At 72.1% G+C, this 57,671-nt stretch carries 47 protein-coding genes and 1 tRNA gene (2 of these 48 running past the window's edge); 30 read left to right on the plus strand and 18 right to left on the minus strand.

The features are described 5' to 3' along the window. Positions 1 to 424 carry the 5' portion of a TIGR03085 family metal-binding protein gene (locus tag ACIQWA_RS15670; protein ID WP_402482563.1) on the minus strand. 215 nt of this gene lie to the left of the window's left edge, so only the first 424 of its 639 coding nucleotides appear in the window; its start codon is at positions 422 to 424; its stop codon lies beyond the left edge, outside the window. 10 nt (positions 425 to 434) lie between these two features. Further along, complete coding sequence (locus ACIQWA_RS15675; protein ID WP_402482566.1) at positions 435 to 1,007, minus strand: hypothetical protein; 573 nt, start codon at positions 1,005 to 1,007, stop codon at positions 435 to 437. Positions 1,008 to 1,140: 133 nt separating this feature from the next. On the opposite strand from ACIQWA_RS15675, the gene hisI reads away from it, so the two are divergent. The 19 genes from hisI to ACIQWA_RS15770 all read left to right on the plus strand — a co-directional run bounded on the left by hisI (position 1,141) and on the right by ACIQWA_RS15770 (position 22,068). After that, entirely contained in the window at positions 1,141 to 1,512 is a 372-nt protein-coding gene (gene hisI / locus ACIQWA_RS15680) for a phosphoribosyl-AMP cyclohydrolase (RefSeq protein ID WP_360245180.1), read from the plus strand. A gap of 48 nt (positions 1,513 to 1,560) precedes the next feature. After that, complete coding sequence (locus tag ACIQWA_RS15685) at positions 1,561 to 3,081, plus strand: anthranilate synthase component I (protein WP_402482568.1); 1,521 nt, start codon at positions 1,561 to 1,563, stop codon at positions 3,079 to 3,081. Positions 3,082 to 3,100: 19 nt separating this feature from the next. Beyond that, positions 3,101 to 3,592 carry a Uma2 family endonuclease gene (locus ACIQWA_RS15690; RefSeq protein ID WP_402482571.1) on the plus strand — a complete coding sequence of 164 codons (492 nt, stop codon included), beginning with the start codon at positions 3,101 to 3,103 and terminating at the stop codon, positions 3,590 to 3,592. After that, complete coding sequence (locus ACIQWA_RS15695) at positions 3,589 to 4,194, plus strand: TIGR02234 family membrane protein (protein WP_402482574.1); 606 nt, start codon at positions 3,589 to 3,591, stop codon at positions 4,192 to 4,194. Before ACIQWA_RS15690 ends, ACIQWA_RS15695 begins: the two co-directional genes overlap by 4 nt. Before the next feature lie 164 nt (positions 4,195 to 4,358). Then, complete coding sequence (locus ACIQWA_RS15700) at positions 4,359 to 4,634, plus strand: HGxxPAAW family protein (protein WP_402482577.1); 276 nt, start codon at positions 4,359 to 4,361, stop codon at positions 4,632 to 4,634. An 86-nt stretch (positions 4,635 to 4,720) separates the two neighbouring features. Beyond that, positions 4,721 to 5,161, plus strand: a complete 441-nt coding sequence (locus ACIQWA_RS15705; protein WP_402482580.1) for a DUF2752 domain-containing protein — start codon at positions 4,721 to 4,723, stop codon at positions 5,159 to 5,161. Between the two features lie 270 nt (positions 5,162 to 5,431). Beyond that, complete coding sequence (gene trpC, locus ACIQWA_RS15710) at positions 5,432 to 6,238, plus strand: indole-3-glycerol phosphate synthase TrpC (protein ID WP_350510236.1); 807 nt, start codon at positions 5,432 to 5,434, stop codon at positions 6,236 to 6,238. Between the two features lie 10 nt (positions 6,239 to 6,248). Further along, a complete protein-coding gene (gene trpM / locus ACIQWA_RS15715) occupies positions 6,249 to 6,398 on the plus strand; it encodes a tryptophan biosynthesis modulator TrpM (RefSeq protein WP_402482583.1) in 150 nt (49 codons plus the stop codon). Between the two features lie 49 nt (positions 6,399 to 6,447). After that, positions 6,448 to 7,716 carry a tryptophan synthase subunit beta gene (gene trpB / locus ACIQWA_RS15720; protein ID WP_402482586.1) on the plus strand — a complete coding sequence of 423 codons (1,269 nt, stop codon included), beginning with the start codon at positions 6,448 to 6,450 and terminating at the stop codon, positions 7,714 to 7,716. Between the two features lie 2 nt (positions 7,717 to 7,718). Continuing rightward, entirely contained in the window at positions 7,719 to 8,528 is an 810-nt protein-coding gene (trpA, locus tag ACIQWA_RS15725; protein ID WP_360245159.1) for a tryptophan synthase subunit alpha, read from the plus strand. Positions 8,529 to 8,737: 209 nt separating this feature from the next. Continuing rightward, positions 8,738 to 8,983, plus strand: coding sequence for a hypothetical protein (locus ACIQWA_RS15730; RefSeq protein ID WP_360245156.1), 246 nt, complete (start codon positions 8,738 to 8,740; stop codon positions 8,981 to 8,983). 129 nt (positions 8,984 to 9,112) lie between these two features. After that, positions 9,113 to 9,622 carry a MauE/DoxX family redox-associated membrane protein gene (locus ACIQWA_RS15735; RefSeq protein ID WP_402482591.1) on the plus strand — a complete coding sequence of 170 codons (510 nt, stop codon included), beginning with the start codon at positions 9,113 to 9,115 and terminating at the stop codon, positions 9,620 to 9,622. Between the two features lie 61 nt (positions 9,623 to 9,683). Next, the gene (locus ACIQWA_RS15740; RefSeq protein ID WP_402482593.1) at positions 9,684 to 10,547 is read left to right on the plus strand and encodes a DsbA family protein; all 864 of its coding nucleotides are present in this window, start codon (positions 9,684 to 9,686) and stop codon (positions 10,545 to 10,547) included. Between the two features lie 118 nt (positions 10,548 to 10,665). After that, positions 10,666 to 11,739 carry a prolipoprotein diacylglyceryl transferase gene (lgt, locus tag ACIQWA_RS15745; protein ID WP_402482596.1) on the plus strand — a complete coding sequence of 358 codons (1,074 nt, stop codon included), beginning with the start codon at positions 10,666 to 10,668 and terminating at the stop codon, positions 11,737 to 11,739. Positions 11,740 to 11,892: 153 nt separating this feature from the next. Beyond that, complete coding sequence (locus tag ACIQWA_RS15750; RefSeq protein WP_402483309.1) at positions 11,893 to 12,615, plus strand: VIT1/CCC1 transporter family protein; 723 nt, start codon at positions 11,893 to 11,895, stop codon at positions 12,613 to 12,615. A 617-nt stretch (positions 12,616 to 13,232) separates the two neighbouring features. Continuing rightward, positions 13,233 to 17,846 carry a glutamate synthase large subunit gene (gene gltB / locus ACIQWA_RS15755; protein ID WP_402483312.1) on the plus strand — a complete coding sequence of 1,538 codons (4,614 nt, stop codon included), beginning with the start codon at positions 13,233 to 13,235 and terminating at the stop codon, positions 17,844 to 17,846. Beyond that, on the plus strand, positions 17,839 to 19,299 hold the full coding sequence (locus tag ACIQWA_RS15760; protein ID WP_402482598.1) for a glutamate synthase subunit beta: 1,461 nt from the start codon (positions 17,839 to 17,841) through the stop codon (positions 19,297 to 19,299). Before gltB ends, ACIQWA_RS15760 begins: the two co-directional genes overlap by 8 nt. 396 nt (positions 19,300 to 19,695) lie before the next feature. Next, positions 19,696 to 20,562 (plus strand): helix-turn-helix domain-containing protein, encoded by an 867-nt coding sequence (locus ACIQWA_RS15765; RefSeq protein ID WP_402482602.1) that lies wholly within the window; start codon positions 19,696 to 19,698, stop codon positions 20,560 to 20,562. Positions 20,563 to 20,610: 48 nt separating this feature from the next. Continuing rightward, positions 20,611 to 22,068, plus strand: coding sequence for an aldehyde dehydrogenase family protein (locus tag ACIQWA_RS15770; protein WP_360234885.1), 1,458 nt, complete (start codon positions 20,611 to 20,613; stop codon positions 22,066 to 22,068). 128 nt (positions 22,069 to 22,196) lie between these two features. Here the strand turns inward: ACIQWA_RS15770 and ACIQWA_RS15775 are convergent, their stop codons facing one another. From ACIQWA_RS15775 to ACIQWA_RS15790, 4 genes are all read right to left on the minus strand, one after another. After that, complete coding sequence (locus tag ACIQWA_RS15775; protein WP_402482605.1) at positions 22,197 to 24,032, minus strand: bifunctional metallophosphatase/5'-nucleotidase; 1,836 nt, start codon at positions 24,030 to 24,032, stop codon at positions 22,197 to 22,199. 279 nt (positions 24,033 to 24,311) lie between these two features. Continuing rightward, positions 24,312 to 24,797 carry a hypothetical protein gene (locus ACIQWA_RS15780; RefSeq protein WP_402482607.1) on the minus strand — a complete coding sequence of 162 codons (486 nt, stop codon included), beginning with the start codon at positions 24,795 to 24,797 and terminating at the stop codon, positions 24,312 to 24,314. Next, positions 24,784 to 26,439 (minus strand): VWA domain-containing protein, encoded by a 1,656-nt coding sequence (locus tag ACIQWA_RS15785; protein ID WP_402482609.1) that lies wholly within the window; start codon positions 26,437 to 26,439, stop codon positions 24,784 to 24,786. The genes ACIQWA_RS15780 and ACIQWA_RS15785 overlap by 14 nt, the downstream gene beginning before the upstream one ends. Continuing rightward, a complete protein-coding gene (locus ACIQWA_RS15790; protein WP_402482611.1) occupies positions 26,436 to 27,539 on the minus strand; it encodes a hypothetical protein in 1,104 nt (367 codons plus the stop codon). The genes ACIQWA_RS15785 and ACIQWA_RS15790 overlap by 4 nt, the downstream gene beginning before the upstream one ends. A 330-nt stretch (positions 27,540 to 27,869) precedes the next feature. On the opposite strand from ACIQWA_RS15790, the gene pyk reads away from it, so the two are divergent. After that, positions 27,870 to 29,300: a pyruvate kinase gene (pyk, locus tag ACIQWA_RS15795; RefSeq protein WP_402482614.1), complete on the plus strand. Its 1,431-nt coding sequence runs from the start codon at positions 27,870 to 27,872 to the stop codon at positions 29,298 to 29,300. 42 nt (positions 29,301 to 29,342) lie between these two features. Here the strand turns inward: pyk and ACIQWA_RS15800 are convergent, their stop codons facing one another. Next, positions 29,343 to 30,131, minus strand: a complete 789-nt coding sequence (locus ACIQWA_RS15800; RefSeq protein ID WP_402482616.1) for a helix-turn-helix domain-containing protein — start codon at positions 30,129 to 30,131, stop codon at positions 29,343 to 29,345. Between the two features lie 101 nt (positions 30,132 to 30,232). Next, a tRNA-Leu gene (locus ACIQWA_RS15805) sits at positions 30,233 to 30,318 on the minus strand. Between the two features lie 134 nt (positions 30,319 to 30,452). Between ACIQWA_RS15805 and ACIQWA_RS15810 the strand changes: the two genes are divergently transcribed. Continuing rightward, complete coding sequence (locus ACIQWA_RS15810) at positions 30,453 to 31,070, plus strand: response regulator (RefSeq protein ID WP_360234888.1); 618 nt, start codon at positions 30,453 to 30,455, stop codon at positions 31,068 to 31,070. 57 nt (positions 31,071 to 31,127) lie between these two features. On the opposite strand, the gene ACIQWA_RS15815 is transcribed toward ACIQWA_RS15810, so the two are convergent. The 6 genes from ACIQWA_RS15815 to ACIQWA_RS15840 all read right to left on the minus strand — a co-directional run bounded on the left by ACIQWA_RS15815 (position 31,128) and on the right by ACIQWA_RS15840 (position 38,038). Beyond that, the gene (locus ACIQWA_RS15815; protein ID WP_360234521.1) at positions 31,128 to 31,844 is read right to left on the minus strand and encodes an ABC transporter ATP-binding protein; all 717 of its coding nucleotides are present in this window, start codon (positions 31,842 to 31,844) and stop codon (positions 31,128 to 31,130) included. Continuing rightward, entirely contained in the window at positions 31,841 to 32,659 is an 819-nt protein-coding gene (locus tag ACIQWA_RS15820) for an ABC transporter ATP-binding protein (RefSeq protein ID WP_360234524.1), read from the minus strand. Before ACIQWA_RS15820 ends, ACIQWA_RS15815 begins: the two co-directional genes overlap by 4 nt. Positions 32,660 to 32,667: 8 nt before the next feature. Then, on the minus strand, positions 32,668 to 34,599 hold the full coding sequence (locus ACIQWA_RS15825) for a branched-chain amino acid ABC transporter permease (RefSeq protein WP_360234527.1): 1,932 nt from the start codon (positions 34,597 to 34,599) through the stop codon (positions 32,668 to 32,670). A 5-nt stretch (positions 34,600 to 34,604) separates the two neighbouring features. Then, on the minus strand, positions 34,605 to 35,534 hold the full coding sequence (locus ACIQWA_RS15830) for a branched-chain amino acid ABC transporter permease (protein ID WP_350505243.1): 930 nt from the start codon (positions 35,532 to 35,534) through the stop codon (positions 34,605 to 34,607). A 131-nt stretch (positions 35,535 to 35,665) separates the two neighbouring features. Next, positions 35,666 to 36,907 carry a branched-chain amino acid ABC transporter substrate-binding protein gene (locus ACIQWA_RS15835; protein ID WP_402482622.1) on the minus strand — a complete coding sequence of 414 codons (1,242 nt, stop codon included), beginning with the start codon at positions 36,905 to 36,907 and terminating at the stop codon, positions 35,666 to 35,668. Positions 36,908 to 37,507: 600 nt separating this feature from the next. Then, complete coding sequence (locus ACIQWA_RS15840; RefSeq protein WP_402482625.1) at positions 37,508 to 38,038, minus strand: PaaI family thioesterase; 531 nt, start codon at positions 38,036 to 38,038, stop codon at positions 37,508 to 37,510. A 234-nt stretch (positions 38,039 to 38,272) separates the two neighbouring features. Here ACIQWA_RS15840 and polA point away from each other — a divergent pair, with 234 nt between their 5' ends. From polA to ACIQWA_RS15870, 6 genes are all read left to right on the plus strand, one after another. Further along, positions 38,273 to 40,975, plus strand: a complete 2,703-nt coding sequence (gene polA / locus ACIQWA_RS15845) for a DNA polymerase I (RefSeq protein ID WP_402483316.1) — start codon at positions 38,273 to 38,275, stop codon at positions 40,973 to 40,975. Positions 40,976 to 41,417: 442 nt separating this feature from the next. Further along, on the plus strand, positions 41,418 to 41,570 hold the full coding sequence (locus ACIQWA_RS15850; RefSeq protein ID WP_402482628.1) for an FDLD family class I lanthipeptide: 153 nt from the start codon (positions 41,418 to 41,420) through the stop codon (positions 41,568 to 41,570). A 226-nt stretch (positions 41,571 to 41,796) separates the two neighbouring features. Further along, positions 41,797 to 43,077: a lanthionine synthetase C family protein gene (locus ACIQWA_RS15855; protein ID WP_402482630.1), complete on the plus strand. Its 1,281-nt coding sequence runs from the start codon at positions 41,797 to 41,799 to the stop codon at positions 43,075 to 43,077. Positions 43,078 to 43,230: 153 nt separating this feature from the next. Then, positions 43,231 to 46,440, plus strand: coding sequence for a lantibiotic dehydratase (locus ACIQWA_RS15860; protein WP_402482633.1), 3,210 nt, complete (start codon positions 43,231 to 43,233; stop codon positions 46,438 to 46,440). Next, positions 46,437 to 48,371 carry an ABC transporter ATP-binding protein gene (locus tag ACIQWA_RS15865; protein WP_402482635.1) on the plus strand — a complete coding sequence of 645 codons (1,935 nt, stop codon included), beginning with the start codon at positions 46,437 to 46,439 and terminating at the stop codon, positions 48,369 to 48,371. The genes ACIQWA_RS15860 and ACIQWA_RS15865 overlap by 4 nt, the downstream gene beginning before the upstream one ends. After that, a complete protein-coding gene (locus tag ACIQWA_RS15870; RefSeq protein ID WP_402482638.1) occupies positions 48,371 to 49,336 on the plus strand; it encodes an MsnO8 family LLM class oxidoreductase in 966 nt (321 codons plus the stop codon). The genes ACIQWA_RS15865 and ACIQWA_RS15870 overlap by 1 nt, the downstream gene beginning before the upstream one ends. A 131-nt stretch (positions 49,337 to 49,467) precedes the next feature. Here the strand turns inward: ACIQWA_RS15870 and ACIQWA_RS15875 are convergent, their stop codons facing one another. Then, positions 49,468 to 50,343, minus strand: coding sequence for an alpha/beta fold hydrolase (locus ACIQWA_RS15875; RefSeq protein ID WP_402482641.1), 876 nt, complete (start codon positions 50,341 to 50,343; stop codon positions 49,468 to 49,470). Positions 50,344 to 50,347: 4 nt separating this feature from the next. Beyond that, complete coding sequence (locus ACIQWA_RS15880; protein WP_402482644.1) at positions 50,348 to 50,989, minus strand: dihydrofolate reductase family protein; 642 nt, start codon at positions 50,987 to 50,989, stop codon at positions 50,348 to 50,350. A gap of 374 nt (positions 50,990 to 51,363) precedes the next feature. Between ACIQWA_RS15880 and ACIQWA_RS15885 the strand changes: the two genes are divergently transcribed. Both ACIQWA_RS15885 and ACIQWA_RS15890 read left to right on the plus strand, forming a co-directional pair. After that, positions 51,364 to 52,155 (plus strand): alpha/beta hydrolase, encoded by a 792-nt coding sequence (locus ACIQWA_RS15885; RefSeq protein WP_402482647.1) that lies wholly within the window; start codon positions 51,364 to 51,366, stop codon positions 52,153 to 52,155. A gap of 132 nt (positions 52,156 to 52,287) precedes the next feature. Continuing rightward, a complete protein-coding gene (locus ACIQWA_RS15890) occupies positions 52,288 to 52,464 on the plus strand; it encodes a hypothetical protein (RefSeq protein WP_402482650.1) in 177 nt (58 codons plus the stop codon). Between the two features lie 77 nt (positions 52,465 to 52,541). On the opposite strand, the gene hrpB is transcribed toward ACIQWA_RS15890, so the two are convergent. Together hrpB and ACIQWA_RS15900 are read right to left on the minus strand one after the other, a co-directional pair. Beyond that, positions 52,542 to 55,052, minus strand: a complete 2,511-nt coding sequence (gene hrpB / locus ACIQWA_RS15895; protein ID WP_402482653.1) for an ATP-dependent helicase HrpB — start codon at positions 55,050 to 55,052, stop codon at positions 52,542 to 52,544. 5 nt (positions 55,053 to 55,057) lie between these two features. Beyond that, positions 55,058 to 55,954, minus strand: coding sequence for a class I SAM-dependent methyltransferase (locus ACIQWA_RS15900; protein ID WP_360234571.1), 897 nt, complete (start codon positions 55,952 to 55,954; stop codon positions 55,058 to 55,060). 414 nt (positions 55,955 to 56,368) lie between these two features. On the opposite strand from ACIQWA_RS15900, the gene rpsA reads away from it, so the two are divergent. Further along, a protein-coding gene (gene rpsA / locus ACIQWA_RS15905) for a 30S ribosomal protein S1 (protein ID WP_329928268.1) crosses the window boundary here: on the plus strand, positions 56,369 to 57,671 show its 5' portion. 188 nt of this gene lie beyond the right edge of the window; the window shows 1,303 of its 1,491 coding nt (coding positions 1-1,303); its start codon is at positions 56,369 to 56,371; its stop codon lies off the right edge, out of view.

The following is a 57,671-nucleotide window of genomic DNA, read 5'->3' on the forward strand; positions in this document are numbered from 1 at the left end:
CGAAGCGGGCGATCATCGGGAGCCGGCGCCAGAGGGCCTCGGCGCGACCGGGCGGGACGGGCTGGGCGGTCCAGTCCTCGCCGGCCCGGGCGACGTCCTCGGCGTGGACGAAGTACTCGACGGTGTTGGCCGCCTCGTCGGCGCCGGGGAGGGCGAAGAGGGAGTGGACGGGCGGGCCGGCGCGGAAGAGTCGGACCAGTTCCTCGTAGGGGCGTGACGCGTAGTCGTCCTGGATGCGCTTCGTCCGGCCGGCCAGGGCGGCGACCCGGATGCCGGCCGCGGCGTCGGGGCGGCGCTCGCGGATCACCAGGTGGGCGGCGAGGTCCCGGGTGGTCCACCCGGCGCAGAGGGTCGGCGCGTCCGGCCCTGCGGCGGTGAGGAGTTCGGCGAGGCGGTGGCGTTCGGCCAGGGCGTGGTTCGACATGGTGACAACCCTAGGGGTGGAGCGGGGCGGTGAGTTTGGGGCCGCCCTGTTTGTTGCCGGCGGTGAGGGTGCAGGCGTAGTCGCGCCAGCCGTCCTTGTAGTTGGCGAGGGCGGGGCCGAACTGGCGGGGGTAGTAGGTGCGGCCGTCGCTCTGGTGGGACTTGGCGGTGGTCTCGGCGTCCTTGCAGCCGTCGCGCATGGCGAGGGCGATGGGGATCTCGCCGGTGAGGCCGTCGGGGAGCTTGGGGGTGGCGATGACCTCGCCGTCGTGGTCGCCGGTGCAGGGGCGTTGCTCGGCCTTGGTGATGACCGGGCTCAGCTGGGGGTGGTCGAAGCAGGTGCCGACCGGGAAGTAGGCGTACGGGGGCTGGGGCTTGCTGGGGGTCGGCGTCGGGGTGGGGGTGGGCGTCGGGGTGGCCGAGGGCGGGGGCGGGGCCGCGGCGGGCTTCGGGGCGTCCTCGGGCCAGAGCAGCACGGTGGCCACCACCGCGAGCAGTACGGCCAGGACGGCGGCGACGGTGATCACCAGGCTCCGGGGCGGACGGGTGGCGGCGGCTTCGGGCGGCTGCTGCTCGGAGGTCATGGCCCCGAGGATGGACCACCGGGGCCGTCCCCGACAGGCGGTTGGCGGAACTGCCCCCGAACGGGACGCCCGCGAACGGTTCGCCGCCCGGACGGAACGGTTCACCGCCCGGACGGGCTGACACAATGGCCCCATGTCCACCACACCCGCCGCCCCCGGCTCCACCGCTCTCGACCCCGCGATCGCCGCCCGCCTCAAGCGCACCGAGGACGGCCTGGTCCCGGCCGTCGCGCAGCAGTACGACACCGGCGAGGTGCTGATGCTGGGCTGGATGGACGACGAGGCGCTGCACCGCACGCTCACCACCGGCCGCTGCACGTACTGGAGCCGCAGCCGCAACGAGTACTGGGTGAAGGGCGACACCTCCGGTCACGTGCAGGCGGTCAAGTCGGTGGCACTGGACTGCGACGGCGACACCCTGCTGGTGAAGGTCGACCAGACCGGCGCGGCCTGCCACACCGGCGACCGGACCTGCTTCGACGCCGACGTCCTCCCGCTCGCCTGACCCACCCCGACCACAGCCGACTCCAGAACCCAGAAGGTGCCGCCCCGCATGGACCTCGAAGCCTTCCGCAAGCTCGCCGTCGACACCCGGGTCATCCCGGTCACCCGCAGGCTCCTCGCGGACGGCCTCACCCCGATCGGCCTGTACCGCAGCCTCGCCGAGGAGCGCCCCGGCACCTTCCTGCTGGAGTCCGCCGAACAGGGCAGCTGGTCGCGCTACTCCTTCGTGGGCGTGCGCAGCGCCGCCGCGCTGACCGCCGACGCGGACGGCGGCGCCCGCTGGCTGGGCACCCCGCCGGTGGGCATCCCGACCGGCGGCGACCCGCTGGAGGTGCTGCGGGCCGCCCTGGAGGCGCTGCACACCCCGCGGCGCGCCGACGACGGCCTGCCGCCGCTGACCGGCGGCCTGGTCGGCTACCTCGGGTACGACATCGTCCGCCGACTGGAGAAGCTGCCGGACCTGAACCCGGACGACCTCGGGCTTCCCGAGCTGACCATGCTGCTGGCCACCGACCTCGCGGTGCTCGACCACTCCGACGGCACGGTGCTGCTGATCGCCAACGCCGTCAACCACAACGACCTGGCGAGCGGCGTGGACGAGGCGTACGCGGACGCGGTGGCGCGCCTGGACGCGATGGAGGCCGGCCTGTTGAAGCCGGTCGACCCGGGCCTGGCGACCTTCACCCCGGTCGGCCCGGGGGAGGTCCACTCGCCGTTCGGCGGGGCGCCGTTCCGGGCCGCGGTGGAGGAGGTCAAGGAGCGGATCCGGGCCGGCGAGGCCTTCCAGGTGGTGCCCTCGCAGCGCTTCGAGGCGCCCTGCCCGGCCTCCGCGCTGGACGTCTACCGGGTGCTGCGCACCACCAACCCGAGCCCGTACATGTACCTGTTCCGCTTCCCCGGCCCGGACGGCGGCGCCGAGGGCGGCTTCGACGTGGTCGGCTCCAGCCCGGAGGCGCTGGTCAAGGTCACCGAGGGGGAGGCGATGCTGCACCCGATCGCCGGCACCCGGCACCGCGGCGCGACCCCGCACGAGGACGCGGCGCTGGCCGCCGAGCTGCTGGCCGACCCCAAGGAGCGGGCCGAGCACCTGATGCTGGTCGACCTGGGCCGCAACGACCTGGGGCGGGTCTGCGAGCCGGGCAGCGTCGAGGTGGTCGACTTCATGCAGATCGAGCGCTACAGCCACGTGATGCACATCGTCTCGACGGTGACCGGCAAGGTCGCCCCCGGGCGCAGCGCCTTCGACGTGCTGACGGCCTGCTTCCCGGCGGGCACCCTGTCCGGCGCGCCCAAGCCGCGGGCGATGCGGATCATCGAGGAGCTGGAGCCCACCCGCCGCGGCCTGTACGGCGGCTGCGTCGGCTACCTGGACTTCGCCGGGGACTCGGACACCGCGATCGCGATCCGCACCGCGGTGCTGCGCGACGGCACCGCGTACGTGCAGGCGGGCGCGGGCGTGGTCGCCGACTCGGACCCGCACGGCGAGGACACCGAGTGCCGCAACAAGGCGGCCGCCGTGCTGCGGGCCGTCGCCACCGCCAATACGCTGCGGAGGCCGGAACTGTCCTGAGGCGCGAGGAGGCGGCCGGATGCCCGAGGTGCCGTACGACGAGCTGCGCTGGGCGGTCGTGTTCGGCGCGGCCGTCCAGATCCAGGGTGAACTCGGGGGCCGGGGACGGGTGTTGTCCCGCGTCCTGATCGACTTCCCGGCCGCGCACGGCCCGCTCGCCCCGGACCTGGCGGTGCTCGCCGCGGACGCCGTCCACAACGCCCGGGGCCGGTACGCGGCCGCCGCGGTCGAGGCGGTGCTGGAGGCGGCCCACCCGGGCCGCGACCACGCCTGGGCGCGGGCCTGCGCGGAGAGCGGCGTGCCGCTGTACGTGGTGGTCGACCCGGCGGCCGCCACCTGCACCGTGCACACCGCGCCGTCCCCCGGCGGGGTGTACCGGGAGGCCGAGCGGGTGCCCTTCGGCAACGACCTGTTCCTGCCGCTGGGCGGGCGCACGGTGGTGCTGCGGACGGACGAGTTCCCCACCCCGGGTACGGCGCGGGGCGTGGCCCGGGGGACACTGGACGGGTGACCGCCGCAGACCAGACCCCCGCCCCCGCCGCTCCCGCCCCGCCCCGGGCCGGCCGCCGCACGCTCGGCGTGATGCTGCTGCTGACCGTGCTGAGCGCCGTGCTGGTGCTGACCGCGGCCGGGCGGACCTGGGCCGAGGGCCGGGCCGGCACCCTGGAGGTGTCCGTCACCGGCGGCAAGATCTCCGAACTGCCCGGCGGGCTGGCCCTGGTGGGCCTGGCCGCGGCCGTCGCGGTGTTCGCGGTGCGCGGGGCGGGCCGGCTCGCGGTCGGCGCGCTGACCCTGCTGGCCGGGCTGGGCGCGGCCGCCGCCTCGGTGGCCGGGGCCTCGGACACCGCCGCGCTGGACAGCGCCGCCTCCGGCAAGCTGGCGCTGGCCGGCTCCACCGCCACCGAGGTGGCGCACACCGGCTGGCCCTGGGTCGCGCTGGCCGGCGGACTGCTGCTCGCCGTGGCCGGGCTGATCACCCTGCGCTACGGCCGCGGCTGGCCGGCCATGGGCAGCCGCTACGAGGCGCCGACCCGCAAGGCCCCGGCGAAGGCCGACACCCCCGGTGACCTGTGGAAGGCCCTGGACCGCGGCGAGGACCCGACCGCGGTCTGAGCACCGGAGGCCCCGGGCGCCGGTGTGACGCCGGCGCCGGTGTGACGCGATAGACGGGCCACCCGCTTTGGGGGGCCGATGTGTGGCCCGGCACAATGGGAACCGTCAACCCGCCGGCGGCCCCGCAGGCCCGGCCGGGCCCCGAGAGCCTAGGAGCACCATCGATGGCAGCAGCAGCACACGGCCACAACCCCGCCGCCTGGACCGGCGTCGTCATCTCCTTCGCCGGCTTCGGCATCGCGGGTGTCGCGATGATCCTGCCGTCGCCGCTGCTCGTCTGGGCCGGTCTGGCGGTCGTCCTGGTGGGCGGCATCGTCGGCAAGGCCATGTCGATGGCCGGCATGGGCAAGCAGCCCAGCACCAACGTCTACAAGTCGGTCGAGGAGCAGCACGCCGCCCGCCGGGCGGCCGTCGAGTCCCGCGAGGCCGTCGCCGCCTGACCTGCGGACATTCGCACAACCGAACGGCGGGCGCGCCACGCCCGCCGTTTCGTGCTGTCCGGGCCCGGCGCGGGCACAATCGGGGCGTGAACGCCGCCCCCACCGCCTCCGCCCCGCCGCCCGTACTGCGCCGGATGGGCCCGCCGCTGACCGCCCTGGCGGCGGTGGCCGTTCCCGCCGGGTACGTCGCGGCGGTGGACCCGAACGCCCCCGGGCACTACCCCGACTGCCCCTTCCTGACCGCCACCGGCTGGTGGTGCCCCGGCTGCGGGGGCCTGCGCTGCGTCCACGCGCTGGCCCACGGGGACCTCACCGGCGCGCTGCACGACAACGCGGTGGCCGTCCTGCTGTTCGCGGTGCTGGCGCTGCTCTGGCTGCGCTGGGCCTGGGCGGCGCTGACCGGCGGACCGCCGGTGCGGGTCTCGGTGGGCGGTCGGCGCTGGGCGCTGATCGGCCTGCTGGTGCTGGTGTTCGCGGTGGTGCGGAACCTGCCGGTGGGGGCGGGGCTGGCGCCGCCGGTGGTCTGAGCCGGGCCCGGCGGGCCGCTGCCGGCCCGAGGCCGCCCTGCCGCTGCCCCGCCGCCGCCCTGGCCCGGCCACGGCCTCCGGCCCGGCCACGGCCGGTGGAGAGCCGGTGAAGCCGCAGTTGAGAGCCGTACCGGGAGCGTCCCGTTCCGCGAGACGCGGGACGGGCGGATGCGCTGAGCGGACCCGGGTGCCGATACCATCGAAGGGCCGACGGGCCCCCGCCCGTCCGGCTCGCGCTGGCGAACCAGCAGAAATGATGGGGGCTCCTGAGTGAGTGTGCTCGACTCGATCATCGAAGGGGTCCGCGAGGACCTCGCCGAGCGGCAGGCCCGGGTCTCCCTGGACGAGCTCAAGGCGCTCGCGGCCAAGGCTCCGGAGGCCAAGGACGGCGTCGCCGCCCTCAAGGGCGACGGGATCCGGGTGATCTGCGAGGTCAAGCGCTCCAGCCCGTCCAAGGGCGCGCTGGCCTCGATCGCCGACCCGGCGGCCCTGGCCCGCGACTACGCGGCCGGCGGTGCCGCCGCGATCAGCGTGCTGACCGAGCAGCGCCGCTTCGGCGGGTCGCTCGCCGACCTGGACGCCGTCCGTGCCGCGGTGGACACCCCGCTGCTGCGCAAGGACTTCATCGTCACCGCATACCAGCTGTGGGAGGCCCGCGCCCACGGCGCCGACCTCGCGCTGCTGATCGTCGCCGCCCTCGACCAGCCGGCCCTGGTGTCGCTGATCGAGCGCGCCGAGTCGATCGGCCTCACCCCGCTGGTCGAGGTGCACGACGAGGAGGAGATCAAGCGCGCGGTGGACGCCGGGGCGCGGATCATCGGCGTCAACGCCCGCAACCTGAAGACCCTCGAAGTGGACCGCAACACCTTCGAGAACGTCGCCCACGCCATTCCGGACGGCATCGTCAAGATCGCCGAGTCCGGTGTGCGCGGCCCGCTGGACGTGATCAACTACGCCAACCTGGGCGCCGACGCGGTGCTGGTCGGCGAGTCCCTGGTGACCGGCAAGGACCCGCGGGCCGCGGTCGCCGACCTGGTCGCGGCCGGCGCCCACCCCGCCGTCCGGCACAAGGACTGACACCGCCCCGATGAAGATCGCCACCCGACTCGCCCCCGGCTGCCGCCCGCGCGGCTGCCGCGCGCCCGCCCGCCGGGTGCTGGGGCGCCGGGTGCGGTACGTGATCGGGTGCGAGCCGGGTCAGGTGCCCGGACGGCGATGGCGCGTGACGCCCGGCTGAACCAGCCGATCAGACGTCACCGTCATCCATCTCCGTCAAGGGAAACCACATGTCCGAGAAGGACTACCTGCCCGGCGCCCAGGTGCCGGACGCCCGCGGCTACTTCGGCGCGTACGGCGGCCGCTTCATCCCCGAGGCGCTGGTCGCCGCGGTCGAGCAGGTCGCCGAGGAGTACGAGAAGGCCAAGACCGACCCGGCCTTCACCGCCGAGCTGGACGGGCTGCTCAAGGACTACACCGGGCGCCCGAGCCCGCTGACCGACGTGCACCGCTTCTCCGCCGAGGCGGGCGGCGCCCGGATCCTGCTCAAGCGCGAGGACCTCAACCACACCGGCTCGCACAAGATCAACAACGTGCTGGGCCAGGCCCTGCTCACCAAGCGGATGGGCAAGACCCGGATCATCGCCGAGACCGGCGCCGGCCAGCACGGGGTGGCCACCGCCACCGCCTGCGCCCTGTTCGGCTTCGACTGCACCATCTACATGGGCGAGGTCGACACCGAGCGCCAGGCGCTCAACGTCGCCCGGATGCGGATGCTCGGGGCCGAGGTCGTCGCCGTCAGGTCCGGCTCGCGGACGCTCAAGGACGCCATCAACGAGGCCTTCCGCGACTGGGTCGCCAACGTCGACTCCACCCACTACCTGTTCGGGACGGTCGCCGGGCCGCACCCCTTCCCGATGATGGTCCGCGACTTCCACCGGGTCATCGGCGTCGAGGCGCGGCAGCAGGTGCTCGACCGGACCGGGCGGCTGCCCGACGCCGTCGTGGCCTGCGTCGGCGGCGGCTCCAACGCGATGGGCATCTTCCACGAGTTCATCCCGGACGCCGGGGTGCGGCTGATCGGCTGCGAGGCGGCCGGCGAGGGCGCCGACACCCCCCGGCACGCGGCCACCCTGACCAAGGGCGACCCCGGCGTGCTGCACGGCTCGCGGACGTACGTCCTCCAGGACGAGGACGGGCAGACCATCGAGTCGCACTCCATCTCGGCCGGGCTGGACTACCCCGGCGTCGGGCCGGAGCACGCCTGGCTCAAGGACACCGGGCGGGCCGAGTACCGGCCGGTCACGGACGACGCGGCGATGCAGGCGCTGCGGCTGCTCTCCCGCACCGAGGGGATCATCCCGGCTATCGAGAGCGCCCACGCGCTCGCCGGCGCGCTGGAGCTGGGCCGCGAGCTCGGACCGGAGGCGACCATCCTGGTCTCGCTCTCCGGGCGCGGCGACAAGGACATGCACACCGCGGCCCAGTACTTCGGGCTCTACGACTCGCCGGCCGGCTCCGGCGACGCGGCCGGCGGCGCGGCCGAGGGGGGTAAGTGATCATGGCTTCGAAGCTGAGCACCGTACTGGCGGCGGCCAGGGCCGAGGACCGGGCCGCGCTGATCGGCTACCTCCCGGCCGGGTTCCCCACGGTCGACGGCGGGATCCGGGCGGTCGGCGCACTGATCGAGGGCGGCTGCGACGTCGTCGAGATCGGTCTGCCGCACTCCGACCCGGTCCTGGACGGGGCCGTGATCCAGACTGCGGACGACATCGCGCTGCGGGGCGGGGTGCGGATCAAGGACGTGCTGCGCACCGTCCAGGAGGTGGCCGCCGCCCACCCGGGGACGGCGGTGCTGGTGATGACCTACTGGAACCCGGTCGACCGGTACGGGGTGGCGCGCTTCGCGGCCGACCTGGCCGCCGCGGGCGGGGCCGGGTGCATCCTGCCGGACCTGCCGGTGGAGGAGTCCGAGGAGTGGCGCAAGGCGGCGGACGAGCACGGGCTGGACACCGTGTTCGTGGTCGCGCCGAGCAGCAAGGACGCGCGGCTGGCGGAGGTCACGGCGGCCGGGAGCGGCTTCGTCTACGCGGCCGCCGTCATGGGCGTGACCGGGACGCGGTCGGCGGTGGGCTCGCTGGCGGAGGACCTGGTCGCCCGGACCCGGGCCACCACCGACCTGCCGGTCTGCGTCGGGCTCGGCGTCTCCGATGCCGAGCAGGCGGCGGAGGTCGCCCGGTTCGCGGACGGCGTCATCGTTGGGTCCGCGTTCGTGAAGCGGATCCTGGCGGCCGGTGCGGACGAGGCCGCCGGCCTGGCCGCGGTCCGCGCGCTGGCCGGGGAGCTGGCGGCGGGCGTGCGCAGGCGCTGACCCGCGACAGCAGTCGTCGGCCGACGGCCCGTTCCCTCTCCGGGGGGAGCGGGCCGTCGGCTTTTCCGGGGGCGTCAGCGGTGCGGCGGCCCCGAACGGGTGAAGAGCGGGGGCGACACGCATCAGGCGGGGTTGACCGGCGTTGAGTGGAGGGACGAGTGCACGAACCACGTGTACGGGGGCGGCCGGGCGAGCGAAGGGGTGAGCGGGTGGCTGGGCTTCATCGGGCCGTGCTGCTGCGGGCGGCGGCGGCCGCGCTGGCTCTGGGGGCCGCGGTCGGCGCGCACACCGAGGTGGGGCAGGCCCTGGCCAAGCGGGGGGCGGAGCGGGCCGAGCGGGAGGCGGTGGCCTGTGCGGAGGCGGCGCGGTGGGACGCGGCGGAGCGGGTCGCGCGGGGACACCACGAGGGGCGGCCGGAGCTGTTCGACCCGGGGCGGATGCAGGGGTGCCGGTGACGTAGGGGTGTTCGAGGGGAATCGGACGGAACGTCACTCGTCCGGCTTAATTCGTGAATCCGGAGGAACCGGTCTTCATCCCTTACGGTTCGTCAGGAAGTGAACGAGTTTCCCGAGGGGGGTTCCCTGATGGCGGGGCCGGCTGTGCAGTCCGGTGGCTCCGCGCCCGCGCCGCGGCGGGCGCCGGTCCGGAGCGAGTGGATCGGCACGGCTGCCCGGCTCGGCCTGGCCGTGGTCTGGGGGTGGGCCGGGCTGGCGAAGATCGCCGACCCGGCGGAGGCGGCCCAGGCGGTCCGGGCGTACGAGATCCTGCCCGAGGGCCTGGTCAAGCCGATCGGCTACGGGCTGCCCTTCCTGGAGCTGGCGCTCGCCCTGCTGCTGGTGGTCGGCCTCGGGGTCCGGTTGGTCGCCGGGGTGTCGGCGCTGCTGCTGCTCGCCTTCATCGCCGGGATCGCCTCGGCCTGGGCGCGCGGGATCTCCATCGACTGCGGCTGCTTCGGCGGCGGAGGGCACGTCGACGCCTCGCAGACCGAGTACCTGCAGGAGATCCTCCGCGACACCGGCTTCCTGCTGCTGGCCGCCTTCCTGCTGTGGCGGCCCCGCACCCGGCTCTCGGCCGACGGCTGGCTGGCGAGCTGACCCGTCCGGCCATTCCCATCCCCGCACCCGACGAAGGCCCCAGACCGTGGATGTCAAGGCAATGAGCGAGAAGAACCGAGAAGGCAAGCGCACCGCCCGTGAGCGGATGCTGGAGCAGCGGGCGGCCGAGGAGGCCGGCTCGCGGCGCAGGAAGAAGCTGATCGTCGGCGGAGCGGTGCTCGTGGTGATCGCCGCCGCGGTGGTCACCGGCGTGCTGGTGCAGAACCAGCGCTCCAAGCCGGAGACCCCGACCGCCGCCCCGGCCGGGACGATCGGCGACAAGAACCTGGTCATCCCGGTCGGCGCCGGCAACGCGCCGTCGGTGCTCACCGTGTACGAGGACCCGCGCTGCCCCGCCTGCGGGATCTTCGAGCGCGAGTTCTCGGCCACCATCGACCAGCTCGAGGACGCCGGGAAGATCTACACCAACACCCACGTGGTGTCGTTCATCGACCGCGCGGTGCCGGGCAAGGGCTCGAAGAACGGGGCCAACGCGCTGGCCTGCGCCCAGGACGCCGGGCACTTCCGGGACTACCACGACGTGCTGTACCGCAACCAGCCGGACGAGACCAACGACGCCTTCGGGAACAAGGCGGTGCTGCTCAACCTGGCGAAGCAGGTGGCGGGGCTGGACACGCCGGAGTTCCAGGCCTGCGTCAACGACAACAAGTACGGCGGATGGGTGTCGGCGGTGCAGCAGGACTTCGACAAGTCCAGCTACAAGTCCACCCCGACGGTCCTGCTCAACGGCCAGCCGATCTACCCGAAGAACGGCAACGAGGAGATCACCCCGGCGAACCTGGCGAAGTGGGTGGACGCCGCCAACCAGGGCAAGCAGCTGGGTACGGCGGGCTCGAACGGTCAGACCCCGGCGCCCACCGCCGCCGCCTCGGAGGCCAACAACCCCTCGCCGTCGGCCGGCTGAGCGCATCCGGCCCGCCGCCCCCTTCCGTCCGGGAGGGGGCGGCGGCATTCGTCGTTCGGTTTCTGTGACCCCGGGGGTGTCGGATGGGGACGCCGGACCCTGTAGCGTCGGAACCGCCATGGATATCGCCTACATTCCCAGCCCGTCGCGGGGCGTCCTGAACCTCGGACCGATCCCGCTGCGCGCCTACGCCTTCTGCATCATCCTCGGGGTCGTCGCGGCCGTCTGGCTCGGCAGCAAGCGCTGGGTCGCCCGGGGCGGTGCCAAGCACACCGTCGGTGACATCGCCGTGTGGGCCGTGCCCTTCGGCCTCGTCGGCGGCCGGCTGTACCACGTGATCACGGACCACCAGCTCTACTTCGGCGAGGGGAAGAACCCCTGGAACGCCTTCAAGATCTGGGAGGGCGGCCTCGGCATCTGGGGCGCGGTCGCGCTCGGGGCGGTCGGTGCCTGGATCGGCTGCCGCCGCCGGGGCGTGCCGCTGCCCGCCTACGCCGACGCCATCGCGCCGGGCATCGCGCTCGCGCAGGCGATGGGCCGCTGGGGCAACTACTTCAACCAGGAGCTGTACGGGCGGGCCACCACGCTGCCGTGGGGCCTGGAGATCCACAAGACGCTGCCCGACGGCGAGGTCGTGAACGGGGTCTTCCACCCGACCTTCCTGTACGAGTCGATCTGGGACGTGGCCGTCGCGCTGCTGGTGATCTGGGCGGACCGGCGCTGGCGGCTGGGCCACGGCCGGGCCTTCGCGCTGTACGTCGCCGCGTACACGGTGGGCCGGTTCTGGACCGAGTGGCTGCGGATCGACGAGGCGCACGTCTACTTCGGCCTGCGGCTGAACGACTGGACCTCGATCGTGGTGTTCATCGGCGCCGTCGTGTACTTCGTGGTCGTCGGGAAGAAGCGGCCCGGCCGGGAGGACCCGGCGAGCATCGACCCGGCGGCGCACGCCGAGGCCGGCGAGGCCGAGGAGAAGGACGCGGCGCAGGAGAAGGACGCGGCGCAGGACAAGGACGCGGCGCGGAAGAAGGCGGACGCGGCGGCGGTTCCGAAGCCGAGCGAGACGGTGGACGGGGACAAGCCGTCTCGACTGCTGGACGAAGAGGCGGCGGCCGGACCGGCCGACGAGGGCCCCGAGAAGGCCGGCACGGACGCCGACAAGGCCGGCAAGGACGCCAAGAACCCGATCTGACCAGGGACTTCCCCGCAACTGAGGCCACCCTTGCGAAGGGTGGCCTCAGTGCTGTTCGGACAGCCTTACTTTGCTGGAAATGCGCAGGTCAACGGGGCTACGGTCGGGGCGACGAACGAAAGACGGAGGGGAAGAACCGTGACTGCGAGCACCCTGGAAGCCGAGCCCGCCCAGCACCCGCGGATACCCGCGGCCGACCACCACCGGGACGTCAACGGCGGTTGGCTGCGGCCCGCGGTGTTCGGGGCGGTGGACGGCCTGGTGTCGAACTTCGCGCTGATGACCGGCGTGGTCGGCGGCGCGGCCTCCAACGGCACGGTGATCCTCACCGGGCTGGCGGGCCTGGCGGCCGGTGCCTGCTCGATGGCGGCGGGGGAGTACACCTCGGTGGCCTCCCAGCGGGAGCTGGTGCAGGCCGAGATCGAGGCCGAGCGGCTGGAGCTGAGCCGCAACCCGCACGGTGAGCTGGCCGAGCTGGCGCAGGTGTACGTCTCGCGCGGGGTGGACCCGGAGCTCGCCCACGAGGTGGCCCGGCAGCTGTCCCGGGACCCGGAGCTGGCGCTGGAGGTGCACGCCCGGGAGGAGCTGGGGATCGACCCCAACGACCTGCCCTCGCCGCTGGTCGCGGCCGGCTCGTCCTTCCTGTGCTTCGCGCTGGGCGCGCTGCTGCCGCTGCTGCCGTACCTGCTGGGGGCGACCACGCTGCTGCCGGCGATGGTCCTGGCGGGGCTGGGGCTGTTCCTGTGCGGCGCGGTGGTGGCCCGGGTGACGGCGCGCAGCTGGTGGTTCAGCGGGGTGCGGCAGCTGGTGCTGGGCGGGGCCGCGGCCGGGGTGACGTACCTGCTGGGGTGGCTGATCGGCGGGCACGTCGGTTAGGGCGTGTCTTGTGGATCAGGCCAGGCCCGCGACGCCAGGGCACGCACCTCGCCGCGTTGTCGTCGGTCGCCGATGGCCCCCAGCCTTCGGCCGGGAGGTGCCCCCATCCTCCGCCTTGCGATGCACGCACCCTGACGCCGCGGTCTGGTCCGACCTGATCCACAAGACACGCCCTGGGGCCGACGCCGCGGTGCACGGCGACAGCGCTGCATGACTATGCCGGGCAACGGGTGACGTTTCACACATGGACGTCGCCCGTTGCCCGGCATCGTCTCATCATCCGGGCCTCCGAGCCGCGGAATCGCATCCGGGAGCCAGGGTCCCGGGATGGATTCCCAGGCGTTCATGATCGGCTTGTGTGGCGATCCGGTTTCGCCCCTGTTTCAGGCCGGGGACGGCCGGGCACAATCGTCGGGACGTGCACTGTGGCACGTCCTCTTCTCCGGCCCCCTGACCTGCGCGTCCGTCCGCCATGTGGACGGGATATTCCGCTTCTCGGGATCCTGGGCATCATGTAACTTGCACGACATCGATTCACCGCATCAGGGCCAACGTCGTCCCTACTTGCACCAACTTGCCGAAAGACGACGACGGGAGAGCCGATGCTGTCTGCATCCATGCACTCCGCCAACGAGCCCCAGGCCGGCGCCGACCGCCGGCCGTACGCGCTCGTGCCGGATGCGCGACCTGCTGCTCAGGGCCTGTACGACCCGCGGAACGAGCACGACGCCTGCGGCGTCGGTTTCGTCGCCACGCTGACCGGCATCGCCGACCACACCATCGTCGAGCAGGCGCTGAACGTCCTGCGCAACCTGGAGCACCGCGGCGCCACCGGCGCCGAGCCGGACTCCGGTGACGGCGCGGGCATCCTGACCCAGGTCCCGGACGCGTTCCTGCGCGGCAAGGTCGACTTCGAGCTCCCGGCCGCCGGCTCCTACGCGGTGGGCATCGCCTTCCTCCCGGACGAGGACGAGGCCGCCGGTGCCGCCGTCGCGCAGATCGAGGCCATCGCGGCCGAGGAGGGCCTGACCGTCCTCGGCTGGCGCGACGTGCCGGTCACCCCCGACCTGCTCGGCGCCACCGCACGCAGCGTGATGCCGCGCTTCCGGCAGCTCTTCCTCGCGTCCGCGCCCGTCGGACAGGGCCAGGCCCAGGAGGGCCGGTCGGGGATCGAGCTGGACCGGGTCGCCTTCGTGGTCCGCAAGCGGGCCGAGCGCGAGGCCGGGGTGTACTTCCCGTCGCTGTCCGCCCGCACCATCGTCTACAAGGGCATGCTGACCACCGGCCAGCTGGAGCCCTTCTTCCCCGACCTGTCGGACCGCGGCTACGCGTCCGCCATCGGCCTGGTGCACTCGCGGTTCTCCACCAACACCTTCCCGAGCTGGCCGCTCGCCCACCCGTACCGCTTCGTCGCGCACAACGGCGAGATCAACACGGTGAAGGGCAACCGCAACTGGATGCGGGCCCGGGAGTCGCAGCTCGCGACGGACCTGATTCCAGGGGACCTGTCGCGGATCTTCCCGATCTGCACGCCCGACCACTCGGACTCCGCGTCCTTCGACGAGGTCCTGGAACTGCTGCACCTCGGCGGCCGCTCGCTGCCGCACTCGGTGCTGATGATGATCCCGGAGGCGTGGGAGAACCACGCCACCATGGAGCCGGCCCGCCGCGCCTTCTACCAGTACCACTCCAACCTGATGGAGCCCTGGGACGGCCCGGCCTGCGTCACCTTCACCGACGGCACCCAGATCGGCGCCGTGCTCGACCGCAACGGCCTGCGCCCGGCCCGCTACTGGATCACCGAGGACGGCCTGGTCGTCCTCTCCTCCGAGGTCGGCGTGCTCGACATCGACCAGGAGAAGGTCACCAGGAAGGGCCGCCTCCAGCCCGGCCGGATGTTCCTGGTGGACACCGTCGAGGGCCGGATCGTCGAGGACGAGGAGATCAAGTCCGCCCTCGCCGCCGAGCACCCCTACGAGGAGTGGGTCGGCGCCGGGCAAATCCAGCTCGCCAAGCTGCCCGAGCGCGAGCACATCGCCCACACCCACGCCTCCGTCACCCGCCGCCAGCAGACCTTCGGCTACACCGAGGAGGAGCTGCGCGTCATCCTGGCGCCGATGGCCAGGACCGGCGCCGAGGCGCTCGGCTCGATGGGCACCGACTCGCCGATCGCCGCGCTGAGCGAGAAGCCGCGGCTGCTGTTCGACTACTTCGTCCAGCTCTTCGCGCAGGTCACCAACCCGCCGCTGGACGCCATCCGCGAGGAGCTCGTCACCTCGCTGCTGTCCAACCTCGGCCCCGAGGGCAACCTGCTGGCCGCCGAGTCCGCCTCCTGCCGCTCCGTCGGCATCACCTTCCCGGTGATCGACAACGACGAGCTGGCCAAGCTGGTCCACATCAACGCCGACGGCGACCAGCCCGGCCTCAAGGCCGTCACGCTGTCCGGCCTGTACAAGGTCGCCAGCGGGGGAGCGGGCCTGGCCGCCCGGCTGGCGGAGATCGCCGCCGAGGCCGACGCCGCGATCGCCGACGGCGCCCGGATCATCGTGCTCTCCGACCGGCACTCCGACGCCGAGCACGCCCCGATCCCCTCGCTGCTGCTCACCTCCGCGATCCACCACCACCTGATCCGCACCAAGCAGCGCACCCAGGTGTCGCTGCTGGTCGAGGCCGGTGACGTGCGCGAGGTGCACCACGTCGCGCTGCTGATCGGCTACGGCGCCGGGGCCGTCAACCCCTACCTGGCGATGGAGTCGGTCGAGGACCTGGTCGCGCAGGGCGTCTTCATCCAGGGCGTCGAGGCCGAGAAGGCGATCAAGAACCTGATCAAGGCGCTCGGCAAGGGCGTGCTCAAGGTGATGTCCAAGATGGGCATCTCCACCGTCGCCTCCTACCGCGGCGCCCAGGTCTTCGAGGCCATCGGCCTCTCCCAGGGCCTGGTCGACGACTACTTCGCCGGCACCACCACCAAGCTCGGCGGGATCGGGCTGGAGGAGATCGCCAAGGAGACCGCCGCCCGGCACGCCAAGGCGTACCCGGCCTCCGGCATCCCGGCCGCGCACCGCGCGCTGGACATCGGCGGCGAGTACCAGTGGCGCCGCGAGGGCGAGCCCCACCTGTTCGACCCGGACACCGTCTTCCGGCTCCAGCACTCCACCCGCAACCGCCGGTACGACATCTTCAAGCAGTACACGGACCGGGTGAACGAGCAGTCCGAGCGGCTGATGACGCTGCGCGGCCTGTTCCAGCTGGACGGCCTCGGCCGGGAGCCGATCCCGGTGGAGGAGGTCGAGCCGGTCTCCGAGATCGTCAAGCGCTTCTCCACCGGCGCGATGTCCTACGGCTCGATCTCGCTGGAGGCCCACGAGACCCTCGCCATCGCGATGAACCGCCTCGGCGGCAAGTCCAACACCGGCGAGGGCGGCGAGGACCCGGACCGCCTGTACGACCCCGAGCGCCGCTCGGCGATCAAGCAGGTCGCCTCCGGCCGCTTCGGCGTCACCTCCGAGTACCTGGTCAACGCCGACGACATCCAGATCAAGATGGCCCAGGGCGCCAAGCCCGGCGAGGGCGGCCAGCTGCCCGGCCACAAGGTCTACCCGTGGGTCGCCAGGACCCGGCACTCCACCCCGGGCGTCGGCCTGATCTCCCCGCCGCCGCACCACGACATCTACTCGATCGAGGACCTGGCCCAGCTGATCCACGACCTCAAGAACGCCAACCCGGCGGCCCGCATCCACGTGAAGCTGGTCTCCGAGGTCGGCGTCGGGACGGTCGCGGCCGGCGTCTCCAAGGCGCACGCCGACGTGGTGCTGGTCTCCGGACACGACGGCGGCACCGGCGCCTCGCCGCTCACCTCGCTCAAGCACGCCGGCGGCCCCTGGGAGCTCGGCCTCGCCGAGACCCAGCAGACCCTGCTGCTCAACGGGCTGCGCGACCGCATCGTCGTCCAGACCGACGGCCAGTTGAAGACCGGCCGCGACGTGGTCATCGCCGCACTGCTCGGCGCCGAGGAGTTCGGCTTCGCCACCGCCCCGCTGGTCGTCTCCGGCTGCATCATGATGCGCGTCTGCCACCTGGACACCTGCCCGGTCGGCGTCGCCACCCAGAACCCGGTGCTGCGCGAGCGCTTCTCCGGCAAGCCCGAATTCGTGGTCAACTTCTTCGAGTTCATCGCCGAGGAGGTCCGGGAGATCCTGGCCTCGCTGGGCTTCCGCTCGATCGAGGAGGCCGTCGGCCGCGCCGAGCACATCAACGCCCAGGCCGCCGTCGACCACTGGAAGGCCGCCGGGCTCGACCTGGCCCCGCTGTTCCACGTGCCCGAGCTGCCCGAGGGCGCCGCCCGGCACCGCACCACCGAGCAGGACCACGCACTCGACAAGGCCCTGGACAACCAGCTGATCACCCTGGCCGAGGACGCCCTGGAGCGCGGCGAGTCGGTGCGGATCCAGCTGCCGATCCGCAACGTCAACCGCACCGTCGGCACCATGCTCGGCCACGAGGTGACCAAGCGGTACCGCGGCGAGGGCCTGCCGGAGGGGACCATCGACGTCACCTTCACCGGCTCCGCCGGACAGTCCTTCGGCGCCTTCGTGCCGAAGGGGATCACCCTGCGGCTGGAGGGCGACGCCAACGACTACGTGGGCAAGGGCCTCTCCGGCGGCGTGCTCGTCGTCCGCCCGGCCCGCGAGGCCGCGGCCATCGGCAACGACGCCCAGAACCACGTCATCGCCGGGAACACCATCGGCTACGGCGCCACCTCCGGCCGGATCCACCTGCGCGGCAAGGCCGGTGAGCGCTTCGCCGTCCGCAACTCCGGCGCCACCCTCGTCGTCGAGGGCGTCGGCGACCACGGCCTGGAGTACATGACCGGCGGCCGGGTCGTCATCCTCGGCGAGACCGGACGCAACCTCGCGGCGGGCATGTCCGGCGGCGTCGCGTACGTCCTGGACCTTCGCCCCGCCAACGTCAACGACGGCATGGTGGGCATCGAGGCCCCGACCGCCGCCGACCGCGACTGGCTGCGCGAGATCGTGCAGCAGCACTACGAGGAGACCGGCTCCACCGTCGCCGCCGAGCTCCTGGCCGACTGGGGCAGCGGGGTCTCCCGCTTCTCCAAGATCATGCCGACCGACTACAAGGCAGTGCTCGCCGCCAAGGACGCCGCCGAGCGCGACGGTCTCTCCGAGACCGAGACCACTCGCAAGATGATGGAGGCGGCACATGGCTGACCCCAAGGGCTTCCTGACCACGCCCAAGCAGCTGGCGGAGCGCCGCCCGGTCGACGTGCGGATCAAGGACTGGAACGAGGTCTACGTCGAGCGCAGCCTCCTGCCGATCATCACCGAGCAGGCCGGCCGCTGCATGGACTGCGGCATCCCGTTCTGCCACAACGGCTGCCCGCTCGGGAACCTCATCCCCGAGTGGAACGACCTCGCCTACCGCGACGACTTCACCGGCGCCATCGAGCGCCTGCACGCCACCAACAACTTCCCGGAGTTCACCGGGCGGCTGTGCCCGGCGCCCTGCGAGTCGGCGTGCGTGCTCGGCATCAACCAGGACGCGGTGACCATCAAGAACGTCGAGGTCACCATCATCGACAAGGCCTGGGACCGCGGCGGGGTCACCCCGCAGATCCCGGAGCGGCTCTCCGGCAAGACCGTCGCCGTCGTCGGCTCCGGCCCGGCCGGCCTGGCCGCCGCCCAGCAGCTCACCCGGGCCGGGCACACCGTGGTGGTGTACGAGCGCGCCGACCGGATCGGCGGACTGCTGCGCTACGGCATCCCCGAGTTCAAGATGGAGAAGCGCCACATCAACCGCCGCATCGAGCAGATGCGGGCCGAGGGCACCCGGTTCCGCACCGGCGTGCACGTCGGCGAGGACATCACCGGCCAGCAGCTGCGCGAGCGCTTCGACGCCGTGGTGATCGCCGCCGGCGCCACCACCGCCCGCGACCTGCCGGTGCCCGGACGCGAGCTCAAGGGCGTCCACCAGGCGATGGAGTACCTGCCGCTGGCCAACAAGGTCCAGGAGGGCGACCTCGTCGACTCCCCGATCAGCGCCAAGGGCAAGCACGTGGTCGTCATCGGCGGCGGCGACACCGGCGCCGACTGCGTCGGCACCGCCCACCGCCAGGGCGCCCTCTCCGTCACCCAGCTGGAGATCATGCCGCGCCCCGGCGAGGAGCGGCCCGGCCACCAGCCCTGGCCCACCATGCCGATGACCTACAAGGTCACCTCCGCGCACGAGGAGGGCGGCGAGCGGATCTACTCCGTCAACACCACCCACTTCACCGGCGACGAGGACGGCAACGTCCAGGAACTGCACCTGGTCGAGGTCGAGTTCAAGGACGGCCGGTTCGAGCCCGTCCCCGGCACCGAGCGGGCCCTCCCGGCCCAGCTGGTCACCCTGGCCATGGGCTTCACCGGGACGGACGTGAAGAACGGCCTGGTCGAGCAGCTCGGCCTCGACCTCGACACACGCGGTAACATTGCCCGCGACGGCCGGTTCGCCACCAATGTCGATGGCGTGTACGTCTGCGGAGACGCCGGCCGTGGCCAGTCACTGATCGTCTGGGCCATCGCGGAAGGCCGTTCGGCCGCCGCCGCGGTGGACAAGCACCTGGGCGGCAAGACCCCGCTTCCCGCCCCGATCCGGCCCACCGACCGCCCCCTGGTGGTCTGAGGGCCGACGGTCCGACCGGCCCACCCCGAACCCCCGGCGCCGCATCGCCGGGAGCTCAACCCGCTGCCCCCGCCAGCGTCGCCGGGCCAACGCGGTCTCCTGGCGCCTGCCCTCTTCCCCGACCAGTTGGAGGGCGGGCGCCGTCGCGTTCCCTCCCGGGTTCCCGGACTCCGCTCACCCGCGCCCCGCCAGAGCTCTCACCCGCCCCTTACCAGGGGCTCCCACCTGCGCTCCCACCTGCGCGTCCGTCCGTGCACCGAGGGTCGCCTCACAGCTTTCTCCCAGGCTTCGCACCGCGACCGGAATGCGACCCGGTACGGGCTGTTGCTCGTCAGTGCCAGGTGGCAGACTGCCGCCGACGGCCGGGGGGCTGCACGAGTGCGGAGGTTGACTTCGATGGGCACGACTCAGGCAGGCGGAGGCGCCACCGTACGACGCCTGCTGCTCGGCAGCCAGCTGCGCAAGCTCCGCGAGGCCAGAGGCGTCAGCCGCGAGGAGGCCGGGTACTCGATCCGCGCCTCCGAGTCCAAGATCAGCCGGATGGAACTCGGCCGGGTCGGCTTCAAGGAACGCGACGTCGCCGACCTCCTCACCCTCTACGGCGTCGACGCCGAACAGGAACGGGCCAACGTCCTCGGCCTCGTCCGGGAGGCCAACGCCACCTCCTGGTGGCACGACTACGGCGACGTGCTGCCCGCCTGGTTCCAGAACTACCTCGGCCTGGAAGAGGCCGCCGCCGAGATCCGCAGCTACGAGGTCCAGTTCGTGCACGGGCTGCTGCAGACCGCCGACTACGCCCGCGCCGTCATCCACGCCGGCTGCCACGGCCTCCGCGACGACGAGGTCGAACGCCGGGTCGAGGTGCGGCGCAAGCGCCAGGACCTGCTCACCGCCGACCACCCGCCGTACCTGCACGCCGTCCTCGACGAGGCCGCGCTGCGCCGCCCCTGGGGCGGGCCCGAGCTGATGCGCGGCCAGCTCGACACCCTCCTCCAGCTCTCCGAACTGCCCAACGTGTGCCTCCAGGTGCGCCCGCTCGGCGGCGCCGCGCTGAGCGCCGAGAGCGGTGCGTTCAGCGTGCTGGGCTTCGCCGAGGCCGAACTCGCCGACGTCGTCTACCTGGAGCAGTTCACCACCGCCCTCTACGTGGACAAGCCCGCCGAGGTCGCCTCGTACCGGCAGGCGATGGACGGGCTGCTCGCCGAGAGCCTCGGACCCGAACGGACCCGCGATCTTCTGCTCTCCGTACGCCAAGAGCTCTGACACATCAGTACGATGAGCTCCCATCAGGTCGGGCACGAGAGGGAACAGATGTCGTACTTCTCCGAGTTGGCGCTGCAGTACATCGACGGCGAATGGTGCAGCGGCAGCGGCTCCTGGGACATCGTCGACGTCGACCCCTACACCGGGGACAAGCTGGCCACCATCACCGTGGCCACCGTCGCCGAGGTCGACCGGGCCTACCGCGCCGCCGAGCGCGCCCAGCGCTCCTGGGCCGCCACCAACCCCTACCAGCGCCGCCTGGTCTTCGAGCGGGCGCTGCGGCTGCTGGAGGAGCGCGAGGGGGAGATCGTCCGGGCCGTGATGGCCGAACTCGGCGGCACCGCGCTCAAGGCCGGCTTCGAACTCTCCCTGGTCAAGGACGTGCTGCGGGAGTGCCTGCACCTGTCGGTGGCCACCGAGGGTCGGCTGCTGCCCTCCCCCGCCCCCGGCAAGGAGAACCGGCTCTACCGGCTGCCGGTCGGCGTGGTCGGCGTGATCAGCCCGTTCAACTTCCCGCTGTTCCTCGCCCTCAAGGCGATCGGCCCGGCGCTCGCGCTCGGCAACGGCGTGGTGCTCAAGCCGCACCAGGAGACCCCGATCGTCGGCGGCAGCCTGATCGCCAAGCTCTTCGAGGACGCGGGCCTGCCGCCCGGCCTGCTGAACGTCGTGATCACCGACATCGCGGAGATCGGCGACAGCTTCCTGGAGCACCCGGTGCCCAAGGTGATCTCCTTCACCGGCTCCGACCAGATCGGCCGGCACGTCGCCACCGTCGCCGCCGCCCACTTCAAGCGGTCGGTGCTGGAACTCGGCGGCAACAGCGCGCTGATCGTCCTGGACGACGCCGACGTCGACTACGCCGTGGACGCGGCCGTGTTCAGCCGCTTCGTCCACCAGGGCCAGGTCTGCATGGCCGCCAACCGGGTGCTGGTGGACCGGCGGGTGCTCGCCGAGTTCACCGAGAAGTTCGTCGCCAAGGTCGCCTCGCTGACCGTCGGCGACCCCCGGGACCCGGCCACCCACATCGGCCCGCTGATCAACTCCGTCCAGGCCGACGCCATCAACGCCCAGGTCGACCAGGCCGTCGCCGGCGGCGCCACCGCCCTGCTCCGCGGGGCCACGGCCGGCAGCCTGATGGCACCGACCGTGCTCACCGACCTGGCCGAGGACGCGCCCATCCTGCAGCGCGAACTCTTCGGCCCGGTCGTCCTGCTGGTGCCCTTCGACGGCGAGGAGGAGGCCGTCCGGCTGGCCAACCACACGCCCTTCGGGCTCAGCGGCGCGGTGCACACCGCGGACGTCGAGCGCGGTGTGCGGGTCGCCCAGCGGATCGAGACCGGCATGATCCACGTCAACGGCGGAACCATCGCGGACGAGCCCGGGGTGCCGTTCGGCGGGGAGAAGAACTCCGGCGTCGGGCGCCTCAACGGGGAGTACACGGTGGACGCCTTCACCACGGTGAAGTGGATCTCGGTGCAGCACGGCCGGGCGCCGTTCCCGTTCTAGACGGCGGCTCACGCGCTCACACGGCCCTAGCCTCCCGGCGGTAGCCGCCGGGAGGCCGGTCCGAACTCCCCGGGAACGGCATGAAGGCCGTCTGCGCGGGGGCAGACGGCCTTCATGGAAAGGTGTGACTAGAACACCGGCTGGCCGGCGCGGACGAGGCGCCAGGAGTTGGTGAAGAAGTCGGCGGGGTCGATGACGCCCTTGGCCTTGACCCAGGCGATCATGGTGTTGCGGATCTCGTCGGAGTTCGTCCAGACCACCTTGGCGGTGGCGACGTGCGGGAAGTTGCCGCCGCCGTTGGCGCGGTAGTTGTTGACCGCGAACACGAACTGGGCGTTCGGGTCGATCGGCTTGCCCTGGAAGCTGAGGTTGACGATCCGCTGCCCCTTGGGCTGGGCGATGTCGATGTCGTAGCTCAGGCCGTAGACCGAGTCGTAGTTGTAGTCCGGGGTGGTCTCGGCGCCGGTCATGGCGTCCTTGTCGACCGGGGCGCCCGGGGCGAGCTGGTAGTAGTACTTCGCCGAGAACTCCAGGTAGTCCTTGAGCTGGGCGCCCGTCAGGATGCGGGCCTCCAGGGTGTTCTCGTAGATGTACAGGCCGGCCGCGTCGCGCAGCTTGACCTGGCCGGAGGGGATCAGCGCGGTCCGGTTGAACGGGGCGGCCTGGGCCAGGACCGGGAGGTTGGCGTACTGCCCGCCCGCCAGCGCGGCCTTGACGGCGTCGGCCTGGACCTTGCCGATCAGGTCGATGATCGGGGTGGCCTTGAACCGGGCCTCGGCGATCGACAGCTCGATCTTGCTGGTGCCGATGTTCTGGTTGACGTACGCGACGACCTTCTTGTGCTGGCCGACGATGGCGTTGCTGATCTCCGGGTTCTCCGGCACGGTGTTGGAGTTCAGCACCCGGGAGGAGACCGAGGCGACCTTCCAGTGGCCGTCGACGAACTCGACCTCGAAGTCGAAGCAGCTCAGGCGCTGGCCCCAGCACAGCGGCTCGGAGAGCACGACCGTCCGGCCGGTCTTCTTGTTGACGATGAGGCGCTGCGCGACCTCCTTGTGGGTGTGGCCCACCAGTACCGCGTCGATGTCCGGGACGGTCTCGGCCATCTCGCCGGAGGCGTCCTCGGGCCAGGGCAGCTGGTCGCCGTAGGTGGTCGGCTCGTCGATGCCGGAGTGGGCGGAGACCACGATGACGTCCGCGCCCGCGGCCTTCATCCGGGGCACGTACTTGGCGGCGGTCTCGACGATGCCCGGGAAGACCATCTGCCCGGCCACGTTGGCCTTGTCCCAGATCGCGATGCCGGGGTTGGTGAGGCCGAGGATGCCGACCTTGATCGGGGTGTCCTCGTCCAACCACACCTCCTTGATCACGTACGGCTTGAAGGCCGGCTTCTCGTTCTTCGCGTGCAGGGCGTTGGCGCCCAGCAGCGGGAACTCCAGCTGGTCCTCGAAGGCCTTCAGGGTGGGGATGCCGTAGTTGAACTCGTGGTTGCCGAGCGCGGCGGCGTCGTAGCCCATGAGGTTCATGGCGACGGCCATCGGGTGGTCCGGCACGTTGTCGCCGTCGGTGGCGATCGGCTCGACCCGGGCGTAGTAGTAGCTCAGCTGGGTGCCCTGGATGATGTCACCGGAGTCGATGAGCAGGCAGCGGTCCCAGCCCTTCTCCTCGCGGACCTGGTTGGCCAGGGTGGAGATCTTGGCGAGGCCGACCGCGTTGTGGGCCTTGTCGACGTACTCGGCGTCGGTGAAGTAGTCCCAGTTGAGCACCCGGCCGTGCAGGTCGGTGGTGCCCATGACGGTGAAGGCCTGGCGGCGGGGCGGCTTCTTCCTGCCCTTGGCGGCCGCCGTGCCCGGCTCGGCGGCCACGGCGGCGGGGGCGGCGGCGACGACGGCTCCGCCGGTCAGGGCGGCGCCGGCGGCGGTGGCGGCGGACCGGGTGACGAAGTCACGGCGGTTCAGCGACATGGACGACTCTCCCGAGTGGGAACGACGGCGGATGAGCCGTCAACTTGTGTGCGAATGGCGTGCGTGGCGCGTCCGCGAGAGCGGTGACGCGCGTAGAAGGACGCGCGTAGAAGTCTGCCGTGCGAGCCGGGCCGCTGGATAGCCCTCCGACGTTTCCAACAGGTGAGATCTTGGCGACTCGTTCGTGACCGGGGTGGGCGGAGAAAGGGGCGATATGGGGCGGGAGGGTCGAAATCCGGCCACCCCGCCCCTGCCTTCCGGCCGGTCGGTCGACTTCGGTCAGTCGAGTTCGGCCGACAGCTGCTTCACCTCGCGGCCCAGCTCCGCCGCCGGGTCCGGCGCGTCCGGCTCCGCCCACGGCAGCCAGGCGCGAGCCCGTAGGTAGCCGTCCACCGCGACCGGCAGGCGGTGCCGGACGATCGGATCGGCCACCGGGCCGGGACCGGCCTCGCGCAACGCCACCAGCAGGGCGTCCACCCCGGCGGAAGCGGGCAGCGGGACGGTCTCCAGATAGGCGGCCAGCCCGTCCAGTTCGGGGTGCGGCGGGGGCGGCGGAGGAGGGGGCGGTGGCGGCGGTGGCGGCGGACCCGGCGTCAGCAGGGCGCCGACGCCGTACAGGCCCGCCACCACCCCCGGCCACCAGGACCCGCCCAGGCCCGCGAAGTGCAGCCCCAGCCCGATGGCGCCGCCCCCGCAGCCGACCAGGTTCCTGGTCGACTCCAGGTAGCGCAGCAGCCACCGGCCGGCCCCGTCACTGGTAGCCACGGATCTCCTCGAACACCCCGTCCAGCGAACCCCCGCCGTCGAACAGCTTGCCCCCGCTCACGTCCGCGATCCCCTGCAACTGACCCACCGCCGCCTCCCCGAACTTGATCGGGAACACCGGGATCGACTTCTCGCCCGACGGCAGCCCGTCGTGGAAGCGCCTGAAGTCCCCGTCCGTCGCGCCCTCGTTGCTCTCCCCGTCCGTCATCAGCACGATCGAGGTGAACCTGTCGTCCCCCGCTGCCTTCTGCTGGGCCTCGATCACCCGGTACGCCTGCTCCAGCGAGTCGTACAGCGCCGTACCGCCCTCGGCCCGCAGCGACTGGACGTCGGCGTTGATCGCCGCCAGCTCGGACTCCGGACCGGGCTGGCTGCCCGAGGCCGGGACGACGTGGGTCCTCGACCACTTCACCGCCGACGCGAAGGAGATCAGCGTCACCTCCTCGCGGTCCCGGAAGCGGCGCAGCCCCCGGGTGTCGTCCGTACCCGTCAGCCGGCCCAGCGCCGCCTTGAGCGAGGCCAGCCGCTGGCCGTCCATCGAACCCGAGGTGTCCAGCACGTACACCGTCCGGGACGGGCGGCGCAGCTCGTTCTGGTACGAGGCCAGCAGGCCGTCCGCCACCGCCCGGGTGCCCGGGAACGGCAGCTCGCGGCGGCGGTCGGTGGGCAGCCCCGCCGCCGGGGCCACCCCCGCCGACACCGGGCGGCGCAGCGTCAGCTCCGAGATGCGCTTCTGCACGTCCTCCTTCAACAGGTAGCCGACCAGCCGCTGGAAGGACTCCCGCTCGCCCTGCCCCGCCGAGGACAGCAGCGACAGCGGGTAGTCCGCCGACACCACGCCGTCCACCGGGCGCACCACCGTCAGCCGCTGGTCCGCCGGCAGGGTCCGGTTCAGCGACAGCAGCACCGACTCGTAGTTCACCAGGGCGCCGACCCGGCCCGGCTCGGCCTTGGCGTACGCCTGCGCCAGCCAGCCCGAGGAACCCGAGGTCAGCTTCTGGCCGGTGAAGAACTGCTTCAACTGCGGCGTCGCCTTCTGCACGTCCGCCGCGGTCAGCGCCGCGCCCGCGCCCGAGAACGCCGAGGCCACCGCGACCAGGGCGGAGAAGCCGGAGTTGGAGCGCGACGGGTCGGACATCCCGTACGACAGCTTCCCGGCCGCGGCCGCGTCGCCGATCTGCGCCCAGGTGACCTTCGAACCGTCCCCCCAGCCGAGGTCGGCCAGGACCGAGGACCGTACCCCCACGGCCACCGGGGAGACCATCACCGGAGTCTCCGACAGCACCTTGGACCTGCCGGTCGGATCCAGCCGCAGGTACTGGTTCGACGGGAACCAGACCGCGTCGTACTTGCCGTCCGCCCGGCCGGCCGAGATGGCGTCCGCACCGTCCAGCGTGCCGCCGAACGCCAGTTGGACCGTCACCCCGGTCGCCTTCCGGGCGTCGTCCAGGACCGGTTGCAGGTCCTGGAGTTCACTGCCGGCCAGGACGCGCAGCACCCCGGGGCGCGCGGTCTCGGCCACCGAGCCGCTCGGGTTCGGCACCGGCGCCGGGGCAGGGGAGGAGGTGCAGGCGGTCACCGCGGCGAGCACCGCCGCCAGGACGGCGGCCAGCCGGGCCGGCCGCTTCGTCAGGAGGTTCACTTCGGGCTCCCCTTCGCCGCCTTGGTCAGCTTGGTCAGGTTGTCCAGCGACGGGACGGTCGCCTGCTTCACCCTCGCCGCGTTCAGGTCCTGGGCGAAGACCGGCTGCTTGACGTCCCTCACCCGATCGGCGAACGCGCCGCCGGCCGCCTGCGGACGGAAGCCGAACCGGACCTCCAGGGCGCGCAGTGCCTCGTCGTTCTGCAGCAGTCCGGCGAGCTTCCGGCCGTTCTCGGTGCGGGCGATGATGGTGTGGTCGGAGTAGGCCGTGGTGTCCGGGTACATCACCACCATGTCCCCCGTCGGCTGGCCCTGGACGGCCATCGCGGCGACCTGCGACTCGTAGCCGAAGATCAGCGGGTTGCCGACCCCGGCCAGGAAGTCCCGGAACGGCTCGTCACTGCTGCTCTTCTGGCCGCCCTGCAGCGCGGTCGCCTGGTACAGGACCGGCCGGACGGCCTCGACCCCGGCGTCGTCGGAGACCACCAGGTTGTTGTTCAGGACGTACGACAGCAGCGCGATGTACAGCGCTCCCGAGGAGGAACTCTCCGGGTCGGTGGTGGTGACGAAGATCGGGCCCGACAACTCCCCGTGACCCCCCGCGCCCGTCAGGTCCTGCCACTTGAGCCCGGCCTTGAGGGCACGGACGTACTCGTCCATCCGGAACGTCCACACACCGGTCGAATCGTCCCGCGCGGCCAGCTTGCTCTCCCTGAGGATCTGCGCGACCGGCGCGTGCGCCACCACCACCAGCGGCGAGTAGAACGGCACCAGCGGCGAGTCCTGCAACCCCCAGTGGCGCTGGATCTCGTGGGCCGGCGCGGTGCTCGCCGGAAACGCGAAGTCCAGCCCGGAACTGCTCCTCGCCTGCTCGCTCATCGTCCAGGAACCGGTCGAGTCGGCGCGCACCTCCAGCCCCTGCTTCGCCAACTCGGCCTTCACCTCGGCGTTCTCGAAGAAGCTCCGCTTCTCCGAACCGATCAGCCCGGTGACCGTGACCGTCTTCGCCGGGCCCGTCCCGGCGTCCTCCGGGACCAGCGCGTACGTCACCCCGCCCAGCAGGGCCAGGGCTGCGAGCACCCCCAGAGCGCGTCGTCTCATCGCGAGCGCCTCCCCCTCGTTGCTCCGCCACCCGGATGCCGTCACCCGGGGGTGACGAGCGTCCCGCCGGGCGGGGAGCACGGGCGGAAGGTGCGGTGAACCAGGGGTGAACACCGTTTCACGGAATCGCATCGGAAGAGGGGCTCCGGCAGGGCGCCCGAACAACCCTCGACGGACCCGGCGCCGGACCCCGCGACGAACCTCTCGCCGGACCCCTCGCACACCGGTTTGAGGAAGTGTCAGATTGTTCAACTCGCCTTACGACAAAGGTCATCCCGCAGTCCGGAACCACGTCGAGGTTACGCGCCGGTAATGCCTACCCTCAGCAGTATGCGCCGAGCAAAAATCGTCTGCACCCTCGGGCCGGCCACCGACTCGTACGACCAGATCAAGACCCTGGTCGACGCCGGAATGGACATCGCCCGCTTCAACCTCAGCCACGGCACCCACGCCGAACACGAAGAACGCTACCGTCGCGTCCGCAAGGCCGCCGACGAGACCGGCCGGAGCGTCGGCGTCCTCGCCGACCTCCAAGGCCCGAAGATCCGACTCGACACCTTCGCCCACGGGCCCGTACTCCTCGAACGCGGCGACGAGTTCACCATCTCCACCGACAACGGCGTCGTGGGGGACAAGGACATCTGCGGCACCACCTACGCCGGCCTCGCCGGCGACGTCAGCCGCGGCGAACGCATCCTCGTCGACGACGGCCGCGTCACCCTGGAAGTCGTCGCCGTCGACGGACCACAGGTGCGATGCCTCGTCATCGAAGGCGGACTCGTCTCCGACCACAAGGGCCTCAACCTCCCCGGCGTCGCCGTCTCCGTCCCCGCACTCAGCGACAAGGACGTCGCCGACCTGCGGTGGGCGCTGCGCACCGGCGCCGACCTGATCGCGCTCTCCTTCGTCCGCACCGGGCGCGACATCGAGGACGTGCACCGGGTGATGGCCGAGGAGGGGCGGTACGTCCCGGTCATCGCCAAGATCGAGAAGCCGCAGGCGGTCGAGAACCTCGACTCCATCGTGGACGCCTTCGACGGCATCATGGTGGCCCGCGGGGACCTGGGCGTGGAGATGCCCCTCGAACAGGTCCCGCTGGTCCAGAAGCGCGCCATCAAGCTGGCCAGGCGCAACGCCAAGCCCGTCATCGTGGCGACCCAGATGCTCGACTCGATGATCAACGCCTCCCGGCCCACCCGCGCCGAGGCCTCCGACGTCGCCAACGCCGTCCTCGACGGGACGGACGCGGTGATGCTCAGCGGCGAGACCTCGGTCGGCAAGTTCCCGATCGAGACGGTCAAGACCATGGGCCGGATCATCGAAGCCGCCGAGAACGACATCCTGGCCGCCGGACTGCCCCCGCTGACCACCGGCAGCAAGCCGCGGACCCAGGGCGGCGCCGTCGCCCGCGCGGCCGCCGAGATCGGCGACTTCCTGCACGCCAAGTACCTGATCGCCTTCACCCAGTCCGGCGACACCGCCCGGCGGCTCACCCGCTACCGCTCGCCCATCCCGGTGCTCGCCTTCACCTACGAACCGGCCGTGCGCAGCCAACTCGCCCTCACCTGGGGCGTGGAGACCTTCCTCGGCCCCTTCGCCCCGACCACCGACCAGATGGTCGAACAGGTCGACGCGGCCCTGCTCTCCCTCGGCCGCTGCCAGAAGGGCGACATCGTCGTCATCACCGCCGGCTCCCCGCCCGGCCTGGCCGGCTCCACCAACCTCGTCCGCGTCCACCACGTGGGGACGTTGGACGACTGAGGCTGCTCAGGCGGCGCGGCCCTGCCAGGGGCCGCGCCGCTGTCAGTACTTGGGGCCGATGTGGGCGTCCATCAGGGCGACGGAGTCCTTGCGGGCGATGGAGATGTTGACCTGGCCGGTCGGGCGGGGGATCGACGCCTTCCACTGGACGCCGACGGCGTCGAGGGTGGCGGTGAAGAGGCCGATGATGTCGGTCGAGGTGTTGGTAAAAAAGTACCGCGGGTACTCGTAGCGCTTCGTGACGCCATTGACGGTGCGGGTCGCCCAGTTGGTGATGCGGCAGCCGTCGGAGTGGATGAGGCCGCGCAGGAACTCCCAGGGGTGGGCGTCGACGATCTCCTGCTGCCAGGGCTCCAGGGCTATCGTGCGTTCGTGCTTCTTGCCTGGGGCGTGTTGGGGAAAGTGGCAGGTCAGGTGGTTTGAATAGACCTTGACGTCGTGGCATCCAGTGCGCCGTACCCGGCAAGGCTTGTTGTTGGGGAGGGCCTGACGCATAGCCTGTTCGACGGAATCCATGATGCCCGGCCACTTGTCGTCGCAGGTGATCTGGAGGCTCTGGGTCCTGCGGTACTCGTTGGGCAGCAGGATGTGGCCGTCACCGAGGTACAGGCCGAGCAGGTAGGCGTAGGCGGGTCGGTTCAGCTCGTCGCCGTAGCAGTGCATACACGCGGAGCGCTTGCGGCCGGGGAGCTCGTTGCGTTTCGCAAGGTCCTGATGCTTCCACCAGGAAACCGTGCCCTGCGGGACACGCAGCCGGCGGGCCACCTCGGCATTGCTGACGCCTCGACGGAGCAGATGGACAGCCTGTTCGCGCACGGAGAGAGTGGTCATGTGCGCCAGAGTGAGACGCGCCAATCGGCAAGGTGGGCGCTTTGGGTGCTGTCCACCAGATCAGGTGAATTTCCCGCAGCCTGGGAATATGAGGAAAATTCTGGTGCCGAGTGTGGGATTCGAACCCACACGCCCTTTCAGGCAATCGCTTTTGAGGCGATCGTGTCTGCCCTTCCACCAACCCGGCAAGTTCGCGCCCGTGAAGGATACCCTGTGCGCGCCGTTGGGCGCAGCTAGGTACCCTCGTGCATGCAGTACCCCGCCGGAACTAGGAGCCCAGTGAGCACCGCCGACGAGCAGGCACAGCCGCTTGAGACCGATATGCCCCAGATCACCCGGATCGTGATCGCCGAGGACGAGGCGCTGATCCGTCTCGACCTGAAGGAGATGCTGGAGGAGGAGGGGTACACCGTCGTCGGTGAGGCCGGGGACGGGGAGACGGCGGTGCGGCTGGTGGAGGAGTTGAAGCCGGATCTGGCGATCTTCGACGTGAAGATGCCGATCCTGGACGGGCTCTCCGCCGCCGAGCAGATCCACGAGAAGCACCTGGCGCCGGTGCTGATGCTGACCGCGTTCTCGCAGCGGGAGCTGGTGGACCGGGCGCGGGACGCGGGGGCGATGGCGTACATCGTGAAGCCGTTCTCGAAGGCCGACCTGGTCCCGGCGATCGAGATGGCGGTGTCGCGGTACACCGAGATGCGGGAGCTGGAGAAGGAGATCGGGGATCTCACCCAGCGGCTGGAGACCCGGAAGCTGGTGGACCGCGCCAAGGGCGTGCTGCAGACGAAGTTCGGGCTGAACGAGCCGGCTGCCTTCCGGTGGATCCAGAAGACCTCGATGGACCGGCGGATGACGATGGCGGCGGTGGCCGAGGCGGTCATCGAGGAGGGCGAGGCCCAGGACCGCAAGAAGGCGGAAGAGGGCGACAAGGGCGAGTAGCGCGCAGGCGAAGGGCCCGGCGGATCGGATCCGCCGGGCCCTTTCGCGTGTGCGGGCTCAGTCCTCGCCGAGGTAGGCCTTGCGGACGGACTCGTCGTGGAGGAGGTCGGCGCCCGTCCCGGAGAGGACGATGCGGCCGGTTTCCATGACGTAGCCGCGGTCGGAGAGCGACAGGGCGGCCTGGGCGTTCTGTTCGACCAGGAGGATGGTCGTACCGGACGCCTTGAGCTCGACGATGGTGGACATGATCTTCTGCATCATCAGCGGGGAGAGGCCCATAGAGGGCTCGTCCAGCATCAGCAGTTTGGGCTGGGACATCAGGGCCCGACCCATGGCGAGCATCTGCTGCTCGCCGCCGGACAGCGTGCCGGCGGCCTGCTTGCGGCGTTCGCCGAGGATGGGGAAGAGGGTGTAGGCCCGTTCCACGTCGGACTGGATGCCCGCCGTGTCGGTGCGCAGGAAGGCGCCGAGGAGGAGGTTCTCCTCGATGGTCATGCGGGGGAAGATGTGCCGGCCTTCGGGGGAGTGGGCGAGCCCGAGGGCGACGATCTTGTGCGCGGGGACGGTGCTCAGGTCCTGGCCGTCGAAGGTGATCCGGCCGGCGGTGGGCTTGAGGAGGCCGGAGAGGGTGCGCAGGGTGGTGGTCTTGCCGGCGCCGTTGGTGCCGATGAGGGTGGTGACCTCGCCCTGGTCGACGGTGAAGCTGATGCCCTTGACGGCTTCGATCTTGCCGTAGGCGACGCGGAGGTCCTCGACCTCGAGGAGCGCGGTCACTTGGGGTCCTCCGGTGTTGCGGGGGTTTCGAGCGGGGCGCCGAGGTAGGCGGTGATGACGCGTTCGTCGTTCTGGACGGTCTCGCGGTCGCCTTCGACGATCTTCTGGCCCTGCACGAGGACGGCGGTGCGGTCGCAGAGGTTGAAGATGAACCGCATGTCGTGCTCGATGACGAGGATGGAGATGCCGCGGTCGCGGATGGCGAAGACGAGTTCCTCGGCGGCGCGGGTCTCCTGGGGGTTCATGCCCGCGGTGGGTTCGTCGAGGAGCAGCAGGCCGGGGTCGGAGGCGAGGGCGCGGGCGATCTCCAGCTTGCGTTGTTCGCCGTAGGGGAGGTTGCGGGCGAGGTGGTCGGCCTTTTCGGCGAGGCCGGTGAAGGCGAGGAGTTCCATGGCCTTCTCGCGGCTCTCGGCTTCGGCGCGGTGGTAGCGGGGGCCGCGGAGGATGGCGGCGAAGATGCCTTCCTTGGTGCGGCTGTGGCGGCCGACGAGGACGTTTTCCAGGACGGTCATGTTGGCGAAGAGCCGGATGTTCTGGAAGGTGCGGGCGATGCCGGCCTGGGTGACGAGGTGGGGTTTGGGGGGCAGTTGGGTGCCGCGGTAGCGGACGGTGCCCTCGGTGGGGACGTAGAGGCCGGTGAGGCAGTTGAAGAAGGTGGTCTTGCCGGCGCCGTTGGGGCCGATGAGGCCGATGATCTCGCCTTCGCCGACGGTGAGGGAGACGTCGTTGACGGCGGTGAGGCCGCCGAAGCGCATGGTGACGCCGGTGACGTCGAGCAGGGTGGTTGCGGTGGATGGCGTTGCGGTGGTGGTCATCTGGCGCGTCACGCCCCTGCCTTGGTGAGTGCGCCCGGTTCGCCGGTGGGCTGGGCCGGGATGGCGGCTTCGTGGAACTCGAGTTGGCGGCGCCGGTTGGGGATGAGTCCTTCGGGGCGGACGCGCATCAGGACGATGAGGGCGGCGCCGAAGGCGAGGAGCTGGTAGTCGGAGAGGAATTCCAGCTTCTTGGGGATGAGGAAGAGGAGGGTGGCGCCGGCCAGGGGGCCGCTGATGGTGCCCATGCCGCCGAGGATGACGGCGGCGAGCAGGAAGGCGGAGTTGGGGGGGAGGGCTTCGGCGAAGGTGTACTGGTCGGGGGTGACGGTGTAGCTGACGTGGGCCTGGACGGTGCCGGCCAGGCCGGCCAGGCAGGCGCCGAGGGCGAAGGCGAGGAGCTTGAGGCGGAAGCCGTTGATGCCCATGGCTTCGGCGGCGGTCTCGTCCTCGCGGATGGCGACCCAGGCGCGGCCGATGCGGGAGTTGCCGACGCGGGCGAAGATCAGTACGACGAGGGCGGTGACCAGCAGCATCAGCAGGTAGTAGTTGGAGAAGCGGCCGAGTTCGATGCCGCCGACGGTGTGCGGTTTGCCGAGGTCGAAGCCGAAGATCTCCAGGTCGGGGATGCGGGGGATGCCGTTGGAGCCGTTGGTGATCTTGGGGCCGGTGGTGCCGTTGAGGTTGAGCATGGTGATGCGGAAGATCTCGCCGAAGCCGAGGGTGACGATGGCGAGGTAGTCGCCGCGCAGCCGCAGGGTGGGGGCGCCGATCAGGACGCCGAAGACCATGGAGACGGCGGCGCCGGTGAGCATCGCGGCCCAGAACGGGAACTGGACGTGGATGGGCGAGGCGGGGGAGCCGGAGACCAGGGCGGCGGCGTAGGCACCGACGCCGAGGAAGGCGACGTACCCGAGGTCGAGCAGGCCGGCCAGGCCGACGACGATGTTGAGGCCGAGGGCGACGGTGGCGAAGATCAGGATGTTGGTGGCGACCGAGGTGTACTGGTCGCTGCTCTGGGTGAAGGGGAAGCTGGCGGCGGCGGCGAAGGCGGCGCCGGTGGTGACCGGGCGGTACTTGACGGTCAGGGCGCGCAGCCGGCCGAGCAGTCCGGACTTGGCGAGGGCGGCGATCGAGGGGGCGGCGAGCAGCAGGTAGCCGATGAAGAGCTCGCCGTACTCGGTGTCGATGCCGAAGGTGATCGCGTACAGGCCGAGTCCGAAGGCCAGGACGATGAGCAGGACCTCGGCCCAGGAGGGGAGTTGGCGGGCCGCGGGGAGCGGGCGTTCGACGGTGCCGAGGCGGATCCGGCTGTTGGCGAGGTGGCCGAGCTGGAGCAGCAGGACGACGCCGGCGGCGATGGCGAGGGCGCCGGCCAGGGCGGTCATCACCGGGGCGACGGGCTGGTCGTCGGGGATGGCGTGGGCGGCGAACCAGCCGATGGGGGCGGCGGGGACGAGCAGGAAGAGCCGCTTGTCGAGGATCCGCAGCGGAACGGCGGTGCGCCGGTCGAGGGGGAGGCCGAGGGCGCCGAGGACGCCGAGCAGGCCGCCGGCGGCGAGGACCCAGCCGCCGGGTTCGAGGTTGGCGAGGCCGCCGAGTTCGACGGAGATGGCGGTGACGGAGTAGGCGGCGACGGCGAGGGCGCCGGTGGCGGCGAACAGGACGGCGTTGTTGCTGCGGCTGGGGGCGGCCCAGCGCAGGCCGGGGACGCCTTGGGCGGCGAGCAGCAGGACGAGGGTGAGGACGCCGGCGACGACGGCGAGCCACTGGAGTCCGGCGGGGGAGCCGTAGTAGGTGAGGTCGCCGGGGAAGTCGCTGGTCCAGGTCCAGGACATGGCGGCGGAGGCGGCGGTGAGGAGGGCGCCGAGGCCGGTGAGGGCGGTGGCGGCGGGGGCGGGCAGGGGGATGACCGGGGTGGTCTCGGTGCTGGTGGTGGTCATGGTGGTCACGCCCTGTCCGAGACGCGCTCGCCGAGCAGGCCTTGGGGCCGGACGAGGAGCACGAGGATGAGGAGTACGAAGGCCCAGACGTCCTTCCAGGCGCCGCCTCCGAAGAGGTGCATGCCGGGCAGGTGCTGGATGTAGCCGGTGGCGAGGGCTTCGGCGAGGCCGAGGGCGAGGCCGCCGAGCATGGCGCCGTAGATGTTGCCGATGCCGCCGAGGACGGCGGCGGTGAAGGCCTTGAGGCCGAGGATGAAGCCCATCCGGAAGTCGACCTGGCCGCTGCGCAGTCCGTAGGCGACGGCGGCGACGGCGGCGAACGCGGCGCCGATGGCGAAGGCCATGACGATGATGCGGTCGGTGTCGATGCCCATGAGCTTGGCGGTGTCGGGGTCCTGGCTGGTGGCCTGCATGGCGCGGCCGGAGCGGGTGCGGGTGACGAACCAGCCGAGGGCGAGCATGCACAGCGGGGCGGCGATGATCAGGAAGATGTCGCTGCGCTGGATGGTGACGGAGCCGAGGCTGAACGGGTCGCCGGGGATCTTGGGGAAGACCCGGGCCTTCTTGGCGTCGGGGTAGAAGGAGAAGACGAGTTGCTGGAGGAAGATGGACAGCCCGATCGCGGTGATCAGGGGGGCGAGCCGGGGGGCGTTGCGCAGCGGCCGGTAGGCGAAGCGTTCGGCGGCGACGGCGGTGAGGGTGGAGACCAGGATGCCGGCGATCAGCATGAGGGGTAGGGCCAGCCACAGGGTGGTGCCGCCGGGGAGGGCGAGGTAGGCGGTCAGGGCGCCGAAGCCGCCGACCATGACGATCTCGCCGTGGGCGAAGTTGATGAGCTGGACGATGCCGTAGACCATCGTGTAGCCGATCGCGACGAGTCCGTAGAGGGCGCCGAGGATCAGGCCGTTGGCCAGCTGCTGCGGTAGGTCGTGCACCGCTGGGCCTCCGTAGTGCGTTCGGGGGTGTCCGCGTGGGTGGTGGATGTGGGGGCGCGCGGGGGCACTCGTGGTGTCCCCGCGCGCTGGTGGTTCGGTGGGGCCGGCCGGCGTGTCAGCCGTTGGAGGTGTCAGCCGTTGAAGGTGCCGGACTTCTCCACGGCCCACTTGCCGTCCTTGACGGTGTAGACGGTGAGCTGCTTGTTGGTGGTGTCGCCGAACTCGTCGAAGGAGACCTTGCCGGTGACGCCGTCGAAGGAGACCTTCTGGACGGCGTCGCGGACGCTCTTGCGCAGGCCGTCGCCGGTGGGGAGCTTGCCGTTGTTGCTGTTCACGACGGACTTGACGGCCTGGATGATGGCCCAGGCGCTGTCGTAGGAGTAGCCGCCGTAGGTCTCGTAGGCGTCCTTGTAGCCGGCGGCCTTGTAGTCGGCGATGTACTTCTTGGCGGTGTCGAGGGATTCGACGGGCAGGCCGACGGCGGTGGCGAAGTCGCCCTGGCCCTTGGGGTTGAGCTTGATGAAGTCGCCGCTCTGGATGCCGTCGCCGCCCATCAGGGGGATGTTGACGCCGGCGTCCTTGAGCTGGAGGGAGAGCGGGCCGGCGGCGGGGTACTCGCCGCCGTAGTAGACGGCGTCGGCGCCGGAGGTCTTGACCTTGGTGACGATGGCGGAGAAGTCGCGGTCGTCGGGGTTGACGTGCTCCTCGCCGGCGAGGGTGCCGCCGAGCTTGGTGAATTCGCCCTTGAAGGTGGAGGCGAGGCCGGCGCCGTAGGTCTTCTGGTCGTCGATGAGGAAGACCTTGGTCTTCTTGGCGTCGTTGTAGAGGAACTGGGCGGCGAAGGGGCCCTGGACGGCGTCGGTGGTGGCGGTGCGGAAGTAGGACTTGAAGGGGCGCTTCTTGTCGCCGCTGGCCCACTTCTCGCCCTGGCTGAGGGCGACGCCGGTGTTGGCGGGGGAGATCTCGGTGAGGCTGGCGTCGTCGAAGATCTGCTGCATGGACTGGGCGACGCTGGAGTTGAGCGGGCCGACGACGCCGAGGACCTTGGGGTCGCCGACGAGCTGGGTGGCGTTCTGCTGGCCGGGGGCGGGCTTGGCGGTGTCGTCGAGGGCCTTGACCTCGAACTTGACGCCGGGGACCTCGTTGGCCGCGTTGGCGGTCTTGACGGCGAGGTCGACGGAGTTGCGGATGCCGAGGCCGAGGGCGGAGAGGTCGCCGGTGAGCGGGGCGTCGACGCCGATGACGACGGTGGTGGAGCCGTTGTCCTTGCCGCCGGCGTTGTCGCCGGACTTCCCGCCGCGGGAGCCGCAGGCGGTGAGGCTGAGGGCGCCGATCACGGCAATGCTCACGACAATTGCGGAACGATGACGCACGAGGGTCCCCATTCGGTTCAGGAGGCGCCCGCGCCTGAGTGGCGGGAGCCGGGATGCGCGGAGGGCCGGGCCCATTCCGGATGGCGCGGTGACTGGCCGTGACTCTAGATGCCGTTGGGCGGCTCGGGCAGTGCTGCGGGCAGGCTGTGATTCTCTTGTTATGAGCACACGGAGCATTTGTCTCAGCATGTGGTCGTTCCGGCTCGACCGATCCTGAACTGCCGGGCGTTTACTTGCTGGTAGAGGGATGTAAGGGCCAGAAATGGGGGTTGCAGCTGGCAGCGTCGATAATCGGACACCGGCGTCCGGTGTGCGGCATTCGGCCGTGCACGTCCGCATTGCGGACGGCGGGGGTGCGGCGAAGAGGTTCCGCGCCTCGGGGGGCCGCGGAACAGTCGCCCGCTGGGATTTCCTGCCTGTTACGCACTGTTACAGGTTTGGGGGCGTGCCGATCGCATCCGGACATGCCGACGCCCCCTCGTTCAGACCAACGCCTGCCCAGGGCGGCGGAGGGTCAAACAAGGGGGCGGGAAGGAGACTTGGTGTTCTCGGTGGTGAACTGGCGCTGCCCGGAGGCCCGTTGATCTCCTCGGGGGCCCGTTACAGGTCGCGCAGCATGCAGGTCAGCCGGCAACTGGTGATCCGCTTGCCGGTGTCGTCGGTGATCGCGATCTCGTACGTCGCGGCGGTGCGGCCCTTGAACACCGCCGTCGCCACGCCGGTGACCAGGCCGGAGGTGGCCGAGCGGTGGTGGGTGGCGTTGAGGTCCACGCCCACCGCGTACCGGCCCGGGCCGGCGTGCAGCATCGCGCCGATCGAGCCGAGGGTCTCCGCCAGCGCCGCCGAGGCGCCGCCGTGCAGCAGCCCGTACGGCTGCTGGTTGCCCTCCACCGGCATGGTGCCGACGACCCGGTCGCCGGAGGCCTCGACGATCCGGATGCCGAGTTTCTCGCCGAGGTGGCCGCCGGAGAAGGTCTCCGGGTTCACGCCGAGCTTGGCGAAGTGGTCCAGCACGTCCTGCGGGACGTTCAGGACGGTGGCCGGGGCGCCGTCGGGTGCGGTGGCCGGGGTGCCGTCGGGGGCGGTGCCCGGGGCGTTCTCGGGGGCGGTGCCGGGGGCCGCGTCGGTCATCGGGGGAACTCCTGCCGCTCTGGGGTCACGTCGTCGTGCTGCCTGTGATCGTACGACCGTCCTACTCACTGGTAGTGGGCCCGGCCCGACCGGCGCGGCGCCCCTTTTGTCGGTGCCGGGCCATAGGATCGGGGGCCGGTAGTGGAATCGGCAGGAACGGACGTTGACGTGGCTACGCAGAGTACGGACAAGGGCGTGACGGGTGGCGGCGGGGCCGGCCCGCGGCCCCGGCTGATGCTGCTCGACGGGCACTCGATGGCCTACCGGGCCTTCTACGCCCTGCCGGTGGAGAACTTCAACACCTCCACCGGACAGCCCACCAACGCGGTCTACGGCTTCGCCTCGATGCTCGCCAACACCGTCCGGGACGAACGCCCCACCCACCTCGCCGTCGCCTTCGACCTCTCCCGGCAGACCTTCCGTTCCGCCGAGTTCCCCGACTACAAGGCCAACCGGGCCAAGACGCCGGACGAGTTCAAGAGCCAGATCGGCCTGATCGGCGAACTCCTCGACGCCATGAACGTCCCCCGGATGACGGTCGAGGGCTTCGAGGCCGACGACATCATCGCCACCCTCGCCACCGCCGCCGAAGCGGCCGGCTACGACGTCGACATCGTCACCGGCGACCGCGACTCCCTCCAACTCGTCACCGACCACGTCACCGTGCTCTACCCGACCAAGGGCGTCTCCGAGCTCACCCGCTTCACCCCGGAGAAGGTCACCGAGAAGTACGGCGTCACCCCGCGCCAGTACCCCGACCTCGCCGCCCTGCGCGGGGACCCGTCCGACAACCTGCCCGGCATCCCCGGCGTCGGCGAGAAGACCGCCGCCAAGTGGGTCAACCAGTTCGGCTCCTTCGACGAACTCGTCGCCCGCGCCGACGAGGTGAAGGGCAAGATCGGCGAGAAGCTGCGCGACAACCTCGACTCGGTCAAGCGCAACCGGGTGCTCACCGAGCTGGTCCGCGACGTCGAACTCCCGCTGGGCGTCCCCGACCTGGCCCGGCAGCCCTTCGACCGGGACGCCGTCGGCACCCTGATGGAGTCGCTGGAGTTCCGCAACGCCAACTTCCGCGACCGGGTGTTCGGGATCGACCCGGCCGGTGCCGCGGAGGCCGCGGAGGCCGAACTCGCCCCCGGCGTCGAGGTCGACGGCGAACTCCTCACCGACCCGGGCACCCTGGCCGCCTGGCTGCGCGAGCACGCCCGTGACGACAAGGCGCCGGTGGCGCTGGCCGCCGTCTACCAGTGGGCCCTCGGCACCGGCGAGGTCACCGAAGTGGCGCTCGCCGCAGGGGAGACGGCCGCCTGGTTCGACCCGGCGCTGCTCGCCGAGGAGGACGAACGGGCCTTCGCCGACTGGCTCGCCGACGCCTCGGCCCCCAAGGCCCTGCACATCGCCAAGCAGGTCATGCGGGCCTTCGCCGAACGCGGCTGGACCATCGCCGGGGTCGTCGCCGACACCGCGCTCGCCGCCTACCTGGAGAAGCCCGGCCGCCGCACCTTCACCCTGGAGGTGCTCGCCGAGGAGTACCTGGCCCGCTCCCTCACCCCGGCCGCCCCCGCCGCCGAGAGCGGCCAACTCGCCTTCGACGCCCCGGAGGAGGACGGCGTCGACGCCGAGGCCGCGCGCGCCCAGGCGCTGATGCTCCAGGCCCGCGCCGTGCTCGACCTCGCCGCGCTCTTCGACACCCGCCTCGCCGAGGTCGGCGCCGCCGAGCTGCTGCACGACATGGAACTGCCCATCGCCGCCCTCCTCGCCCGGATGGAGCGCAACGGCATCGCCGCCGACCGCGACTGGCTCACCCGGCTCGAGGCCCAGTTCGCCGCCGAGATCCAGCGCTGCGTCGAGGAGGCCCACGCCGCCGCCGGGCGCGAGTTCAACCTCGGCTCGCCCAAGCAGCTGCAGGAGATCCTCTTCGGCGAACTCGCCCTCCCCAAGACCAAGAAGATCAAGACCGGCTACACCACCGACGCCGACGCGCTCACCTGGCTCGCCACCCAGACCGACAACGAACTGCCGGTCATCCTGCTGCGCCACCGCGACCAGGCCAAGCTGCGCACCACCGTCGAGGGCCTGCTCAAGACCGTCTCCCCGCAGGGCCGGATCCACACCACCTTCAACCAGATGGTCGCCGCCACCGGCCGGCTCTCCTCGCAGGACCCGAACCTGCAGAACATCCCGGTCCGCACCGAGGAGGGGCGCGCCATCCGCCGCGCCTTCGTCGTCGGGGCCGGCTACGAGTCGCTGCTCACCGCCGACTACTCGCAGATCGAACTGCGGATCATGGCGCACCTCTCCGAGGACGAGGCCCTGATCGAGGCCTTCGCCTCCGGCGAGGACCTCCACACCACCGTCGCCTCCCAGGTCTTCGAGGTCCCGGGCGCGGCGGTCGACGCCGAGATGCGGCGCAAGATCAAGGCGATGTCCTACGGCCTCGCGTACGGGCTCTCCGCGTACGGGCTCTCGCAGCAGCTCAACATCAAGCCCGCCGAGGCCCAGGGCCTGATGGACACCTACTTCGAGCGCTTCGGCGGCGTGCGCGACTACCTGCACCGGGTCGTCGAGGAGGCCCGCGCCACCGGCTACACCGAGACCCTGCTCGGCCGCCGCCGCTACCTGCCCGACCTCAACAGCGACAACCGCCAGCGCCGCGAGATGGCCGAGCGGATGGCCCTCAACGCCCCCATCCAGGGCTCGGCCGCCGACATCGTCAAGATCGCCATGCTGCGGGTCGACGAGGCCCTGCGCGCCGCCGGGCTGACCTCCCGGATGCTGCTCCAGGTGCACGACGAAATCGTGCTGGAACTCGCCCCGGGCGAGCGCGAGCCGGTCGAGGCCGTCGTCCGCGAGCAGATGGCCGGCGCCTACCCGCTGCGCGCCCCGCTCGACGTCTCCGTCGGCGTCGGCGCCGACTGGGAGGCCGCCGCGCACTGACACGCGCCGCGGTCATCCTCGGCGGCGGGCCCGGACACGGTTGGGTGTCCGGGCCCGCCGCCGTGTTTTCGGGTGGGAATGCGTCCGAACGCCGGCGCCCGTTCCGGTCTTCCGGTATACGGATGATCACCCGCAATGTGGCCGAAATATTCAATGTCGACGAACTTGTCCAAGGTGGACATCTGGTACTTCGTGTTCGAGTCCGCCAATGACGAGATCAGCCATCTTGATCGCTCGGCCGCCCTGTCCAGCGGTCGGTTGACCAGCACTTTTCGGGTGGCCGTTGCCGGAGGCGCGGTTCTGTTGGCTCGAATCGATCGTACAAATCGGCTCCCGCGTTCGAGGGGCGTGCTAGAAAACTCCTACAGCCGCTCCTTCGTGCGGAATTTCGTGGAAACCCGGTCGGGGGAGCGGGAAGGATGAATTCGTGATGGAGGTAAAAATGGAGCAGGACTTCGACCTCGACGTCCGCGTGGCTGTTGCTCCCGAGGCGGCCAACACGCCGGACGGTTTCGCCACCATCGGCACCACGTGCTGGTCCTGTGGCAACTCGTGCAACTGCCCGATCACGGTCGGTTTCCCGACCGTCTGCTAGTCGCTCGTCGGCGCCGACGCCGACCTGGGGGGCTCCTGGCGCTGTCCTGCGCCGGGAGCCCTCCCGAATGGGCCGGAATCATTTCCGGGATTCTTCGGCGAACGGGTCGGCGCACTCGAGGCGCGTACGTTCGGAAATGCTGCCGGGTATCGGCGATGTGATTCTGGGGGAATTCGCAGTGGCGGTGCTGGATCTCGATGTGAGGACCGCGGAGGTGGCCCGGTCCGTGGCCGATCGGCTGACGGTTTTCGCCCGCACGCCGGGGTCGTCGGGGGAACCGACGGGACCCGAGCCGCTTTCGGACGGGGCGAGCCTGGCCGACGGCTATCCGGGGATCGCACTGTCGCTGCTGCACGCCGGAAAGGCGCTGGACGAGCCCGGGCTGATCGAGGCGGCACAGGCCGTGCTCCGCCGTTCCGCGCAGGCCACCGCCGAAAGGCCGCTGTCCGAGGCCGGTCTCTACAACGGCACCGCGGGCTTCGCCAGCGTCCTGCTCGAATTCTCGATCCACGACGGCCGCTACCTGCCATCCCTGCGCCGGGTCGCCGACCGGCTCGGCGAGCAGATCGCCGCCAGGCCGCTCCCGGAGCCCGGGAAGGGACTGCCGCTCTCCGCCTTCGACGTCATCTCGGGTGCGGCCGGGCAACTGGCCGCGGCCGTGCGGCTCTGCTCGGCGCTGGAGTCCCGACCGGGCGACCCGATCCGCACCGCGGCCGAGCGGCTGACGGCGTACCTCCTGCGGGTGACCGAGCCGGACGACCGGCACCGGTTCGGCTGGTTCACGTCGACGGACTACTACGCGGCCTACCCGGGCTACGACGAGCAGGCCCCGTACGGGATGTACAACCTCGGCTTCGCGCACGGCCTTCCGGGCATCGTGGCGGGGCTGTCCGCCGCGGCCGTCGCCGGGATCGGCGGGTCGGGCCCGGCCGAGACGCTCGCGCGGACCACGGCCTGGCTGGTCGAGAACCGGCTCACGGACGACGTGCCCGGCGCTGCCTGGCCGAACGTCCTCCAGGCCGAGGAGGGGACCGGGCTGCCCGTCCCCCCGACCGGCCGACGGTCCGCGCGCGCCGCCTGGTGCTACGGCGCTCCGGGCATCGGCACCGCCCTGCTGAACGCGGCCCGGGTGCTCGGTGACACCGCCCTCGAGGCGACCGCGGTCGGAGCCCTGCAACGGGTGGTGGACTGGTCGCCGGCCGAGCGGTACATCTTCTCGCCCAACCTCTGCCACGGCCACGCCGGGCTGCTGGCGATCTATCAGCGGGCTCACGCGCTCACCGGCTCGGCCGCCTTCGAGTCGATGGCCGAGCAGTCGCTCCGGGCCGTGCTGTCGAAGGCGGACGAGGCCCGCCCGTACGTGATGGCGGACGAGCCCAGGCCCGGCGAGCCGGTCGACGACCCGGGATTCGTCAACGGTGCGGCCGGCGTGCTGCTCGCGCTCTGCGGGGTGCTCGCACCGCGGGCGACCGGGTGGGACGAGATCTTCCTCCTCTCCCCGGCCTGACCGCGGCCGGAGGCCGCGAAGCCCGGGCGCGCCGGACCGCCCCGGGGCGCCCGCGCCGGACCGCCCCGGGGCGCCCGCGCCGAACCGCCCCGGGCGCCCGCGCCGAACCGCCTTGTCCCGTACCAGCGTCGACAGCAGAGCTAAGGAACGAGTGTGACCCGTCGGAACGCCGAGACCAGCGACCGGAAGTCCGGGAGAAGCCGCAGCTACGTCGCCCGGGACTTCTTCCTGCTCCGCGCGCCCGCTCTGCCGACCCGGGCGCTGACGGACCTGCTGGCCCCCGGGACGGGTCCGGCGGGCGCGCACGCCGCCACCTGGGAGGACCGCTACCTCCAGGGCCTGCTGGAGCTGTGGGAGAGGCCCGAGGTCCGCTCGGCGATCTCGCTGGCGGCACCGGACCTGGCCCGGGCGGTGACAGGGATCGACCGGCTCCCGGCCCGGGACCGGCGGCGGGCGATGATGAGCCTGGGCCGGTACCTGAACCGGATGAGCATGCGGGCGACCCCGCTGGGCACGGTGGCGGGCGTCGCGGTCGGCACGTTCCCGGGGCCGGAGTCGGACACCGAGGCCACCCGGCTCGGCGTTCCCGCGATCGGCACGGCGGTGGCCAGGCCGGACATGGGCTGGGTGCTGCACCTGTTCCGGGCGGCCGCCGACGCGCCGCGGCTGCGGCCCGAGCTGGAGCTGCGCGCCAACGACCTGATCCACCGCGGCCGGGGACGGGCCTGGCTGTCCACGGCCGACGCCTACGGCGGGGGATCGCGACGCTCGGTGTCCGTCCGCTGGTCCCCGGCCGTCCAGTTCGTCCTGGAGGCGGCGCGCACCCCGCAGACCTTCGGCGAGCTGCGGGAGCAACTGGCGCGGCGGTACCCGACGGTTCCGGTGGAGAAGGTCACCGTGCTCCTGGACCAGCTGGTCGAGTTGGCGTTCCTGATCACCGCGCACCGGCCGGCCCTGCTGGAGGGGCCGGGCCGGCCGTCGCTGTCGGCCCAGCTGGCGGGTGTCCACGACGGCGACGCGGCCACCGCGCTGACGGCCGTCGAGGAGGCGGTGGCCGAGTTCAACTCGGCCGGCGACCCACGGGGTCTGGAGGCGCTCCAGGAGCGGATCGCCCCACAGGCGCGGCGGGTGAGCGAGGACTACGACGGGCCCCTGCTGAGGGTCGACGCCCGGCTGAACCTGGTCTCCCCGCCGGTGCTGCCCGCCGAGGTCCGGGCGCTGGCGGAGGACGCCGCCGAGATCCTGGCCACCTTGGGCGCCGGCCAGCGGTACCCGTCGCAGCTGAGCGACTACGCGCTGGCGTTCAGCGAGCGCTACGGCGCGCAGGCCGAGGTCCCGGTCCTGGAGGCGCTCTCCGAGGAGACCGGCCTCGGTGCGCCGAACAGCTATCGGAATCCGCCGCGCACCTTCGAGTTGCAGCCGGCGACCAGGCGTGACCGGAGCATGGAGGAACGGGACGCGGTGCTGCACCGGCTCGTCGCCGACGCGCTCAGCCGCGGCAGCGTGGAGGCGGTCCTCGACGAGCGGTGGATGGCCGAGCTCGGGCACGGTTCGGACGACCGGCCGCCGAGGCCCGCGGTCGACGTCCACCTGCAGCTGGCGCCGCCGACGGCACCGGGTTCGCGCTGGCGCGGGGTGGTCACCGCGATGGCGAACGGCGGGCGCACCTTCGCCCGGTTCCACGACCTGCTGGGCGCCGAGGAGCAGGCCGGGCTGCGGGAGCTGGCCGAGGCGGAGGCGGCGGCACTGCCCGGGGTCGAGGTGGTCGAGCTGACCTACCTGCCGGAGAAGGCGCGGGCCGCGAACGTCTCGGTCCGGCCCGCGGTACGGAGGCTGGAACTGCCGGTCAACGTGGCACCGGGGCGGGGCACGGGGGAGGTGATCGCGCTGGACGACGTGGTCGTCGGCGTCCGGGAGGGCCGGCTGTACCTGCACAGCCCCGCCCTCGGACGCGACCTGCACGTCACCCAACACACCATGCTCAACCCGCTGATGGCGCCGAACGTCGCCCGCTTCCTGCTGGACGTCTCCTCGGCGGCCTTCCAGGAGGTCCCTTCGTTCGACTGGGGCGGACTGGCCACCGTCATGCCGTTCCTGCCCAGGGTCGTCCGGCACGACCTGGTGCTCAGGCGCGCGTGCTGGCTGCTGCGCGCCACCGACGTGCCGGCCGGCTGCACCGGTTCGGCGGCGGCCTTCACCGCGGCCGTCGCGGCCTGGCGCGAGCAGTGGAGCGTCCCGCGCCTGGTCTTCCTGACCCACGGCGACAACACGATCCTGCTGGACCTGGAGAGCGAGCCCTCGCTGGCGGAGCTGCGGCTGGCCGCCGCCCGGAACGCGGCGTCCTTCGCGCTGCGGATCGAGGAGGCGCTGCCCGGCCCCGAGGAGGGTTTCCTGCGCGACACGGACGGCGCCCCCTACGTCGCGGAGGTCGTGGTCCCCGTACTGTCCGGGCAGCGGGCCCGGGCGCCCCGGGCGGCGGCCGTCACCCGTCGGCGGATCACCGAGGCCGAGCGGCTCCGCCCGGCCGGCGGGCCGTGGGTCTTCGCCAAGCTGTACGTGGAGAACGAGGCACAGGACGCCCTCCTGCTGGACCAGGTGACGGCGCTGACGCGCTCGCTGGCCGAACGCGGCCTGACCCGGCACATGTTCTACCTCCGGTACGGCGATCCCGCCCCGCACCTGCGGTTGCGCTACCGGGCCGCGGACCCGGCCGGGGGCGCCGAACTGCTGGGCGAGGTCGCCCGGTGGGCGCACGACCTGGCCGTCGAGGGCCGGATCGCGGACGTCGAGTTCGCGACCTACCGCCGCGAGATCGAGCGCTACGGCGGCCCCGACCTGATCGACCGGGCCGAGGAGCTGTTCTGCCTGGACAGCACCGCGACCCTGGCCCTGTTGCGGCACCTCGCCGAGCCCGTGCGGGCGGGCGAGGTCCCGCTGGAGCGCAACGCCCTCACCGCGCTCAGCCTCGAAGCCGTCGGGCGGGTGCTGGTCCCCGACTTCGCCGAACGGCACGCCCTGGTGCGGTCCATGGCCGGGCCGCAGGCCGGTGCCACGGAGTACCGGGCCGTCGCCCGCCGGCTCTGGCAGGGCCTCACCGCGCCCGGTGGCGAGGCCGCGGTGCTGGAGCGGGTGGACGCCGCCTGGTGCCTGGAGGGAGCCGGATTCGCCGCCGGGGTCGCGAAGGCCGCCGAGGCCGGCGAACTCTGGTCGGACCGGGAGTCCGTCCTGCGCAGCCTGTTCCACATGCACTGCAACCGGATGGGCCTGCTGCGCGAGCACGAGGACGCCGCCTACGGCATGTGGCGGCGGCTGCTCGACCGGGCCGCCACGGCCGGGGGCTCGCCGGAGGGGAAGGCCAGGTGAGCCCGCGTTCCTGGTTCCGGCGGCCGGTGGCCGCGCTGCGTCCGGTGCTGACCGTGTTGGGCCAGTCCTGGCGCTGCGACCGCTCGGGAACGGCACAGGTGCTGCTGATCTCGCTGGTGGTCGGCCTCCTGCCGGCCTGGCAGGTCAAGACCACGGCGGCGTTCGCCGCGGCCCTGCTCAGCGCGGCCGAGGGCGGGCACCCGCAGGTGGGCGGCGTCCTGTTCTACCTGGTCGTGCTGGCGCTGCTCGGCCTCGGCTCGCAGCTGCTGACGCTGCTGCAGAACCGGGCCATGCAGCGCTGCCAGAGCCGGCTCTCGGCCCACCTGGCCGACGAGATCGTCAGCCGTGCGAGTCGCTTCACGCTCTCCCAGGTGGAGGACGCGGGCGTGCAGGACTCGTTGCAGCGGGCCGTCCGGGAGGTGGCGTTCCGGCCGGGCATGATGCTCTCCCAACTGGTGCAGGCAGCCACCCCGGTGGTCACCTTCGGCTCGGTCGGCGCGATCCTGTGGACCCTGGACCCCCGGGTCGCGCTGCTGGCCGTGATCGCGCCGTTCCCCACGGTGGTCGCGCAGATCCTGCAAGGCCGCCGTGCGCACGCGCTGGAGCACGGCCGGTCCGAGGAGCGGCGGCGGATCAACTACTGGCAGCACCTGGCCTCGCAGCCGAACTCGATGAAGGAGGTGCTGGCCTTCCGGCTCGGCCCGGTGGTGCTCACCAACCACCGGCGGCTGCTGACCAGGATCGTCGGCGCGGACCTGCGGATGGCGAACCGGAACTTCGCCCTGGCCGTCCCGATGGTCGTCCTGACCGCGCTGCTGACGATCGCCGCGCAGGCCACGGCGATCGTGGCCGGCAGCGGCGACACCCGGCACCTAGCCGGTCTGCTGGCCGTGATCCAGGCGATCGGCATGTTGCAGGGCAGCATGCAACAGCTTTTCGGCGCGGTGTCCGGGATGTACGTCAACCAGCTCTACCTGCGCAACGTGCAGGAGTTCCTCGCGATCGAGCAGGAAGCCTCGGCCGAGGGGGAGTTGACGTTCCCTGAGGAAATCGCGGGAGGAGTCGAGTTCCGCAACGTCTCGTTCAGCTACCCCGGCGGCGAGCGGCTCGCCCTGGACAACGTCTCCTTCACTTTGAAACCGGGCCAGGTGACGGCCGTGGTCGGCCTGAACGGCGCGGGGAAGTCCACCCTCGGCAAGCTCATCGGCCGCCTCTACGAACCGACCGGGGGCTCGATCCTGGTCGACGGCGTCCCGCTCACCGACTACCGGCTGGACAGCCTGCGCGACCGGGTCTCCTACGTGTTCCAGAACTACGTCGAGTACCAGCTCTCGGTGGGCGAGAACATCTCGCTCGGCATGGCGCACGAGGCCGACCGGTCGACCGCCCGGGTCGAGGCCGCGGCCCGCGAGGTCGGGATGCACGAGCACATCACCGCCCTGCCCCAGGGCTACCGGACACAGGCGGGGAAGCTGTTCGCCGGAGGCGTGGAGTTCTCCGGCGGCCAGTGGCAGCGACTGGCCATCGCCCGCAGCGCGGTGCGGTCCGCCAGCGTACGGGTCATGGACGAGCCGACCGCCGCGCTCGACCCCATCACCGAGGCCGAACTGCTCGACACGTTGACCGCGACCTCGGCCGGCCAGGTCTCGCTGATGATCGCCCACCGCTTCTCCTCCGTGCTGCGCGCGGACCGGGTGCTGGTCTTCGACCGGGGCCGGCTCGTCGAGGACGGCGACCACCAGGAACTGATGAGCCTCGGCGGCCTGTACGCGGAGATGTACGAGGCGCAGACCGCCGGCCACGAACCCGCGTCGAAGGCCGGGGCGAAGGCCGGGGCGAAGGCCGGGGCGAAGGCCGGGGCGAAGGCCGGGGCGAGGGTCGGGGCGAAGGTCGGGACGAGGGCCGGGACGAGGGCGGGAACAGGAGCCTGATGATGAAACTCACCGCGTTCGACCAGGTGCTGGTCTACGGCGGCACCGGCCCGGCCGGCGCCGCCCGGGAGTCGGTCCAACTCGCCGTGGCGGCCGAGCGCCTGGGCTACCACCGGTTCTGGGTCGCCGAGCACCACGGCACGACCAGCGGCTGCGGCTCGCCCGAGATCCTGGTCGCCGCCGCCGCGGCCGCGACCGGCACCATCCGGGTCGGCACCGCCTCGGTCCTGCTGCCCCACTACGCGCCGTTGAAGGTGGCGACCACCTTCAACCTGCTGGAACGGCTCCATCCCGGGCGGATCGACCTCGGCATCGGCCGCGGGCCCGGTGCGGCCGAGCGGGTCACCCGGCTGCTCGCACGGGAGGGCGAGGCGCCGTACCACGAGAAGATCGCACAGCTGCTGGCCCATCTCACCGCGGAGACGGACCTGCTGCCCGACTCCACCCCGCCGCAGCTGTGGCTGACCGGCTCCGGAGCGGGCGGGGCACACCTCGCCGCCCATTACGGACTGCCGTTCTGCCTGGCGCAGTTCGCCCACGGCGACCTGCGGCCGGACCTCGTCGAGCTGTACCGGGAGAACTTCCGCCCAGGCCCGTTCGGGGTACTCCCGCGCGTCGCCGTCGCGGTCCGGGTGGCCTGCGCGGACGACCCGGGGGACGTCCGGCTGATGCGCGCCGGCCTCGCCCTCGGCGCCACCTCGACGGGCCGCCGGACCCTTCCCTCCTGGGACGAACTCCACGCCCTGGCGGCCAGCGGGTCGTTGCCCGCGGAGGAACCGGCCGACCTGTCCGTACTCGCCGGGGCCCCCGCCGAGGTGTCCGAGCGGCTCGCCGCCCTGACCGCCGCCTACGCGCCCGACGAGCTCGCGATCACCACGCTCTGCCCCGACCTCGGCCTCCGGATCCGCACCTTCGAGCTGCTCCGCGCCATGGTTCCGGCCGCTCCGGCCGCCGCGAGGTCGTGACCGAGGCCCGAGTGCCGCTCAGGCGGGGCGAGGGGTGGGGCGAGGGACGGGGCGAGGGGTGGGCAGTGGGTGGGCCGGGTGGTCGGGGCCGGTGGGTTCCGGGCTCACCCGGTGTGCCCACCGACCCCGCCTCACCCCGGTCCCAGCGCGAGCATCGCCCCGGCGACCTCGCCGACCGCCGCGTCCGGGATCGCGGTGGCGGCCTCCGGGAGGACGAGCAGCCGAGCGCCGGGGATCTCGCGGGCGAGCGCCTCACCGTTGCCGACGGGGAAGAACGGGTCGCGGCGGCCGTGGACGACGAGCGTGGGGACCCGGATCCCGGGCAGGCGCTCGCGCCAGCGGGGTGCGCAGTCGAGCCGGGAGAACACCAGGCCCAGCTGGTTGGCCAGGTGGACCGGGGGAGCGGTGCCGGGCGTACGGTCCCAGATGCGCGCGGCGGTCGCGCGTGCGGTGCCGGGGTCGTTGCCGAGGATCTCCGCGCCGGCGGCGGCGAACTCCGCCACCGCCGTGCGGCTGCTCCAGTCCGGCGCCGGACGGGCGAACAGCCGGCTCATCGTCGCCGGGTCGTGGCCGGGGAGGTCGTCGTCGGGCGGGCCGGGGGCGACCGCGCGGGTGCCGACCAGGGTGAGGGCGCAGAACGCCCCCGGGTGGTCGAGCGCGGCCACCTGGGCGACCATCCCGCCGACACCGATCCCCGCGAGGTGCGCGGGCCTCCCGCCGCCGAGCGCGCCGGCCAGGGCGGCGGCGTCGGCGGCGAGGTCACGCAGGGTGTAGGCGGGGGCCTGCGGATCCACCGTCGTCGACGCCCCGCTGTCGCGCAGGTCGTAGCGCACCACCCGGCGCCCGCCGGCCGCGAGGCGCGCGCAGAGCGCGTCGGGCCAGGACAGCATCGTCGGCCCGCCCACGAGCAGGACGAGCGGCGCGTCGGCGGCACCGAAGGACTCGGTGCCCGAGACCACCCCGTTGGCGTGGACGGCGGTGTGGACGGTGGCGTGGACGGCGGTCATCGGGTCACCGGGCCCCGTCGTCCCCGAGACCGCGGTCGGGCAGGCTCATGTCGCCCGTCCTGGGCGTGCCCTCGGCGAGCCCGTACCGCAGGTAGACGGTGCCCTGCGGGCCGGCCGCCGGGGGTTCGAGGAGCGTGAGGTTCGTGGGCACCGCGCCCTCCTCGAAGACCTTCTTCCCGACGCCGAGCACGATCGGGTGCACCCACAGGTCGAGGCGGTCGAAGAGCTTCTCGCGCAGGAGGCTCTGCACCAGGTTCAGGCTCCCGACGACCTTCACGTTCTCGTGCCGGTCGCGGAGTTCGCGCACCGCGCCCGCCAGGTCGGGGCCCAGCCGGGTGGAGTCGGCCCACGGGAGGTCGGTCGTGCCCCGGGAGGCCACGTACTTCGGGACGCGGTTGAACAGCTCGGCGATCTCGCCCTCCTTCTGGTGCGGCCAGTAGGAGGCGAAGAGGTCGTAGGTGCGCCGGCCGAGCAGCAGCGCGTCCGTGCCCTGGTAGGCGGCGAGGATCTGCGCCCCGGTGACCTCGTTCAGCAGGGGCGCCTGCCAGCCGCCGTACGGGAACCCCTCCGGGTCCTCGTCGGGGCCGCCGGGCGCCTGCCCGACGAGGTCGAGGGTCGCGAACAGTTCGATCTGGATGAGGCCCATGTCTGCACTCCCGATGAGCTGGGTCGGTCGGAGGGACCGGTCGGTCCCGTCGAGATGTAGACCGGTCGGCGCCGGAAAACTCATCGCCGCGCCGACACCCGGTTTCCGGACCCGCCGACCACCCCGTCCGGCGGTAGCCCGTACGGCACCGGAAGTCGGCCGGGCCGACCTCCGGTGCGGACGGGCGGAAAAAGGGGTTGGGGGATGATCGCCGGGGCTGGTAGCTTCCAAGCGACCGTGCAACCGCCCGAGGAGGTGAGACCCATGACCGCCGGACCCATATGGGTGCTCCCCCGCTCGTCACGGCCGGGCGATTGACGTAGGTGTCGCCGGGAGCGCCTCGACAGCCAGGCACTCCCGAAAGGCAACACCTCATGCACTCTGCACACTTCACCGCTCAGTCGTCCTCGAACGGCATCCTCGAGCGCGACTTCACCCTGGGCACCGGCCCTGGGGCCCCCGGCGTCCCCGGTGTCCTCTGGTCCCCGGCCTCCGGCGCGGCCGACCCCGCGCCCCTGGTCCTGATGGCCCACGGCGGCGGCAACCACAAGAAGCACCCGGCGATGTCCGGCCGCGCCCGACTCCTGGTGGCCGGCTGCGGCTTCCACGTCGCCGTCATCGACGCGCCCGGCCACGGCGACCGGCCGCGCACGGCACACGACGAGGCGGAGATCGCCGCCCTGTACGCGGCCCGGGCGGCGGGCGAGCCGGAGGGCCCGATCGTCGTGCGCTACAACGACCACCTGGCGGAGCAGGCCGTACCCGAGTACCGGGCACTGCTGGACGCCCTCCAGGAGCTCCCGGAGATCGGCGCCGACGGGCCGGTCGGCTTCTGGGGCATCAACATGGGCACCGCGATCGGCATCCCCTTCGTGGCGGGCGAACCCAGGATCTCCGCCGCCGTGTTCGGCCAGCACTGGCCGGACACCCTGGCCGAGCAGGCGAGGCGGATCACCGTCCCGGTCGAGTTCGACCTCCAGTGGGACGACGAGCACATCACGCGCGAGGAGGGCCTCGCGCTGTTCGACGCCTTCGCCTCGAAGGAGAAGTCCCTGCACGTGAACTCCGGCAGGCACAAGGACCTTCCCCGCTTCGAGGCCGACAGCGCGGCCCGCTTCTTCGCCCGACACCTCGGCCGCCCCACCGCCCCCACCCCGCAGGTCTGACCACCCCGGTCGCGGCGCATGGCGCCCGGCGCAGAAAGTCGGCGGGGCCGACTTCCTGCGCTCCGGGCGGGCCTCCCGGGGAGCGGCCCGATCGGGTACGGTGCGAACGGGAAGTGGGGAGGGAGGTCGACAATGAAGCGACCAGGGTACGTAGTTGCGGTGGTGCTCGACATCGTGCTGCTGGTCGGGCTGATCCAGGGATGGCTGCCCGCCAGCTCCGAGGGCTTCCGGCAGTTCCTGATCCTCCTCACCACCGTGGTCCTGGCGTTCGTCCTCTTCTCCGCGATCCGGCCGGGCCCGCGCGACTGACCGCACCCGCCCGGGTCGGTGGCTCCGTAGGGTGGTGACCTGCCGCCGGGGGGCGCCGACGCCGCGCCGGGCGGCTGTCAGTTCCGCGGCTTGGTACGCCGGGTGGGCTCGGCCGTGGTGGGGTCCTCGGGCCAGGGGTGGCGCGGATAGCGGCCTCGTAGCTCGGCGCGGACGGCACGGTAGCCGTCGCGCCAGAAGGACGCCAGGTCGCCGGTGACGGCGGCCGGGCGGCCGGCGGGGGAGAGCAGGTGGATGGTCAGCGGGACGCGGCCGGCGGCCAGGGCGGGGGTCGTGGTCCAGCCGAAGAGCTCCTGCAACTTGACTGCCAGGACGGGGCGTTCGGTGCCGTAGTCCACCCGTATCCGCGAGCCGGACGGGACGGTGATGCGTTCCGGTGCGAGTTCGTCCAGGCGGCCCGCTTCGCCGGTGGCCCAGGGGAGGAGGCGTTGGAGGGCGGCCGTGGTGTCGATCCTCGCCAGGTCGGCGCGGCGGCGGGCGCGGGAGAGTTCGGGTTCCAGCCATTCGTCGGCGCGGTCGAGCAGCGCCTCGTCGGAGACGTCGGGCCAGGGGTCGCCGAGGGCGGTGTGGAGGAAGGCGAGGCGTTCGCGGAGCCCGGAGGTGAAGGTCAGCAGCTCGCTCACGCCTTCGCGGGCGAGGCCTTCCACCAGGGCGCCCCGGACGAGTGCCGGGTCGGGGCGGTTGAGCGGCTTCTCGGCGAGTTCGACGGCGCCGAGGGATTCGACCCGGCGGGAGACGACTTCGCCTCGGCGGGTGTCCCAGTGGACCTCCTCGCGGGCCGTGACGAGCGAAGCGCCGGCCTGGAGCGCGGTGGACTCGTCCAGTGCCGCAGCGTGCAGCACCCGGGCGGAGTGCGAGCCCGCCGGGCGGTCGGCGACGGCGACGGCGAGCCAGGGGAGGGCGCCCAGGGCGGTGCCGGGGGCGAGTTCGGCGGCCGTGCCGGAGGCCATCAGGTACGGGCTGCGCTCGCCGGGGGCGGGCCGTTCGACCCGGGCGCGGGCGATGCGCTCGGGGAAGGCGAGGGCGACGACGAGGCCGACGGCGGTGGCGTCGGGCAGGGCGGTCGCGGGTTCGTCGGAGGTGGCGCGCAGCAAGCGGCGGACTTCGTCGCGCCAGCGGCCCGCGTACGGGTCCCGGGAGTCCCTCACCGCCCGCCACACCGCGCCGAGGTCGTCCCCGAGCGCACGCGGCGGTTCCTCGGAGAGCAGGGCGACCACCTCGGCGGCCCGCCGCGCGCCGACGGCCGCCGCCCCGTCGACCAGCGCGCGGCCCAGCCGCGGGTGCAGCCCCGTACGGGCGAGCCGGACGCCGCGATCCGTGGCCCGGCCGTCGGGGGAGACCGCGCCGAGGGCGGTCAGGGTCTGCCGGGCGGCGGCCATCGCCCCGGCGGGCGGGGCGTCGGGCAGGGCGAGCCCGGTGGCGTCCGGGTCGCCCCAGCAGGCGGCCTGGAGAGCGAAGGTGGTGAGGTCGGCGAGGGCGATCTCGGGGGTGGGGAAGCGGGCGGCGAGGGCGTCCTCGGCTTCGTTCCAGCAGCGGTAGACGGTGCCGGGGGCCTCGCGCCCGGCGCGGCCCGCGCGTTGGCGGGCCGCGGCGAGCGAGGCCCGTACGGTGACCAGCCCGGCCAGCCCCCGCGCGTGGTCGGTGCGCGGCTCGCGGGCGAGTCCGGCGTCGACCACGACCCGCACGCCGGGCACGGTGAGCGAGGACTCGGCGACAGCGGTGGCGAGGACGACCCGACGCCCCTGCGAGGGGGTCAGCGCGGCGTCCTGGACGGCCTGCGGGGCGCGGCCGTGGAGCTGGAGCACGTCGGCCGGAACGCCGCTCAACTGCCCGGCGACCCGGGCGATCTCGCCGACCCCGGGCAGGAAGCAGAGCACGTCCCCGTCCTGCTCGCCGAGCGCCCGCCGCACCACGGCCGCGACATGGTCGAGCAGCGCCGGATCGACCCGGGTCCCGTGCGCGGGCCGGACGGCGCGCGGCGGCGGCGCCCACACCACGTCCACCGGGTGGGACACCCCGTGCGCAGCCACCACCGGTGCGCCGCCGAGGAGTTCGGCCCAGGCCTCGGTGTCGGAGGTGGCCGAGGCGCAGACCAGCCGCAGTTCGGGCCGCAGCGCCGCCCGGACGTCGAGCAGGAAGGCGAGCGCGGTGTCGGCGTCCAGGTGCCGTTCGTGGCACTCGTCCAGGACGACCACGTCCACCCCGGGCAACTCCTGGTCGCGCTGGAGCCGTTGCAGCAGCACCCCGGTGGTGACCACCTCGACCACGGTGTCGGCGCCGACGCGCCGGTCCCCGCGCACGGTGTAGCCGACCTCGCGTCCCACGGACGAGCCGAGCAGCCAGGCCATCCGCCGGGCGGCGGCCCGGACGGCGAGCCGGCGCGGTTCGGCGACCAGCACCCGGCGCACCGGCCGGCCGTCGGCGAGCAGCCCGGCCAGCGCGAGCGGCACCAAGGTCGTCTTCCCGGTGCCGGGCGGGGCGGCGAGGACGGCCGTGCCGCCCCCGTCCAGGGCCTCGTGCAGCGCGGGGAGGGCGGTACGGACCGGGAGTTCGCGCCACGCGGGGTTCACGGGCCTCAGCCCCGCTCGGTGACGAAGATCGCCGTGCCGGGGATCAGCCGCCCGCGCAGCGGGGACCAGCCGCCCCACTCCTGCTCCAGTCCGGCCGGCCACTCGGGCTCGACCAGGTCGACCAGCCGGAAGCCGGCGGCGACGAGTTCGCGGACCCGGTCGCCCAGGGTGCGGTGGTGCTCGACGTAGGTGGCGTGGCCGTTCTCGTCCTGTTCGACGTACGGGGTGCGGTCGAAGTAGGAGGACACCGCGGTCAGGCCCTCGACGCCGGGCTCGTCGGGGAAGGCCCAGCGGATCGGGTGGGTCACCGAGAACACCCAGCGCCCGCCGGGCCGCAGCACCCGGTGCACCTCGCGCATCAGCTGCTCGGTGTCGGCGCTGAACGGGACGGCGCCGTAGGCGGAGCAGGCGAGGTCGAAGGAGGCGTCCGCGAAGGGCAGGACGGCGGCGTCGGCCTGGACGACGGCCACGGGCTCCACGCCCCGGCCGAGGTCGATCCGGCGGGAGTGCTGGAGCTGGCGGTAGGAGATGTCGAGGGCGACCGGGCGGGCGCCGCGGGCGGCCAGCCAGCGGGAGCACTGGGCGGCGCCGGCGCCGATCTCCAGCACGTCCCGGCCGGCCACGTCGCCGAGCAGACGGGCGTCGGCCTCGTCCAGGCCCTCGGGGCACCAGGTGAAGCGGTCGTCGCCGAGGAACTCGCCGTGCTCGTCCTGGTACTCGTCGGCGTTGCGGTCCCACCAGTGCCGGCTGGCCCGGCTGCTCTCGCCGGCCCCGGCCTCGCGCCGGACCGCGTCGTCGCCGTCCTCCTCCTCGAACTCGTCGATTCCGTCGGCCCCTGCGGGAGAGGTGTCAAGATCGTGAAGGGAGGACTGGGGGGTGGTGGCCACGGTGACAATGCCCATCGCGTAGGGTATGGAGTGCGGAAGCGCCGCTGCTGCGAAACGACCCCATCGGGGCCGGGTCCTGGCGGTGGCATCCGGGGAAGGGCCCCTTCGGGCGTCACCGCGAGGTGCGCGATCGGAGGATATGGCCTGATCCGTACCAGGCTCCACCGTCTTGCCTCTTCTGGCGTTGACCGTGCCTGGCCGTCCCCGTATGCTACAAGTTGCGCTGCGGGCCTGCGCGCCTCGGACGGAGCAGGTCGCGCTCGCATCTGTCGAAGACCCCACGGTCGCAAGACGGACGCCGATTTCTCGTTGTTCACGGGATTTCCGGTGTGCCGTGTTCTTGGCTGTCCGGCTTTCGGTGGGAGCGATACGGGCCCTCCGCGTGGCATTACCTACGACTTTCATGTCCGTACCGGAGCCCTTTTCCTAATGACGAGCCCCACCGACTCCTCCCTCAGCACCACCCCGCAGGTCGCGGTCAACGACATCGGCGACGCGGAGGCGTTCCTCGCCGCCATCGACGAGACCATCAAGTACTTCAACGATGGCGACATCGTCGAGGGCGTCATCGTGAAGGTCGACCGTGACGAGGTCCTCCTCGACATCGGTTACAAGACCGAGGGCGTCATCCCGTCCCGCGAGCTCTCGATCAAGCACGACGTTGACCCGCACGAGGTCGTCGCCGTCGGTGACAACATCGAGGCCCTGGTTCTCCAGAAGGAGGACAAGGAGGGTCGTCTCATCCTGTCCAAGAAGCGCGCTCAGTACGAGCGTGCCTGGGGCACGATCGAGAAGATCAAGGAAGAGGACGGCATCGTCACCGGTACCGTCATCGAGGTCGTCAAGGGTGGTCTCATCCTCGACATCGGCCTCCGGGGCTTCCTCCCCGCCTCGCTGGTCGAGATGCGCCGCGTCCGCGACCTTCAGCCCTACGTGGGCAAGGAGCTCGAGGCCAAGATCATCGAGCTGGACAAGAACCGCAACAACGTGGTCCTGTCCCGCCGTGCCTGGCTGGAGCAGACCCAGAGCGAGGTCCGCCAGACCTTCCTCACCACCCTCCAGAAGGGTCAGGTGCGCTCCGGCGTCGTCTCCTCGATCGTCAACTTCGGTGCCTTCGTGGACCTGGGTGGCGTCGACGGCCTGGTGCACGTCTCCGAGCTGTCCTGGAAGCACATCGACCACCCGTCCGAGGTTGTCGAGGTCGGCCAGGAGGTCACCGTCGAGGTTCTCGACGTTGACATGGACCGCGAGCGCGTCTCCCTGTCGCTGAAGGCGACCCAGGAGGACCCGTGGCAGCAGTTCGCCCGTACCCACCAGATCGGCCAGGTCGTTCCGGGTAAGGTCACCAAGCTGGTTCCGTTCGGTGCGTTCGTCCGCGTGGACGAGGGCATCGAGGGCCTGGTCCACATCTCCGAGCTGGCCGAGCGCCACGTCGAGATCCCGGAGCAGGTCGTTCAGGTCGGCGACGAGATCTTCGTCAAGGTCATCGACATCGACCTCGAGCGTCGTCGCATCAGCCTGTCGCTCAAGCAGGCCAACGAGGCCCTGGGTGCCAACCCGGCCGAGGTCGAGTTCGACCCGACCCTGTACGGCATGGCCGCCTCGTACGACGACCAGGGCAACTACATCTACCCGGAGGGCTTCGACCCCGAGGCGAACGACTGGCTGCCCGGCTTCGAGAAGCAGCGTGAGGAGTGGGAGCGCCAGTACGCCGAGGCGCAGACCCGCTTCG

The organism is Kitasatospora sp. NPDC098652, from assembly GCF_044760155.1.
Taxonomy (GTDB): Bacteria; Actinomycetota; Actinomycetes; order Streptomycetales; family Streptomycetaceae; genus Kitasatospora.

What these genes read in the sequence shown, in the direction of transcription:
- ACIQWA_RS15675 (WP_402482566.1), bottom strand. Translation starts at nt 1,007, where the DNA reads ATGACCTCCGAGCAGCAGCCGCCCGAAGCCGCCGCCACCCGTCCGCCC.
- hisI (WP_360245180.1), top strand. Translation starts at nt 1,141, where the DNA reads ATGTCCACCACACCCGCCGCCCCCGGCTCCACCGCTCTCGACCCCGCG.
- ACIQWA_RS15685 (WP_402482568.1), top strand. Translation starts at nt 1,561, where the DNA reads ATGGACCTCGAAGCCTTCCGCAAGCTCGCCGTCGACACCCGGGTCATC.
- ACIQWA_RS15690 (WP_402482571.1), top strand. Translation starts at nt 3,101, where the DNA reads ATGCCCGAGGTGCCGTACGACGAGCTGCGCTGGGCGGTCGTGTTCGGC.
- ACIQWA_RS15700 (WP_402482577.1), top strand. Translation starts at nt 4,359, where the DNA reads ATGGCAGCAGCAGCACACGGCCACAACCCCGCCGCCTGGACCGGCGTC.
- trpM (WP_402482583.1), top strand. Translation starts at nt 6,249, where the DNA reads ATGAAGATCGCCACCCGACTCGCCCCCGGCTGCCGCCCGCGCGGCTGC.
- trpB (WP_402482586.1), top strand. Translation starts at nt 6,448, where the DNA reads ATGTCCGAGAAGGACTACCTGCCCGGCGCCCAGGTGCCGGACGCCCGC.
- trpA (WP_360245159.1), top strand. Translation starts at nt 7,719, where the DNA reads ATGGCTTCGAAGCTGAGCACCGTACTGGCGGCGGCCAGGGCCGAGGAC.
- ACIQWA_RS15735 (WP_402482591.1), top strand. Translation starts at nt 9,113, where the DNA reads ATGGCGGGGCCGGCTGTGCAGTCCGGTGGCTCCGCGCCCGCGCCGCGG.
- ACIQWA_RS15740 (WP_402482593.1), top strand. Translation starts at nt 9,684, where the DNA reads ATGAGCGAGAAGAACCGAGAAGGCAAGCGCACCGCCCGTGAGCGGATG.
- lgt (WP_402482596.1), top strand. Translation starts at nt 10,666, where the DNA reads ATGGATATCGCCTACATTCCCAGCCCGTCGCGGGGCGTCCTGAACCTC.
- gltB (WP_402483312.1), top strand. Translation starts at nt 13,233, where the DNA reads ATGCACTCCGCCAACGAGCCCCAGGCCGGCGCCGACCGCCGGCCGTAC.
- ACIQWA_RS15760 (WP_402482598.1), top strand. Translation starts at nt 17,839, where the DNA reads ATGGCTGACCCCAAGGGCTTCCTGACCACGCCCAAGCAGCTGGCGGAG.
- ACIQWA_RS15765 (WP_402482602.1), top strand. Translation starts at nt 19,696, where the DNA reads ATGGGCACGACTCAGGCAGGCGGAGGCGCCACCGTACGACGCCTGCTG.
- ACIQWA_RS15770 (WP_360234885.1), top strand. Translation starts at nt 20,611, where the DNA reads ATGTCGTACTTCTCCGAGTTGGCGCTGCAGTACATCGACGGCGAATGG.
- ACIQWA_RS15775 (WP_402482605.1), bottom strand. Translation starts at nt 24,032, where the DNA reads ATGTCGCTGAACCGCCGTGACTTCGTCACCCGGTCCGCCGCCACCGCC.
- ACIQWA_RS15790 (WP_402482611.1), bottom strand. Translation starts at nt 27,539, where the DNA reads ATGAGACGACGCGCTCTGGGGGTGCTCGCAGCCCTGGCCCTGCTGGGC.
- pyk (WP_402482614.1), top strand. Translation starts at nt 27,870, where the DNA reads ATGCGCCGAGCAAAAATCGTCTGCACCCTCGGGCCGGCCACCGACTCG.
- ACIQWA_RS15800 (WP_402482616.1), bottom strand. Translation starts at nt 30,131, where the DNA reads ATGACCACTCTCTCCGTGCGCGAACAGGCTGTCCATCTGCTCCGTCGA.
- ACIQWA_RS15810 (WP_360234888.1), top strand. Translation starts at nt 30,453, where the DNA reads ATGCCCCAGATCACCCGGATCGTGATCGCCGAGGACGAGGCGCTGATC.
- ACIQWA_RS15820 (WP_360234524.1), bottom strand. Translation starts at nt 32,659, where the DNA reads ATGACCACCACCGCAACGCCATCCACCGCAACCACCCTGCTCGACGTC.
- ACIQWA_RS15825 (WP_360234527.1), bottom strand. Translation starts at nt 34,599, where the DNA reads ATGACCACCACCAGCACCGAGACCACCCCGGTCATCCCCCTGCCCGCC.
- ACIQWA_RS15840 (WP_402482625.1), bottom strand. Translation starts at nt 38,038, where the DNA reads ATGACCGACGCGGCCCCCGGCACCGCCCCCGAGAACGCCCCGGGCACC.
- polA (WP_402483316.1), top strand. Translation starts at nt 38,273, where the DNA reads ATGCTGCTCGACGGGCACTCGATGGCCTACCGGGCCTTCTACGCCCTG.
- ACIQWA_RS15850 (WP_402482628.1), top strand. Translation starts at nt 41,418, where the DNA reads ATGGAGCAGGACTTCGACCTCGACGTCCGCGTGGCTGTTGCTCCCGAG.
- ACIQWA_RS15870 (WP_402482638.1), top strand. Translation starts at nt 48,371, where the DNA reads ATGATGAAACTCACCGCGTTCGACCAGGTGCTGGTCTACGGCGGCACC.
- ACIQWA_RS15875 (WP_402482641.1), bottom strand. Translation starts at nt 50,343, where the DNA reads ATGACCGCCGTCCACGCCACCGTCCACACCGCCGTCCACGCCAACGGG.
- ACIQWA_RS15880 (WP_402482644.1), bottom strand. Translation starts at nt 50,989, where the DNA reads ATGGGCCTCATCCAGATCGAACTGTTCGCGACCCTCGACCTCGTCGGG.
- ACIQWA_RS15885 (WP_402482647.1), top strand. Translation starts at nt 51,364, where the DNA reads ATGCACTCTGCACACTTCACCGCTCAGTCGTCCTCGAACGGCATCCTC.
- ACIQWA_RS15890 (WP_402482650.1), top strand. Translation starts at nt 52,288, where the DNA reads ATGAAGCGACCAGGGTACGTAGTTGCGGTGGTGCTCGACATCGTGCTG.
- ACIQWA_RS15900 (WP_360234571.1), bottom strand. Translation starts at nt 55,954, where the DNA reads ATGGGCATTGTCACCGTGGCCACCACCCCCCAGTCCTCCCTTCACGAT.